Origin of the sequence: Crossiella cryophila (assembly GCF_014204915.1) — a bacterium.
GTDB classification, from domain to species: domain Bacteria; phylum Actinomycetota; class Actinomycetes; order Mycobacteriales; family Pseudonocardiaceae; genus Crossiella; species Crossiella cryophila.
Genome location: NZ_JACHMH010000001.1, coordinates 9,996,208 through 10,052,762, shown reverse-complemented (window position 1 = coordinate 10,052,762; position 56,555 = coordinate 9,996,208). Strand labels below are relative to the sequence as shown.

The window sequence follows — 56,555 nt, the reverse complement described above, 5'->3', positions numbered from 1 at the left end:
TGGTTCGACGAACGGGCCGAGGTAGGCCAGCACGTCCTCGGCGGAGAGTTCCGCGTCCGGGCGGATGAAACCCTCGCTGCGCAACCGGTCCAGCATGTCGTCGGAGCGGCCCTCCAGCGCGAGCCGGGTGACCACGCCCAGGGTCTCGGGCAGGCCGTCCGGCAGTTGCGCGCAGGCGCCGAAGTCGAGCACGCACAGCCTGCCGTCGGGCAGCACCAGGAAGTTGCCGGGGTGCGGATCGGCGTGCAGCAGTCCGGTGCGGGCCGGTGCGGAGAAGTGGAACTCGGCCAGCCGCCCGCCGACCTCGTTCCGTTCTTCGCGCTCGCCGTCCCGGATGATCGCCGACAGCGGGGTGCCGGTGACCCACTCGGTGACCATCACCCGCGGCGCGCTGGCCACCACCCTGGGCACGAGCACCCGCTCGTCCCCGGCGAAGGCGGTGGCGAAGGTGCGCTGGTTGGTGGCCTCGTTGCGGTAGTCCAGTTCCTCGACCATCCGCTCCCGCAACTCGGTGAGCAGCGGCTTGACCTCCATGCCCGGCACCACGGCCTGGAACAACCGGCTGAAGCGCTCGAGCTGGCGCAGGTCGGCGAGCAACGCCTCGTCCGCGCCCGGGTACTGCACCTTGACCGCGACCTCGCGCCCGTCGTGCCACACCGCGCGGTGCACCTGTCCGATGCTGGCCGCGGCCGCAGGCTCGTCGGAGAACTCGGTGAACCGCTTGGCCCAGCCACTGCCGAGCTGTTCGGCCAGCACCCGGTGCACCGTCTTGGCAGGCAGTGCGGGCGCGGCGGACTGGAGCTTGGTCAGCGCCTCGCGGTACGGCGCGGCCATCTCCTCGGGAATGGCCGCCTCGAACACGCTCAGCGCCTGGCCGAACTTCATCGCCCCGCCCTTGAGCTGCCCGAGCACCGCGAACAACTGCTCAGCGGTCTTGGCGGACATCTCCGCGCTGATCTCCTCGGCGCTGCGCCCGACCAGGCGCTTGCCCCAGCCGGCGGCGACACGTCCCGCCACGCCGAGCGGCAGGCTGGCGAGCTTGGCCGTGCGAGCGACGGCACGGCGCGGGATCTCAGTCACCGAGCGATTCTCCCCCGAGTTCGACGGCATTCGGGACAGACCCGGTCAACATCGGGACCGCCCACCCAGTTGTCTGACTACATGTAATCAGCATGGGGTGAGCCTGCGCCACAGGGGCAATCGGGATGCGGGGTCAGCACCTCCTTTCCCATGGAGGCGTTGATCGGGTCGATTTCCAGCACCGCCGACCAGCTCGGCGGCGGCACCCGCCCGCTGTCCGGCCAGGACAGGGCGAGCAGCACCTGGGTGGCCGCCAGTGCCGCGGTGGCCTGCGCGCAGCTCAGCTCCGGCGGCGGGCTGTGCCACAGCAACTGCGCGGACACCCGCGGCCAGTGCGGATCGGCCGTGCCCCGGTGCAGTTCAACGCATTGCAGGCAGGCTCCGCGCCCGGCCCGGACGAACGGCCCGACGTAGCCGACGCCCTCGCTGACCCGCACCGCCAGGTGCGGCACCCGGTCGGTCATCAGCCTGCCCAGCAGCTCCGCGTCCGGGGCGTGCCAGTCGGTGAGGACCACCAGGTCCGGTCGGCGGCGACCGGCGAGCGCCTCGGTGCGCACCGAGGGCGCGCAGCGCAGCAGGTGCGCCCGCGCGGCCTCCGCTCGTGGCCGTCCGATGTCGGTCTCGGTGAATCCGCAGCCCAGATCGTCCACGTCGACCGCGCCGGAGGTCTCGACCTGCACGTGCCCGACGCCCGCGGTGGCGAGCAGCCCGGCGATGGCGGTGGCCAGCCTGCCGCGGCCACGCACCTGCACCGCGGCGTGCTCGCGCAGCGCGATCAGCGTTTCCGGGGGTGAGCCGGTGCGTAAGGCCCAGGTGGCCCGGTCGCTGCGCAGCCGCCCGCCCGCGCCGGGGCCGACCGGCTGGTCCAGCAGCCCGGCCTCGGTCAGCAGGTCCAGCACCTGATCGACCTGCTCGGGCGGGGCCAGCTCGTGCAGATCGGCCACGGTGTGCCCGCCATCCAGGCGCAGCACGGTTTTCACCTGGTCAGGGGACAGGCGGTCGAGCAGTACGCCGTGCCGGCGATCCAGGCCGAGCTGGACGGCGTTGTTCTCCCGGCGCAGCACCGGCAGGCAGGGCAGGATGCGCGGCCTGACCTGGGTGAGTGGGTCGTCGGTGCTGGTGGCGGGGGGTGTGGGGGTGGTGGGCTGGAGGGTTGCGGTCATGTGGCCACGGTCGCAGGGCGGGGGCGAAAGTGGAAAAAAGCTATCCACAGGGGGGTGGGTTATCCACAGATCGGCGGTGGGGGTGTTGGGGTGGCGTTGTGGCTGGTAGAGGGCGCGAAAAGAGGGGCGGCTCGTGGTGAGCCGCCCCTCTAATCGTGTGGTGTCGCGTGTTATGGCGACAGTCTGTTCGGTCAGACAGTTGCCTTGCCGAGAATCCTGGTCATCTTGGTGCCGCACACCGGACAGGTGCCCTTGGCCATCCGACGGTTGTTGCTCTCTTCGACCTGGCCCTCGAAGTCCCGCTTCTCCCGGCACTTCACGCAGTAGCCGTTGTAGCTCTCGGCCACGGCGACCTCCCTTGGCTGTTGTGGCCCCGATCTCCCACGACCGGGGTTGACTGAGCTTGGCCCGCCCGCCTCGCTCGCGACTCGCGGCCACGCTACCTGTGGTTTCTGCGAACCGCCGGAGCGACACAGCCACGGTGTGCCCGCTTCACCCGACCTCGCCTGTGGATGGTTGCGACCAAAATGTCGGTGCTGGCCGTACGGTGAACCTCGTGGCGAAGGCGCAGGTCGAGGTACGCCGCAGCTGGCGGCGTCGGCGCACGGTCACCGCGTACCGGGAGGGGGACAAGATCATTGTCCTGCTTCCGGCGAGGATGAGCCGGGCAGAAGAAGAACATTGGGTCGAGGAGATGCTGCGCAAGCTCCAGCGCAGTGAGACGCGGCGGCGTTCGCCCGCGCGATCCTCCGACGAGATCTTGCTGGCCAGGTGTGCCGAGCTGAACGCGAAGCACTTCGCGGGCCGGGCGAGCCCCAGCAGCGTGCGCTGGGTGCCGCCGATGCGGACCCGGTGGGCCTCCTGCACGCCGGGGGACGCCACGATCCGGGTCAGCGAACGACTGCGCGAGGTGCCGTCGTGGGTGCTCGACTACGTGCTGGTGCACGAGCTGGCGCACCTGCTGGTGCCGGGGCACGGGGCGGATTTCTGGAAGCTGGTGCGGGCCTATCCGAAGACCGATCGGGCGATGGGGTTTCTGGAGGGGCTGTCGGCGGCGGCGGGGTTGGGGATCGAGGTCGAGGGGGACTGAGGGCGCGGGATCGCCGCGGCCGGGCGGCTGAGCCTGGGCGCTGAAGTGGCGCTGCCGGGCCGGGGTCGCTGAGGTTGGCGGCGGGGCGCGGCGGGGGTGCCGAGTTGGGCATGTCGCGACGGTGCTGCTGCGCCGTGGCGCGCTGAGGCAGGGGCCCGGTGGCTGGGCTATGCCTCCTCTGGGCGGATCAGGCGTTCGATGCGGCGGCCGGCCAGATAGGCCGGGTCGGTGCTGCGGGATTGCTTGACCACCGCCGGCCGGATGCCCCGGTCGATCAGGCGGGCGAAGGCCTTGAGGAAGTCCAGGCCGGGGATGTGGTTGTCCGGGAGGACCAGGGCCACCGGGCGCTCCAGTGGCGTCGGGGGCTGGTGGTCGTACTCGCGGATCAGGCGGGTCATGGTGGCCGCGATGGGTTTGCGGGCGCCGGTGTTGGTGAGCAGGCCCAGGTCGTATTCGAGGGGGTTGAAACCGGACAGGGCCGGGTTCAGGTCGTGGGAGCACCACCAGGTGATGCCGAACAGGTCGCTGCTGGTGGCCATGGATCTGATCGAGCGTTCGGTCCACTCCGGGATCAGCTCCGCGGGCATCCACTTGGTCGAGACGCCGGTTTCCTCTACCCAGACCTGGCGGCGGGGATCCTGGTGGAATGCCTTGATCACCTCGATGAAGTACTCCGAGTAGTGCACTGACGGGGTGGACAGCGGGCCGAAGTCCTGGATCACCCTGGTCCAGCCCGCCCAGGTGTGCACGGCGCTGGCGGTGCCGCTGGTGGCCAGGCCGTCCCGGCTGAAGTAGGCGTCGTTGAGCCAGGGGTAGTGGTCGATTCCGGACACGTGCAGTTTGCCGGGGGCCAGGCGTTCGCAGGTCGCGAACAGGGTGTTGTGCCAGGCGTCGCCCTGGGCCGGGGTGGGTTTCAGGCCCAGCGGGATGCCTGCCCAGTGGACCTCGTTGGACAGGTCGAAGCCCAGGAAGCGGCGGTGTCTGCCGATGCGGGCGGCCAGGGCTTCCAGCAGGCGGTGCTGGGCGGCCAGGGCCGGTGGGTCGGTGAAGAAGTCGCGGACCTTGCCGGTGTTGTTGTCGATCAGCCAGGGCGGGATGAACAGCAGGCCGCTGACCGCGCCGTTGAACACGGTGACCTCGACGTCCAGGCGGTGGCGGTCGGCCAGGTCGAGCAGGTCGGCGATCCGGTCGAGTTGCTCGGCGCGGACGTAGTGCGGGTTGGGCTGCAGTTCCGGCCAGCGCACATGATCCGGATGTGGTCCATGCCCAGCGCGGCGATCCGGTCCAGGTCGCGGGCGATCGAGGCGCGGTCCCAGTCCGCCCAGCTGAACCACCAGTTCTTGCTGGGGACGTAGTTGACGCCGAAGCGGATCCGGCGGCGGGCGGAGGGGGAGCCCTCGGCCTCCGGGCTCGCCGCGGGAACGGGGGTGGCGAGGTCGGCGGCGGGATCGGCGGCGGCCGGGCTCGCGATGGCCGCGGAGGCGGTGGCTCCGGCCAGGGGCGCGGCGGCCGCGGTGCGGAGGAAGGAGCGGCGGGGCAGTTCGGCTGGCACCACCTCATGGCACCGCGCCCTGCCCCGCCTCGGCCAGGGTCGTTAGTCGCGGTCCGAACGGATCGTCCGGACCGCGCTGCTCACCGGCTCACTTGCCCTCTGGCTCGTCGTCCTTCTTGCGGCGTTCGGCCTCCTCGGCGCGCTGGATCGCCGCGATCGGGTCGTCCAGGTCCGCGTTGTCCTGGCCCCAGCGCTCGGCGAAGCCCAGCGGATCGTCCAGGTCCTCGGTGGTGGGCATCAGGTCCGGGTGCTCCCAGACCGAGTCCCGGCCGGTGACCCCGTGCTGGTCGGTCATCACCCGCCACAGCGCGGCCGCGGCCCGCAGCCTGCGCGGACGCAGTTCCAGGCCGACCAGGGTGGCGAAGGTCTGCTCGGCGGGGCCGCCGCTGGCACGCCTGCGCCGCAGCGTCTCGCGCAGCGCGTCCGCGCCGGGCAGGCGGTCGCCCACCGCGTCACCGACCACCACGTCCACCCAGCCCTCGACCAGGGCCAGCATGGTCTCCAGCCGGGCCAGCGCCGCCTTCTGCTCCGGGGAGTGCTCCGGGTTCAGCACGCCCGAACCCATCGCCTCCTCCAGCGCCGCGGGGTTGCTCGGGTCGAGCTGACCGGCCAGGTTCTCCAGCGCGGCCACGTCCACCTTGATGCCGTTGGCGAACTCCTCGACCGTGGCCATCAGCCGCTGCCGCAGCCACGGCACGTGCGCGAACAGCCGCTGGTGCGCGGCCTCGCGGGCGGCCAGGAACACCAGCACCTCGCTGGCCGGGCGGCCAAGGCCCTCGGTGAACTTCTCCACGTTGGCAGGCAGCAGCGCGGCCACGCCCTCCGGACCCAGCGGCAGGCCGACGTCGGTGGAGGTCAGCACCTCGGAACCGAGCTGGGCCAGCGCGTTGCCGAGCTGGGAGCCGAAGGCGAGTCCGCCCATCTGCCCGACCATGGACAGCAGCGGGCCGGCGGCCTGCCGCGCCTCGTCGGGCAGCGCGTCCACCCACGCCCCGGAGACCCGCTGGGCCACCGGATCGCACAGCCGCCGCCAGCTGGGCAGGGTCTGCTCGACCCAGGTCATCGCCGACCAGCTCTGCGTGCTGCGCGCGCCGACCGGCAGTGCGGTGGCCGGGTCCAGCCACAGCTCGGCCAGGCGCACCGCGTCGGCGACCGCCGAGTCCTGCTGACCACTGGGGTTGAGGTTGCCGCCGTTGTCGATGAGCTGTTGCACGGCGATCTGTTTCGCCACGTCGTAGTTGACCGGCCCGGTCTGTCCCTGGGACTGGCTGAGCATCTGGCCGAGCTGGCTGAGCATCTGGCCGAGCGCGCCCATGTCGATGCTGCCGCCCGGCGGCATGCCGGGCAGCCCGGGGATCCCCCCTGGCGGCATGCCGGGAAGGCTGAAACCGAAGGGGTTCTGCTGGCCGCCCGCTCCCTCGGAGCGCTTGCGGCCCTCGCCCTCGTCCGGGTCCGGTGCGCTGAAGCCGAACGGCTGGTCCGTCATGCCTCCACGGTACGCGGACCGTGGAGGGTGCACCCGGCGACGTCGACGGCCCCGTACGCTGTGTCGTCGTGACCCGCCGTACCTGGACGCTGCTTTTCAGTTCCGTGCTCGTGCTGGTGCTCGGCCTGCTCGGCGCACTCCTGCCGGTGCCCTACGTCGCGCTCGGGCCCGGCCCGGTCTACGACACCCTCGGCAAGGTCAACGACACCCCGGTGGTCGACATCGGCGGTGAGAACACCTTCCCGACCGGCGGCAAGCTGTCCATGACCACGGTCTCGCTCAACGACGGCATGACCCTGCTCACCGCCTTCGGCCTGTGGCTTTCCGGCGATTACGCGCTGGCCCCGCGCGAGGAGCTGTTCCCGCCGGAGAAGACCAAGCAGCAGATCGACCAGGAGAACAGCAAGGCCTTCCAGGACTCCCAGTCCAGTGCCGAGATCGCCGCGCTGCGCTTCCTGAAGTACCCGGTCAAGGTGCTCGCGGTGAAGATCGAGGACAACAGCGCGCTCAAGGGCATCGTGGAGCCGGGCGACCGGATCCTCGCGGTGGCCGGCAAATCGGTGGCCAATCCGGCCGAGGTGCGGGCCGCGCTGGAGAAAACCAAGCCGGGTGACCAGGTAGATGTTCGCTACCAGCACAACGCGGACCCGGAGAAGACCGCCAGGGTGACCCTCGGCAAGGCCGATGACCGGCCGCAGGGCGTGCTCGGCGTCAACTCGGCCGAGCGCCCGGACGTGCCGTTCCAGATCAAGATCGCGCTCAAGGACGTCGGCGGCCCCTCGGCCGGACTGATGTTCGCGCTCTCCATCGTGGACAAGCTGACCCCCGGCGAGATCAACGGCGGCCAGTCCATCGCGGGCACCGGCGAGATCGACGCCGATGGCAAGGTGGGCGCCATCGGCGGCATCCCGTTCAAGATGATCGCCGCCCGCAACCAGGGCGCCACCGTGTTCCTGGTGCCGGAGGGCAACTGCGCCGAGGCCAGGCAGCGCACCCCGGAGGGGCTCAAGCTGGTCAAGGTCGGTTCGCTCGGCCAGGCGGTCAACGCGCTGGAGGCACTGCGCAACAACCAGCCGACGCCGGCCTGCTGAGCGGAGCCGGAGCAGCACCGGCCGGGTCCACGGCGAACCCGGCCGGCGTCATCGGCTCAGTCCTGGAAGGTCTGCCGCAGCGCCTCGAGCAGGTTCGGCGCCAGGTCGGGCTGCTCGACCAGCTCGTCACCCGGGCCGTCCGGGGCCTTGCGCACCCGCAGCACGCAGGCGCCGGTGCCGTCCCGCAGCACCGCGGCCACCAGCCGGGCCTCCCGGCGGTCCGGGTGCTCGGCGGCGATCCTGGCCGCCTCGGCCGGGTCGGTCTCCGTCCCGTTGAGCTGCTCCTCGGCCGCGGGCGGCAGCACCACGATCTCCTGGGTGACCACACAGCCCGCCACCGCGTCCGGCCACACGATCCGGGACAGCGCGGTGCCCAGATCACCCTCGGGCAGGCTGTCCTGGGCGATCGGGGTGAGCATCGCGTCCGGGTCGAGGCTGTCCGCCAGCTCGGGCTCCTGTTGGAGCAGCGCGGCCGTCGGGACCAGCGCGAACAGCTGCGGGGGCTGGTCCCAGCCGCCGGTGGCGACGAAGTCGTCCACCTCTCGGGCGGCTGCGGGAAGGGCGGCGGTGAAGTCGGGTGCGGAAGACACGGCGCACATCGTCGCACTTCGATAACACGAGGCGAGTCAGGAACCCAAACGGCCGTCCGTAGAGTTGGACATACGGGACGATGCCTGTCCGTTGCTCAGCCGTGTTCTCGGCCTGGACGACATCCGGCCCAGACCGCTGAAAACTGATCGACCGCGACCCAGGAGCGTGCTCACGTGGCCATGCGGCCCCCGGTCGGGATGCCGAAGCTATCCCGGCGTAGTCGGATCCTGCTTATTGTCGGCGCGCTGATTCTGGGCGCCTTCCTGTTGGCCTCCCAGCTGCTCGGCACCTATGTCGACTGGCTGTGGTTCGGCGAAGTCGGCTTCAGCTCGGTGTTCACCACCGTGCTCTTCACCCGGATCGCGCTGTTCGTCGCGGTCGCCGTGCTCATTGGCGGTTCAGTCGGGTTGAGCCTGTTCATCGCCTACCGCAGCCGGCCGGTGTTCGTGCCGGTGGCCGGCCCGGACGACCCGGTCTCGCGCTACCGCACCGCGGTGCTGGCGCGGGTGCGGATCGTCGGCTGGGGCATTCCCCTCGCCGTCGGCCTGGTGGCCGGTACCGCGGCGCAGAGTGAATGGGAACGCGTCCAGCTGTTCCTCAACTCGGTGCCCTTCGGCGTCAACGACCCGGAGTTCGGCCGGGACATCAGCTTCTACGCCTTCCGCCTGCCCTTCTACGAGTGGCTGGTGTCCTGGGCGTTCGTGGCGGTGGCCGGTGCGTTCTTCGTCGGACTGATCGCGCACTACATCTTCGGCGGCATCCGGCTGGCCGGCCGCGGTGGGCAGCTCTCCGCGCCCGCACGCGTCCAGCTCGCCGTGCTCGCCGGGGTGTTCGTGCTGCTCTACGGCGTCTCCTACTACCTGGACCGGTTCGGGCTGCTGCTGAGCACCCGCAAGGCCGAGTTCAACGGCGCGACCTACACCGATCTGCACGCGGTGATGCCTGCGAAGCTGATCCTCACCATCATCGCGGTGATCTGCGCGGTGGCCTTCTTCGTCGGCGCGTTCGTGCGCAACCTGCAGATCCCGGTGATCGCCGCGGTGCTGATGGTGCTCTCCAGCGTGCTGCTGGGCGCCGCCTGGCCGCTGCTGCTGGAGCAGTTCTCGGTGCGCCCGAACCCGATCGCCCGCGAGTCTCAATCGATTGAGCGCAACATCGCGGCGACCAGGAACGCGTACGGACTGACCTCGGACAAGGTCAAGTACACCGACTACGCGGGCAAGTCCGACTCCTCGCAGGCCGAGGTCAAGGCGGACCAGGGCACCATCCCGAACATCCGGTTGCTGGACCCGGGCGTGCTCGCGCCCACCTTCACCCAGCAGCAGCAGCGGAAGAACTTCTACTCCTTCGGCGACAAGCTGGACATCGACCGGTACACCCTCGACGGGAAGATCCAGGACTACATCGTCGCGGTCCGGGAGCTGAACAGCGCGGGGCTGGCGGAGAACCAGCGGGACTGGCTGAACCGGCACCTCACCTACACCCACGGCGATGGTTTCGTCGCGGCCCCGGCGAACACGGTGAACTCCGCGCTGCAGGACGGCAGCGGCCAGGGCGGCTACCCGAACTACCAGGTCAGCGACCTTTCCACGAAGAGCGCGTTCAACGTGGAACAGCCGCGGATCTACTTCGGTGAGAAGATCACCGACTACGCCATCGTGGGCAAGGCCGGTCAGGCCGCCGCGGAGTACGACACGGACTCCAGCAAGTACACCTACACCGGCAAGGGCGGCGTGCCGATCGGGAACTGGTTCAACCGCCTGGCCTTCGCGGCCAACGAGGGTGAACGCAACATCCTGTTCTCCGGTGCGATCGGCAGCGACTCCAAGATCATCTACAACCGCAACCCGCGGGACCGGGTGATGAAGGCCGCGCCGTGGCTGACCGTGGACGCCGACCCGTACCCCGCGGTGGTGGACGGCCGGATCCAGTGGATCGTGGACGGCTACACCACGCTGCAGAACTACCCGTACGCCCAGCGCAGCTCGCTCGGTGAGACGGTGCAGGACTCGCTGCCCGGCCAGCCTCGGCTGCCCAACACGCAGATCAACTACATCCGCAACTCGGTCAAGGCCACCGTGGACGCCTACGACGGCACGGTGACCCTGTACGCGGTGGACGAGCAGGACCCGGTGCTCAAGGCCTGGCGGGGTGTGTTCCCGAACCTGGTCAAGGGCAACAGCGAGGTCAAGCCCTCGCTGCGGGCGCACTTCCGGTACCCGGAGGACCTGTTCAAGGTCCAGCGCAGCCTGCTGGCCCGCTACCACGTCGAGCAGCCCGGTGTGTTCTTCAACCAGAACGAGTTCTGGGACGTGCCGGACGACCCGACCGACGAGACCGTCGGCACCTCCACCGCCACCGGCAACCGCGAGGGCAAGCAGCCCCCGTACTACGTGGTGGCCCAGCTCAACGGCCAGAACAAGCCGACCTTCCAGTTGACCAGTGCGCTGACCGGTCTGCGAAGAGAGTTCCTGGCCGCCTGGGTGAGTGCCTCGTCCGATCCGGACACCTACGGGCAGATCAACGTGCTCAGACTGCCGACCAACACCCAGACCGAGGGTCCCGGTCAGGTGCAGAACAGGTTCTTCTCCACACCTGAGGTGACGGAGAACCGGACGCTGTTCAGCAACCCGAACGCGAGCGCGGTCAACGGCAACCTGATCACGCTGCCGGTGGCCGGTGGTCTGCTGTACGTGGAGCCGATCTACATCCAGCGCAAGGACCAGAACGCCTTCCCGCAGCTGGCCAGGGTGCTGGTGAGCTTCGGGAACCGGGTCGGGTTCAAGCCGACCCTGGCCGAGGCGCTGGACCAGGTCTTCGGGGCGGGCGCGGGTTCGAACATCACGAACCCCGGTCAGCCGGGCGGTGGCACCACCACGCCGGGGCAACCGCCGAACCCGAACACCGGTGGCCTGAACGAAGCCGCGCAGCGTGCGGCCGCGGACATGGTCTCGGCCTGGGCGAAGTACAAGAAGGCGCAGACCGACGGGGACTACGCGACCCAGGGTCAGGCGCTGAAGGATCTCGACGACGCGTCCAAGCGGTTCGACACGGCCCGTCAGGCGCCGCCGCCGCAGCAGCCGCAGCCCTCGAGCAGTAACCAGCCGACGCCCACCTCGAAGCCGGGCGGCTGATTTCCGGGTGCGGGGTGGATCACATTCCTGGGTCTCCAGGTGATTCACCCCGCGCTCCCGGAACGTGAAAGTCATGGTCAGGCCCGGTTCGCCGGGCCTTTCCGCTTTTCCGGGGTCGGCGAGGCCGGGGTCTCGATCTCCGGGGCGCGCCGGGGCTGCGCTAGGCTGGTGGAAGTTCTCGCAGGTCAGAGGCGGTTTTACCCCCCGATTTGGAAATGTATGGACCCCCGTGTAAAGTAGTTCCTGTCAGCAAGAACGACAGAAAAAAAGCAAGAAGCTCCAAAGCACCAAAAGCTAGACGGCGCGGGGTGGAGCAGCTCGGTAGCTCGCTGGGCTCATAACCCAGAGGTCACAGGTTCGAATCCTGTCCCCGCTACTAGATCCGGCCCCCAGGGTTTCACACCCTGGGGGCCGGATTCTTTTTGTCTTTGTCCAGGTTCGAACTGGGGGCTCGGACCGAGTCCCCAGCCGTACCGGCTCAGTAGTTGCCGAGCAGGCGGTGGAAGTTGCGGGCCTGGGCCTCCGCGTCGAAGAACGCCGCAGGCGCCGCGTCGCCAAGGCTCAGCAGTTCGACCACCATCCCGGTGCCCAGGCTGGCCAGCAGCTGGGTCAGGTCCGGCGACGGGTCGGGGCCGCCGATGGCGCGCAGCATCCGGTCCTGCCAGTCCACGAACAGGTTCCTGGCCTCGGCCACCCCAGGGCGCAGTTCCGGGCGGCGGACCGCCTCCAGGGTCAGTTCCATCATCGCGATGGTCAGGGTGGGGTCGGCGCGGATGGCGTGCATGTTGCCGGTGATCAGCTGGGCCAGTTCCAGCGCGGACTTCGGCTCGGCCGCGGCGAAGGCGGTCATCAGGGCGAGCTGCCGCTGCGCCACCCTGGCCTGGGCGGCCTCCAGCAGGGCCAGGCGGGTGCGGAAGTAGTACGAGGTGGATCCGGCCGCGATACCGGCCTTGGCGTCCACCGCGCGGTGCGTGAGGCCCCGGGAGCCGTGTTCGGCGAGCACCTCGATGGCCGCGTCGGCGATGGCCTCGCGGCGGGTGGGCTGCTCGTTGCTCATGGTTGCTCGCACCTCGGCGTCATGCGGTGTACTCTACGGCTGTAGAGCCTCTACAACAGTAGAGTCTGGGCCAGGATCTGGGGGAGTGTGTCATGTCGACGCCCACCACTGAATTTCTCACCCTGATGGGGCCGGAGCCGTTCGCGCTGCTCACACAGGCGCGGGAACTCGCGCCGGTGGTCCCGATCAAGTTCCCGGACGGGCTGACCCGGCACCTGGTCACCCGGTACGCCGATGTCCGCCGGGTGCTCGGCGATCCGCGGTTCAGCAGCGATCTGAGCGACACGGTCAGCCAGATCCAGGGACCGACCGCGATCGTGCTGCGGAAGTTCCAGGAGCTGCTGGGCTCCTCGATGCTCAACGTGGACCCGCCCGACCACACCCGGCTGCGCAAGCTCGTGGTGCGGGCCTTCAGCGCCAAGCGGGTGGACGCGCTGCGGCCGCGGATCACCGAACTGGCCGAGGGACTGCTGGACGAGGTCGCCGGGCAGTCCGAGATCGACCTGGTCGCCGCCTTCGCCTTCCCGCTGCCGGTGCTGGTGATCTGCGAACTGCTCGGGGTGCCGCCGCAGGACCGGGCGCACTTCAGCGCGCTGTCCCACAAGATGCTGGCCTACCTGGACTCCGAGGAGGTCATCCTGGAGGCCGCGGCGGCGGTGGACGGGCTGGTCGCCTACATGGCCGGGCTGATCGAGGCCAAGCGGGCGGCCCCGGCCGACGACCTGATCAGCGATCTGATCGCGATCAGCGAGGACGGGGACCGGCTCTCCGCCGACGAGCTGGTGGCCATGGGGGTGCTGCTGCTCAACGCCGGGCACGAGACCACGGTCAACCTGATCGGCAACGGCGCCGTGCTGCTGCTCCAGCGCCCCGATGTGCTGGCGCGGCTGCGGGAGCGGCCCGAGCTGGTGCCGGCCGCGGTGGAGGAGTTCCTGCGGCTGGACGGGCCGGTGCACCCTGGGCTGGTCCGGGTGGCCACCGAGGACACCGAGGTCGGCGGCATGCCGGTGCCGGCAGGGTCGCTGCTGTTGCTCTCCACCAGCGGGGCGAACCGGGATCCCCGGGAGTTCGCCGACCCGGAGCGGATCGACCTGGACCGCCCGGCGAACCCGCACCTGGCGCTGGGCCACGGCATCCACTTCTGTGTTGGCGCCCGGCTGGCCCGGCTGGAGGGCGAGATCGCCTTCAGCGCGCTGCTGCGCCGTTTTCCCAAGCTGGAGCTGGCGGTACCCGCCGAGGAGCTGCTCCGGCGTCCTGGCGCGCTGCTGAGGGGCTACGCGTCGTTGCCGCTGCGGGTCGGCGGCTGATCGAGGGGAAGGAACGGGCCGGTCCGCCAGGTGGGGGACCGGCCCGCCCGCTCCTGGCTCAGAGGCCCTTCACCCAGGCATGCGCGCAACCGGGTGAGCACACCCGGCCATCGCCATTGGCCACGGAGTGCGGCTTGAGCTTCTTCCCGCACACCATGCAGTTGTCTCGTGGTCCGGTCTCGGTGAGCTTCTGCGGGATCAACGCCTTCGCCCGCGCGGTCACGTTGCTCTTGACCTTGGTCGTGACCTCGTCCTTCTTCTCGGCCAACTTCGTTCGGAACCAACTGCGATGCACGGCAGGACCTCCCCGTCACAGGATCTGCTCGTCGGCGGACGACGGAGCCCGTACGGCGTTGGACGAGCCCCGCGCCGAGTGATCTTCCGGTCTGTTCCGCCGTCCGGGGTAGACCTGTGCGCGGGAAACACCGGTCCGCGCCGGGCGAACCACCCGCGTGGGGCTACGGAACGCGCTGCTGGCTGCGCTGCGTGAAGGACCGCCGGTACTCCCCGGGCGGTAGACCATAGGCGTTCTTGAACACCTTGCTGAAGTGCGCGGCGTCCCGGAACCCCCACGCCGCGGCCAGCACCGCCACCGGGCGGCCCGCCTGGGTCACATCGCGCAGATCGCTGCGGCAGCGCTCCAGCCGCCGGGCCCGCACGTAGGCGGCCAGCGATTCGGGCCGGTCCTGGAACAACTTGTGCAGGTATCTGGTGGAGACGTGGTGCGCGGCCGCGATCGACTCCGGGTCCAGGTCCGGATCGTGCAGCTGGGTCTCCACGAAGGAGAGCACCCGTAACAGCAGCGCCCGCCGGGCCGAGTCCGGCTCGATGGACCGCGGCGCCAGGTGCTCGCCGAGCAGCACGCCGAGCAGGTCGAGCAGGTTGTCGGTGAGCCGCACGCCAGCCGCGCCGTCTGTTTCGTCCATTGTGGACACCACGTGCCGCATCAGCTGGGCGACCACCTCGCCGAGCCCGGCCGTGGTCGGCAGCCGTAACGCGCGCAGCCGGTCGTACTCGTCCAGCCCGGCCAGCAGTCTGCGCGGGTACTGCAGCACCAGCAGCCGCACCTGCTCCGGCATCACCATCTCGTAGGGCCGGGAGCCGTCGTAGAGCACCAGGTCGCCTGGCCCCAGCTCGGTCCGCCGCCCGTCCTGGCTCAGCACGCAGTTGCCGTGTGCCACCAGGGTGGTCTTGCACAGCTCGGTGCCGGTCTCGCCGCCGCGCCGCGCCCGTCGGATGATGTGCGGGCTGGCGGTGATCTCGTTCACCTGCACCGCGCCGAAGCGCTGGCCACGCAGGCGGGCCCGGAAATCGCCCGGCCGCGCGTCGGTGATCTCGATCGGCATCGCCGCCCGTTCGCCTGCGTCCCGCCAGAAGTCAAGGCGGTCGCGCTCGGTGACGCTGCCGGTGTGCACGAGCACTGGCATGGGCGGGCCTCCTCCTCTTCTCCGACCAGTGAACCGGGTCAGTGCGTGCGTTGCCAACCAGTGTGCGTGCGCGGACGGACAATCGTTGCTCCATTCGGTGATCAAGACTGCCGGTGCGAACCGAGGAGACGGGGACCGCTCATGCGCATGACCGGCGGACAGGCCCTGGTCGCGCAGCTGCTCGCCGAGGGCGTCCGCGATCTGGCCGGGGTGCCGCACGACCTGGTGGGCCCGGCCACCGAGGCGATCGCGCGCACCGGCGGCGCACTGCGCTTCTACGCCGCCAGGCACGAACAGGCCGCGGCCCGGATGGCCGACGGCTACGCCAGGGCGTCGGGGCGGATCGGGGTCTGCCTGGTCGGACCGGGCGCCGGTGTGCTGGACGCGTTGTCCGGACTGGCCAGCGCGCACAGCCGGTCCACCCCGGTGCTGCTGCTGGCCGGTCAGACGCCCTCGCACCTGCTCGGCGCCGGACTCGGGCTGCCGCACGAACTGCCCGACCAGTCCGGCGTGCTGGCCGCGCTGACCACGCACTGCGCGCTGGCCAGGCGGCCGGAGCAGGTGCCTGCCATGGTGCGCACCGCGGTCCGCGCGCTGCGCTCCGGCCGGCCGCGCCCGGTGGCGCTGGAACTGCCGCCGGACGTGCTGGCCGCCGAGGCCGACATCCGGTTGCTCGACCCCGGCCTGGACACCGGCTGCCCGGTGCGCCCGGACGCCGGTGAGATCGAGGCCGCCGCGAAGTTGCTGCGCGGCGCACGCAGACCCGTGCTGTACGCGGGCTGGGGCGTGCAGGCCGCCGACGCGGACGCCGAACTGCTCGCGCTGGCCGAATCCCTGGGCGCGCCGGTGGTCACCAGCCTCGGCGGTCCCGGCGCGATCCCCGGCGATCACCCGCTGGCCTTCCCCCACCTGGCGGGCAGGCAGTTGCTGCGAGCGGCCGATGTGGTGCTGGCCGTCGGCGCCCGGTTCCTGGAGACCACCGGCGAGCCCAACCGGATCGGCGCGCACACCAGGCTGGTGCTGCTCAACGCCGACGAGCACGATTTCGGCCCGCCGCGCGAGCCCGATGTGACCGTGCACGCCGACGCCCGGCTGGGCCTGGCCGCGCTGGCCGAGGCGGTCGGCCAGGTGCGCGGCCGGGGCTGGCCGGTGTCCACAGTGGACCGGATCTGGGCGTGGACCGCGCGCGAGCTGACCGCCTGCGGTCCGCAGCTCGGCTGGGTTTCCGCGCTGCGCAAGGCGATCCCCGCCGACGGCGTGCTGGTCGACGAGGTCGGCCCGATCGGCTGTGTGGTCCCTTCGGCCTACCCGGTATTGGAACCGCGAACCTTCCTGGCCGCCGGGCAGGACGGCGGGCTGGGCGGGGCCTTCGCCACCGCGCTGGGCGCCAGGCTGGCGCAACCGGACCGGCCGGTGGTGGCGTTGCTCGGCGACGGGGTCTCGGCCTGGAACCCGCAGGAGCTGGCCACCGCCAAGCGTTATCGGATCGGTGTGGTCGCGGTGGTGTTCAACGAGAACCCGGCAGGCGTGGACTTCCTTGGCCTGGCCAAGGCTTTCGGCGTGCGCGGCTTCCGCGCGAGCGATCCGGACGCGCTCTGCGCCGCGGTGGCCCAGGCGGTCAACCTGGGTGAGCCCGCGCTGGTGGAGGTGCCGACCGGGCCCATGCCCAGCCCAGGACATCTGGTGCGCGAGCGGAGATCCCCGCGGCCGGCGGTCTCAGTCCGCAGAGGGCCATTCGGGTGATCACCAGGCCCGTTCGGCCCAGAGCGCGACCATACACAATGGACAGAACGGCTGACCAATGTGGACAGCGGAGGAAAGCCGTGGCACCGTTGAACATGTGTCAGAACTGAACGCGACTGCCGCGGCTCTCCTCGGCCTGCTGCACGACGGTCCCAAGACCGGCGGCCAGCTCGTTGCTGCCGCAACGGAACGCTTCGGTGCGTTCTTCAGCGTCACGCGCAGCCAGGTCTACCGGGAACTCCCCGCGCTGGCCGACGGCGGCCTGCTGAAGCTCGGCAAGCAGGGGCCGCGCTCCAGCCAGCAGTACCTCATCACGGCCGCGGGCAAGAAGGCCTTCAAGGCCTGGCTTGCCACCGAGCCGGGACCCGACCACCTGCGCAGCCCGCTGATCCTGCGGCTGATGCACGCCGGCTCGTTGCCGGCCAAGCAGCGCCAGACGCTGGTCGACTCCGCCAAGCAGGCCTACAACGGCCAGCTGGACGAGGCCCGCAACTCGGCCAAGGCCGCCCAGGACCCCTACGCCAAGGCCGCCGCGGACTTCGCCGTGGCGCACACCCGGGCAGTCATCAAGCTGCTCGACGCCATCCCCGTCACCTGAGCGGCGGCTTCCCAGTACGCTCTAGGGCTGTGAACCCCGACGTCGCAGCCGACCTCAAGGACCTCTCCGCCACGCTGGCCAGTGTTGAGGCGGTGATGGGCCTCGACAAGTTGCGTGCCGAGGTTGCCGATCTCGATGAGCAGGTCGCTCAGCCGGACCTGTGGAACGACCAGGAGCGGGCCCAGCAGGTCACCAGCCGGCTCTCCCACAAGAAGGGGGAGCTGCGCCGGGTGACCGACCTGCGCTCGCGCCTGGACGACCTCGGCGTGCTCTACGAGCTGGCCGAGGAGGAGGAGGACGAGTCCTCGGTCGCCGACGCGAACAAGGAACTCGCCCTCCTGCGGGATTCGATCGCCTCGCTGGAGGTCCGCACGCTGCTCTCCGGTGAGTACGACTCCCGGGAGGCGCTGGTCTCCGTGCGCGCCGAGGCCGGTGGCGTGGACGCCGCCGACTTCGCCGAGATGCTCATGCGGATGTACCTGCGCTGGGCCGAGCGGCACGGTTACCCCACCGACGTGTTCGATGTCTCACACGCTGAAGAGGCCGGCATCAAGTCGGCCACTTTCCGGGTCAAGTCGCCCTTCGCCTACGGCACCCTCTCGGTCGAGCAGGGCACCCACCGGCTGGTGCGCATCTCGCCATTCGACAACCAGGGCCGCCGCCAGACCTCCTTCGCCGCGGTCGAGGTGGTGCCGGTGGTCGAGCAGTCCGACCACGTCGAGATCGACGAGAAGGACCTGCGCATCGACGTCTACCGCTCCTCCGGCCCCGGCGGCCAGGGCGTGAACACCACCGACTCGGCGGTGCGCATCACGCACATCCCGACCGGCATCGTGGTCTCCTGCCAGAACGAGCGCAGCCAGCTGCAGAACAAGGCCACCGCCATGGGCGTGCTCCAGGCCAAGCTGCTCGAGCGGCGCCGCCAGGAGGAGAAGGCCAAGATGGACGCGCTCAAGGCCGACGGCGGCGGTTCCTGGGGCAACCAGATGCGCTCCTACGTGCTGCACCCGTACCAGATGGTCAAGGACCTGCGCACCGAGCACGAGGTGGGCAACCCCTCAGCGGTGCTCGACGGGGACATCGACGGCTTCCTGGAAGCGGGCATCCGCTGGCGCCGGACCAGCGAATAGAGGCACAAACGGGACCGAACGGACTTACCGTTCACCCCATGTAACCGACCGAATACCCACTTGCGGGCTTGCGTCGCACAGCACTCACACGTCGCATGAGTAGACTCCGGCGTCGTGATTCGGCTCGAACACGTGTCCAAGTCCTACAAGACCTCGACCCGTCCCGCGCTCGACGATGTGTCGGTGCATGTGGACAAGGGCGAGTTCGTCTTCCTCATCGGTCCGTCGGGCTCCGGCAAGTCGACGTTCCTGCGTTTGCTGCTGCGGGAGGAGACGCCGAGCAAGGGCACCGTGCACGTGGCCGACTACAACGTCGGCAAGCTGTCACGGCGCCGCGTGCCCCGGCTTCGCCAGCGCATCGGCTGCGTCTTCCAGGACTTCCGGTTGCTGGTCAACAAGACCGTCGCGGAGAACGTGGCGTTCGCGCTGGAGGTGATCGGCAAGCCCCGGCACACCATCCGCAAGGTGGTGCCCGAGGTGCTGGAACTGGTCGGCCTTGACGGCAAGGCGGACCGGCTGCCCAACGAGTTGTCCGGTGGTGAGCAGCAGCGGGTGGCGATCGCGCGAGCGTTCGTGAACCGGCCGCTGCTGCTGCTGGCCGACGAACCAACGGGCAACCTGGACCCCGACACCAGCCAGGACATCATGTTGCTCCTGGAGCGGATCAACCGCACCGGCACCACCGTGCTGATGGCGACGCACGACCACTCGATCGTCGACGCCATGCGCCGCCGGGTGGTGGAGCTGCACCTCGGCAAGGTCATCCGTGACGACGCCCGAGGGGTGTACGGCGTCGGCCGCTAGGCCCGATCCCCGTCTCCTTCCCGACTACCCAAGGAACGCCGAAGCCCGATGCGCGCCAGTTTTGTGTTCAGCGAAGTCATCACCGGTCTGCGCCGGAACATCACGATGACGATCGCGATGATCCTGACGACGGCGATCTCCCTCGGCCTGCTCGGTGGTGGCCTGTTGATCGTGCGGCTCATCGACAAGGTGCAGAACCAGTACTACGACAAGCTCCAGGTCGGTGTGACCCTGTCCGGCGATCTCAGCGCCAACGACAAGGAATGCGCCCAGGACATCTGTTCCGCGCTGCGGAAGAGCCTGTCCGAGAGCCCGCTCGTGGACACCGTCACCTACGAGAGCCGGGACAAGGCCTTCGCGCGGTTCAAGGAGATCTACGCGACCAACCGCGACCTGGTGGAGATCGTCCGCCCGGAGTCGCTGCCCGCCTCGTTCCGGGTCAAGCTCAAGGACCCGACCCGGTTCGACGCGCTGGCCAAGGAGTACAAGGACAAGCCAGGCGTAGCCAAGATCAACGACCAGCGGGCGCTGATCGACCAGCTGTTCGCCTTCTTCGACGGCCTGCGCAACGGCGTGTTCTTCATCGCGCTGTTGCAGGCGCTGGCCGCGCTGTTGCTGATCTCCAACACCATCCAGGTGTCGGCGTTCACCAGACGCACCGAGGTCGGCATCATGCGGCTGGTCGGCGCGACCCGGTGGTACACCCAGCTGCCCTTCCTCATCGAGGCCGTGGTGGCCGGTGTGATCGGCTCGATCCTGGCCGTGACCGGGCTGGCCATCCTCAAGACCACCGTGGTGGACCCGATGATGGCCGAGCCGGTGAAGAACGCGGTGCTCCCGCCGATCGGCATGGGTGACGTGCTCTACGTCTCGCCCTGGCTGTTCCTGGTCGGCGTGGTGATCTCGGCGGTCACCGGCTACGTGACGCTGCGGCTGTACGTGCGGCAGTAAAATGGGTTCTCTCCGCACGTAAGGTCGTCTTCATGCCCAAAGAAGTTGGTCGCAAGGTGATCGCGTCGAACCGCAAGGCTCGGCACGACTACGCGATCGTCGACACCTACGAGGCCGGCGTGGTGCTGGTCGGCACGGAGGTCAAAAGCCTCCGTCTCGGCCGCGCCTCGCTGGTCGACGCCTTCGCCACCGTGGACGACGGCGAGGTGTGGCTCCGGAACCTGCACATCCCGGAGTACTTCCAGGGCACCTGGACCAACCACACCCCTCGGCGCAACCGCAAGCTGCTGCTCAACCGCAGGGAGATCGAGCGCCTGATCGGCAAGCTCAAGGAGAGCGGGCTGAGCCTGGTGCCGCTGTCGATGTACTTCAACGACGGCAAGGTCAAGATCGAACTGGCCCTGGCCCGCGGCAAGAAGGCCTACGACAAGCGGCACGACCTGGCCAAGCGGGACGCCCAGCGCGAGGTGGCCAAGGTCGCGGGCCGGATCCGCAAGGGCAAGTGGTGACCGGGCCGGGCAGCGACGGGCAGATCCGCGATTGGGTACGCGGGCTCGGGCTGCCTGGCCTGGTCGACCTGCATGTGCACTTCATGCCGGAGCGGGTGCTGGCCAAGGTGTGGGCCTACTTCGACGCGGCCGCCCAGCACTACGGCACGCCGTGGCCGGTGACCTACCGGGTGGACGAGCAGGCGCGGGTGGAGTTGCTGCGCGGGTTCGGCGTGATCGGGTTCGCGCCGCTGGTCTACCCGCACAAGCCGGGCATGGCCGACTGGCTCAACGAGTGGTCGGCCGGGTTCGCCGGACAGGTGCCCGAGGCGGTGCGCACCGGCACCTTCTACCCCGAGCCTGGCGCGGCTGACTACCTGGCCCGCGCGCTGTCCGAGGGCGTGCGCTGTCTCAAGGCGCACGTTCAGGTGGGTGATTACGACCCGGCGGATCCGTTGCTGGACAAGGTGTGGGGCCTGATCGCCGAATCCGGCGTGCCGGTGGTGATCCACTGTGGACACGGGCCGCTGCCCGGCCGGTTCACCGGGCTGGAGGTCTTCGAGCCGGTGCTGCGCAGGCACCCCCGGCTGACCGCGGTGCTCGCGCACGCCGGCCTGCCGGACTACGCGGGCGCGCTGGACCTGGTGGCCCGCTACCCGAGGGTGCACCTGGACACCACCATGGTCGGGGTGCCCTTCACCGAGCGCGGCGCGCCGCTGCCGGTGGACTGGACCGCGCGACTGGCCGAGTTCGGCGACCGGATCGCGCTCGGGACCGACTTCCCGAATATTCCGTACGAGTACAGCGAGCAGTTGCGGGCCATCGCGGGCTGGGCCGAGGACCTGGGGCCGGACTTCCTGCGGGCGGTCCTGCACGACACCCCGGCCAAGCTGCTCGGCCGCTGACCGGCCCGCGCTGGGTCAGCTCGCCATCACCGCCACGCCGATCCGGCCGCCGTCCACGTCCAGCACGGTGCCGTGCGCGAAGGCCGAGTCCGCGCTGGCAAGGTAGACCGCGGCCTGGGCGATCGCCTCGGGTTTGCCGATCGCGCCGTAGGGCGTGCCCTTCATCATCGCCGCGGCCGGGTGGCCCTCGGTGTCGGCGTGCACCACGCCGGGCGAGATCGCGTTCACCCGCACCCCGGCCGGGCCGAACTCCGCGGACCAGGCCCTGGTGAGGGTCTCCAGCGCGCCCTTGGAGGCCGCGTAGGCCGCGCCGATCGGGATGCCGAGGCGAGCGACCCAGGAACCCAGGTTGATGATCACACCGCCGCCCTGGGCGGCCATGGCGGGTGCGATGGCGGCGGTGAGGAAGAACGGCGCCTTCACGTTGACCCCGAAGACCTGGTCGAAGGCGGCCTCGTCGGTGTCGGTGGTGGTGCGGCCGCCGATTGCGCCGGAGTTGTTGACCAGGATGTCGATCCGGCCGCCGAGCATCTCGGTGGCCCGGGTGGCGAACTCGCTGGCCGCTGCCGGTGAGCCGCTGAGGTCGGCGGCCAGGAAATCGGCCCGGCCGCCCTCGGCCTGGATCTCGGCGACCACGGCCGCGCCGCGTCCGGGGTCGCGGCCGGTGACGAGCACGTGCGCGCCCTCGGCGGCGTAGGCCAGCGCGATGGCGCGGCCGAGGTTGCTGGTGGAACCGGTGATCAACGCGGTCTGGTGTGCCAGGCGGGTGCCCATGACGTGATCCTTCCGAGCAGAGTGGACCGTACGGTCCAGAAGCTAGCACAGAAGTGGACCGCGCGGTCCAGAGCGCATAGGGTAGGGCCCATGACCTCGGCGAACCTCACCGCGCGCGGGGCGGCCACGCGGTCCCGGATCGTCGAGGCGGCCGCGGACCTGCTGCTCGCGCACGGTGTCGGCGGCACCAGCCTGGACGACATCCGGGAGCGCACCGGCACCAGCAAGAGCCAGCTCTTCCACTACTTCCCCGGCGGCAAGTCCGAGCTGGTCGGCGCCATCGCGGGCTTCCAGAGCGGCCGGTTCGTCGACGCCCAGCGGCCCTGGCTGGACCGGCTGGACACCTGGGCGGACTGGGACGGCTGGCGGGACGCGGTGCTCGCGCACTACGCCGAGCAGCCGCACTTCGGCTGCCCGATCGGCGCGGTGGCCGCCGAGGTCGCCGGCAATGACGAGAAGCTCGCGGCCGAGCTGCACGGGCATATGGAGCGGTGGCGGGGCTACCTGCTGGCCGGGCTGGTCCGGATGCGGGACAACGGGCTGCTGCGGCCGGAGGCCGACCCGGAGACGCTGTCGCTGGTGCTGCTCGCGGCCCTGCAGGGCGGGAAGCTGCTCAGCCAGAGCATGCGCTCGCACGCCCCGCTGGCAGCCGCGCTGGACGGGGCGCTGGCCGCGCTGCGCAGCTGGTCAGTGGTGGCCTAGGTAGGTGAGCACGGCCCGCACCCTGCGGTGTTCGTCCGGGGTGGGCTCCAGCGCGAGCTTGCCGAAGATGTTGCCGATGTGCTTCTCCACGGCGCCGTCGGAGACCTGCAGGGACTTGGCGATGGCCAGGTTGGAGTTGCCCTCGGCCATCAGCGTCAGCACCTCCCGCTCGCGCGGGGTGAGCTGTTCCAGCGGATCCCGGCGGCGGCCGAGCAGCTGGGCGATGACCTCGGGGTCGATGCTGGTGCCGCCACCGGCCACCCGGCGGACCGCGTCCACGAACTCGGCCACATCGGCCACCCGCTCCTTGAGCAGGTAACCGACGCCTGCCGCGCCGCCGCCGATCAGCTCCACCGCGTAGCGCTCCTCCACGTACTGGGAGAGCACCAGCACCGGGAACCCGGGGTGGCGCTCGCGCACCGCCAGCGCGGCCCGCAGGCCCTCGTCGGTGAAGGTCGGCGGCATCCGCACGTCCACCACGGCCAGGTCCGGCTGGTGCTCGGTGACCAGGTCCAGCAGGTTCGCTCCGTCGGCGGTGGTGGCCACCGTCCGGATGCCCTCATCGGCCAGCAGTCGCTCGATGCCCGCCCGCAGCAGCACCGAGTCCTCCGCGATCACCACGTGCACGGCAACTCCGCCCTGATCTTCGTCGGCCCGCCCTCGGGACTGTCCACGGTCAGCACACCGTCGATGGTGGCAGCCCGGTCGGCCAGCCCGGCCAGCCCACCACCCGGCGCCGCGGTGGCCCCGCCGCGCCCGTCGTCGTAGATCTCCACCAGCACCCGGTCGCCGTGCCGCTGCACGGTCACCGCGACCGTGGCCGCCCTGGCGTGCTTGGCCACGTTGGTCAGCGCCTCGGCCACGATGTAGTACGCGGTGCTCTCCACCACGGTGGGCGGCCGCTGCGGCAGCTCCACCGAGACGTGCACCGGCACCGGGCAGCGGCCGGCCAGCGCGGACAGCGCCGCGTCCAGGCCGCGGTCGCCGAGCACCGCCGGGTAGATGCCGCGGGCCAGGTCACGCAGTTCCGCGATGGCCTGCTTGGCCTCGCTGTGCGCGCCGTCGATGAGCACCCTGGCCGCCTCCGGATCGGAGTCCAGCTTGGCCTTGGCCCGGCCGAGTTCCATCGCCACCGAGACCAGCCGCTGCTGCGCCCCGTCGTGCAGGTCCCGCTCGATCCGCCTGCGCTCGGCCTCGGCCGCGTCCACCCCACGGGCCCGGCTGGCCCGCAGCTCGGTCGCCTCGGTGGCCAGTGCCCGCACCGAACTCGGCCGCAGCAGACCGGCCGCGAGCTGGGCGTACACCCAGCCGAGTCCACGCAGCCCGGCCACGCAGGGCACCGCGAGGGCCAGCCCGATCGGCACCGCGATCAGCGCCTCGCCCAGGGTGTCGATGGACCAGTCCAGGCCCAGGTTGACCTGGATGCCGCCGGGCACCGTCCAGTACCAGAACGGCGCGCCGAGGAAGGACAGCGGCAGCGTCACCAGCAGCAACCCGAACACGAAGCCGAACAACCGCACCGGGAACAACACCACCAGGAAGGCCAGATCCCGCCAGGTCGCCGGATCGGTGACCATCCCCTTGAGCTTGCCCAGCGGCCCACCGGCCGACAGCGGGCGGTAGGGGTGCGAGACGTCCTGGCCCATCACGATGCCCAGCCACAGGCGTTCCAGGCCGGCCGCGCCGCGGGCGATGAACAGCGTGACGAAGAAGAGGATCACGCCCACCCAGATGATCGCGGTGCCCGCGCTGACCGAGAGCAGGGTCACGAACAGCACGAACCAGAACGTGCTCAGCGGGAACCCGGACAGCAGGTAGAGCGCGGAGCGGGCAGCGCTCGCCAGGCTGGCGCCGACTCGGCGCGGGGCGGTGGTCTCCGTCATGCCCGCAAGCCTGCTGCATCGCCCAGCCTGCGACCATGGAGCGACCCCGTCACCTGGGGGTAGGGCTGTCCCCACCCTGCCAGGGGGAACCGGAATGACCAACGCCGCCCGAAGCGTTATCCTCTGTGCAGGCACATCCACAACCCACGGGGGTGAACGGTTTCGACTCTGGACGTTTAGGCAGGGGAAGCGTGCCGGTGCAGGCAGATGACCACCGCAAGCGTCGCTGCAAAAAAATCAAGCGCCGACAACAATCAGCGCGCTTTCGCTCTCGCCGCCTGACGGTAAGAGTGAAGCTGTCGGCCCGGGTGCGTCTCCGACCCGGTGTCCGGCATCAGCTAGGAGACTTACCTGCGTTCTCGGTCACGGGGAGCAACGGGGAAACTCACAGTGACTGGGCCCGTCATGTTGAACTTGTCTGTGTGATCAACAGGGCCGAGTAGAGACAGAGCAGACTGCGCACGGAGAAGTCCTGTCGAAGCGGCAGAGGACCCGGGTTCGATTCCCGGCACCTCCACCGATTGGCCGAGCCCTGCCCGCGGAAGACCTGCGGGCGGGGCTCGGTGTCGTTGTTACTCTGGGGGGCCGAGCCCCCCAGACCCCCAGCCGGAGGGCTGCGCCCCCGGACCCCCATCGCCGGTGCGAGTTGTGTGGGGTGGTGCGGGTTTTTGGGGTTTCCCCTTGCCCCCGAACCATTTGAACCAAGCTCTTGTCGTAGTGCTCGTGGTGACCCCTCGCCGAACTCCTGCTGGGCCGTGCCTCCGTGCACTCTCTTCGTTGTCCCGTTGTCCCGCTGTCCCTGGGTGCGCTGGTCCTCTTTCCTTTGCCCGCTTCGGGTTTCCTTCTCCGGCTGGTCCTCAAGCTCCAAGTCCCTAGCCCGGAAGTCCCGCCCCGCCCCCGCCCCCAGCTCCAGTTCCCCGCCCCCCCGGCCCCCGCCCCCGCCTCCAGCCCCCAGCCCAGCCCCCAGCCCCCAGCCCCCAGCCCCCAGCCCTCAGCCCCCAGCCCCGGCCTCGGCCCCTCCTGCCGTCCCCAACCCCTTCGGGCCTCTGGCCCCTACCCGTCTCCCGCCTGCTTCACTTCTGGCCCCTGGCCCACTCTTCTGGGCTTTCGTCTCCTGGGTCCCTGCCCTCCCCGGCCTCCCTGCCTCGTGGACTCCCATGGCTTGGGCTCTCTGGCCGGCTCGCCTTTGCTTTCGCCGTGCCCGCCTTCTTCGCTTTCTGTGCCCCTTCCTCTCGCCCTCTTCGCCCGGCCGCCTTCTCCGCCTTGCCTCCTCCTCGGTCTCCTCTCGCCCTACCTCACCCCCTTCCTTCCCCTCCTCTTTCTCTCTCCCCCCGGCCCCGCCTGCCCCCCCACTCCCGCCTCCGCCCTCTCCCGCCCCCTTCCCTCCCGCCCCCGCCCCTCCCTCCCCTCCCGTTCTCAGTAGCGGGCTGCGTAGGTGGTGGGGGGTTCGCCGAAGAGGGACTTGAAGTCTCGGGTGAAGTGGGGTTGGTCTGCGTAGCCGAGGGTGGTGGCGAGGGTGGACCAGTTGATGTGTTCGCCGGTGGTGAGGCGTTGGGTTACCTCGTGTAGGCGGTAGCGGCGGATTACCCATTTGGGGCCTACGCCTACGTAGTCGGCGAAGAGGCGTTGTAGTTGGCGGACTGTGGTGTTGTGGGCTTGGGCGACCGCTTCTACTCGGGACAGGGTGGGGGTGGTGGCGATTGTGTTGACGATGGTGGTTGCTTCTTGGGCGCGGGGGTCTGGGGGTGGGAGGTGTTGGCGTAGGTAGGTTTCGGCGGTTTCCACTGTGGTTGGGGATGGTGGGGGTGGGCCGAGAAGTGTTGTGGCGTCGAGGGTTTTGTCGGTGATTGTGGAGACCGGGTGGTTTAGGAAGGGGCGGAAGGCGCCGGGGTGGAAGCGGATTCCGAAGACGGATCCCTTGCCTGCCAGGAGTTTGTGGTGGAAGTGGGTGTGGACGCCGTTGATGGTGGCCTTGTTGTCCTGGAAGGTCAGGTGTACGTGCGGGTGCGGGACGATCTTCTGTTGGTAGGGCTCGGGGTAGTCCCAGGTGACTGACCAGTACCCGTCCACGTAGGGGGCCAGATCGGGGGATGGGGACGTGTAGGTGTGGCGCTGGAAGTTCTTCCAGGCGCTGGCCAGTTCGCGGGGGTCCCTTGGCACGGGGGGATTTTATGTCGCGTTTGTTCAATACGCGGGGGTCTGCGGTGCCTAGGTTGGGGGCATGTCTGCTGAGCACATGTTGTTGGTGGGGGCGCCGTTGGGCGCGGTGGTGCGGAATCTGACGGATGCGTCGTTGGGGGCCGCCACGCCTTGTTCCGAGTACGACGTGCGGGGGTTGGTGAATCACCTGTTGTTCTGGGGGCCCTCGTTGGCGGGGGCTGCGCGGAAGGAGTCTGTGCCGCCGCCCGCGGCGGGGGAAGGGGAGGTTGAGTTGGTGGGGGATGGGTGGGTTGGTGCGCTGGGTGGGCAGGTTGGGCGGACGGTGGAGGCTTGGGGGGTTGACTCTGCTTGGGAAGGGTTGACCTGGATGGGTGGGGCTGAGCCGATGCCTGCTTCGGTGGTGGGGGGCATGGTTGTCGCCGAGCTTGTGGTGCATGGGTGGGATCTGGCTCGGGCCACTGGGCAGGTGGTGGACTGGGACGCGGGGTTGGTGGAGTTCTTGCATGAGCAGGTCGCGATGACTGCTCAGCAGGGGCGGGAGATGGGGGTTTATGGGGCGGAGGTCGGGGTTTCTTCCGATGCGTCCACTTTGGACAGAATTCTGGGGCTTACCGGGCGGGATCCTCAGTGGACGGTTGTTGGGCGGTGATCAGGTCGCGACGGTGAGGGTTTGGTTGTAGGTGGTTCGGTTGGTGACGGTGTTCAGCAGGGCGTTGGCCAGGTTGGCCCTGGGGATGCTGTTGCCGCCGGGGATGCTGCGGTTGGTGGCGGTGCGGTAGATGCCGGTGTGCTGGGTGTTGGTCAGGCGCGGCGGGCGGACGATGGTCCAGTCGGTGTCGCTGGCCATGATCAGCTCCTCCATCCGGCGCATATCGCCCCAGGGGTGCCGGAAGACGCGGCCCAGTACGGGCTTGAGCAGGTAGCGGGTGAAGGGGCGGTCGCCTTCGGTGGTGGCGCCGGAGGTGCTGACCACGATCAGGCGGCGGACGCGGGCCTTGGGCATCGCGCGCAGGATGGATTCGGCGCTGTCCGTGCAGATCGTGCTGGGCTTCAGGTGGCCGGCGCCCAGGGCGGAGATGATCGCGTCGCGGCCGGTCAGGTGTTCGGTGAGGGTGGTGGGGTCGAGCACGTCGGCTTGCGCGATGGTCAGGGCGGGGTGGTGCAGCTGGAGTTTGGCCGGGTTCCTGACCACTGCGGTGACCTGGTGTTTTGCCTTCAGGGCCTGCTGGACGACGTGTTCGCCGGTGCGGCCGGTGGCGCCGAGGACGGTGATGTTCATGAGACCCTCCTGTGGTTAGTGAGTGCTTACTAACCACTATGGTGGGTGAGTGTTCACTAACCTGTCAACCGTCGGCGGTGAGTGGAGGACGTGTGAGTACTCGGGACCGGATCCTGGACGCGGCGGCGCGGGTGTTGCGTACCAAGGGGTTGGCGCGGGCCACCACCAAGGAGATCGCCAAGGCGGCCGAGTTGTCCGAGGCGGCGCTGTACAAGCACTTCGCGGGCAAGACCGAGCTGTTCCTGGCGGTGCTGGGTGAGCGGGTGCCCGGCGAGCTGCTGGTCAGGGTGGCCGCACTGCCGGGGCGGGTGGGCGTCGGCGAGGTGCGGGACACGCTGGTGGAGCTGACCAGGGCGATGCTGGTGTTCTACGCGGAGACCTTCCCGATGGCGGCCTCGTTGTTCGCCGAGCCGGAGTTGTTCGCCGCGCACCGCGCCGCGCTGCGGGAGCGGGGCACCGGGCCGCAGATCGCCGGGCAGGCGGTGGCCGGGTACCTCGCCGCCGAGCAGCGCGGCGGGCGGTTGGCGGACGGGGTGGATCCGGTGGGCGCGGCGGAGTTGCTGACCGGGGCCTGCGTGCAGCACGCCTTCCTCGGGCACTTCGTCGAGCACACCGAATCGCTCGATCAGGTGGCTGCGCGGTTGGTGGGAACTTTGCTGGCCGGGCTGGGGAAGTGAGCGGTCAGCGGGCCGGGGTGTCGGCGAGGTCGTGGGCGGCGATGTAGCCGAAGGTCATGGCGGGGCCGAGGGTGGAGCCCGCGCCGGCGTAACTGCGGCCCATCACCGCGCTGGTGCAGTTGCCGGAGGCCCACAGGCCGGGGATGACCGAGCCGTCCGGGCGCAGCACCCGGGAGCGGGCGTCGGTGCGCATGCCGCCCTTGGTGCCCAGGTCGCCGGGGACGATCTTCATCGCGTAGAAGGGGCCCTGGCTGATGGGGGCCAGGCAGGCGTTGGGGGTGTTGGTGGGGTCGGCGTAGTAGTGGTCGTAGGCGCTGTCGCCGCGTTTGAAGTCCAGGTCGCGGCCCGCGCGGGCGAAGCCGTTGAAGCGGTCGACCGTTTCGCGCAGCAGCACCGGCTGGATGCCGATCCGGGCGGCCAGTGACTCGATGCTGTCCGCCTTGGCCATCGCGCCGCTGTCGAACCAGGCCTGCGGCAGCGGCAGCAGGGGCGCGATGTCCTTGAACAGGTAGCGGTTGCGGTACTGCTGGTCGGTGATCAGCCAGGCCGGGATGTGCGAGGCGCCGGGCTGGTCCTTCTCGTACATCACGTGCACGACGTCGCTGTAGGGCGCGGCCTCGTTGACGAACCGCTTTCCCGCGCCGTTGACCAGGATGCAGCCGGGCAGGGTGCGCTCGGACAGGCAGAAGTACGGGCCCTCCGGCAGCGGGATCGCCGGGCCCCACCAGGCGTCGTCGAGCAGGTCGGTGGCCGCGCCGATGCGTTGGCCCGCCTCGATTCCGGCGCCGGTGTTGGCCTTCGCGCCGACCGACCAGGAGGTGCCGATCGGCTCCTCCTGGTACTCCTTGCGCATCCGTTCGTTGTGCTCGAAGCCGCCGGAGCCGACGATCACCCCGCGCCTGGCCCTGACCTGGATCTGGGCGCCGTTCTGTTGCGCGATGACGCCGGTGACCCGGCCGTTCTCCACCAGCAGGTCCACCAGCGGGGTGTTCAGCCAGACCGGGACCCCGGCGGTCATCAGGCCGGCCCGCAGCCCACCGGCCAGCGCGCCGCCCATGGTCAGCGGTTTCTGGCCGGCCAGCCCGGCCGCGATGCCGCGGGCGACCATGGTGCTGGCGGTGGCCACGCCGCGTGGGTGGCGGGCGATGAGGGTGAGCCACTTGTAGTCCACGCCGTAGACGACGGTGGCAGGCGGCGTTGCCATGTAAGGCGGATTGAGGTTGGCCAGCTCCGCGCCCAGGATCCGGCCGTCGATCATCTGCGGTTCGATCGAGCGGCCGGCCGGGATCCCGCCGGGGAACTCCGGGTAGTAGTCGGAGTAGCCCTCCATCCAGGTGAACTTCAGCGGGCTGTTGCGCTGCAGGAAGGAGAGCATCGCCGGGCCGTTGGACAGGTAGGCCCGCTGGCGCTCGATCGGGATGTCGCCGACCACGTGCGCGAGGTAGGTGGCGGCCTTCTCCGGTGTGTCCGGCACGCCAGCGGCCAGCAGCACCTCGTTGTTCGGGATCCAGATCGCCGCCCCCGAGCGGGCCATCGACCCGCCGAAGACCGCCGCCTTCTCCAGCACGACGGTCCGCAACCCCCGCTTGGCCGCGGTGAGGGCCGCGGTCATCCCCGCGGCTCCGGCACCGACCACCACCACGTCGAATTCCGCCATCGCCGCCCTCCGTTGGGTCGGGGGATAATGTGAAACAGGTTATAGTTTTGGCGGGTGTCTGTGTTCTGCCAAAAGAAGGAAGTTGTCCGACTGAAGGTAGAACGTGTTCAACTGAGTGGCAGGACAGTCACGGTGCCGCGGGTGGTGTCCGGGATGAGCAGCCGCTTGCCGCGCTCGTCCAGCAGGAAGTCGGCGGTGCCGCCCGAGCCCAGGCCGGAGAGCAGGAGTTTCGGGTTCTCGCCGTCGCGGTCGACCCGCCACACCGCGCCCTGGTCGAAGCTGGAGACGTAGATGGTGCCGTCGCCCGCCTGCTCGATGCCGTCGGCGGCGCGGAAGCCGGTGGCCAGGATGTGCTGGCGGCCGGTGCGCAGGTCGATCTCGGTCAGGTTGCCGTAGAAGAACTCGGCGGCGAGCAGGGTGCCGGGGCGGTTGCCGACGGTGATGCCGTTGTGGATCAGGGTGCGGCGGGACGGCGCGGCGGCCTCGGTGACCTTGCCGGACAGCGAGATCCGGTAGACCCTGGCGCGGGCCGGGATGTCCAGCGCCTGCGGGCTGTCCACCGGCCAGAGGGCGCCGTTGGGGTCGCGCATCTTCTCCCTGGCGCCCATCTCGGTGACGTAGACGGCCTGGCCGCCCGGCTCGGCGACGGCGTCGTTGAGGGCGGCCACCGGGTGCGGGAAGGCGGTGGACTCGGCCAGCACGCGCTTGGCGCCGGTGTGGTCGATCTGCCACACCCGGGTGAAGTCGGTGGCGATCAGGAACTTTCCGGTGAAGGCCAGGCCGCGGGGGTTGTCCAGGCCGGTGGCGAAGGTGCTGACCTGGCCGGTGGCCGGGTCGAGGGTGCGGATCTCACCGTCGTTGCGGCCGGGGGTGGCCTCGCCCTGGACGGAGACGTGGACGCGGCCGTGCCAGGCTTGGACAGCGCTTTCCGGGCGGGGGCCGATGGGCCAGGTGACCGGGGCGGAGGGGGAGTCGGGGGAGGCGAGGGTGGCTGGGGCCGCTGGGGTGGCCGGGCTCGCCGGGTTGGCCAGGGTGGCTGGGGCGTGCGGGGCGGCGAGGGTGGCTGGGGCGGGTGGGCTCGTGGGGGCTTCCGGGGCGGCGGAAACGGCGGTCGCGGTGGCCGTGAGCAGCAGCGTGGTGGCCAGGGCCAGTGCGGCAGGTCGTCTCATGGCCAGCATCCTTTCCGGCTGGTTCAGACCACGCCAGAGCCGGAAGTCCACTTCCGAGGCCGTCAGGAAACGGTCAGGCTACGGTCTGTCGGGAGTCAGGGTGATGGGTTGTCGTGACAGCCTTGACCGGTGTCGACGACGGGAAGCGGTGGCGGGGAGATGCGCCTGGACGCGATGGCCGCGACCGCGGGCACCAAGGTGCTCGTGGTCGACGACGAGCCCTACATAACCGAGCTGCTCGCCACCACGCTGCGGCTGGCCGGGTACGACGTGCTCACCGCGGGCAGCGGGGCCGAGGCGGTGCGGGCCGCGGCGAGCGGCAACCCCGAACTGCTGATCCTGGACATCATGCTGCCCGACACCGACGGTTTCGAGCTGTGCCGACGGCTGCGGCTGGACCGGCCTCGGCTGCCCGTGGTGTTCCTGACCGCGCGCGATTCCACCGAGGACAAGGTGCGTGGGCTGACCCTCGGCGGCGACGACTACGTGACCAAACCCTTCAGCGTGGCCGAGGTGCTGGCCAGGGTGCAGGCCGTGCTGCGGCGCACCCAGGGCGGGCCGGAGGAGTCCTCGGCGCTGCGCTGCGGGGACCTGGTGCTGGATGAGGAGGCGCACGAGGTGCACCGGGCCGGGCGGCAGCTGGAGCTGTCCCCGACCGAGTACAAACTGCTGCGCTACCTGCTGGTCAACGCGGGCCGGGTGGTGTCAAAGGCGCAGATCCTGGACCACGTGTGGCAGTACGACTTCGGCGGGGACGCGGCCGTGGTGGAGAAGTTCATCTCCCGGCTGCGGCACAAGGTCGACGCCGAGGGGTCGCCGCTGATCCACACCGTCCGCGGCTTCGGCTACACGCTGCGCCCGGCCAAGGGCTGACGGCGTGGCCTGGCGGTTCGCCTCGATGCGTGGGCGGTTGCTGGCCGGCACCATCCTGCTGGCCACCATCGGCATCGTGGTGGTGGACGCGGCCGCCTACATCGGGCTCCAGCACTACCTGCAGGTGCGGGTGGACCAGGCGTTGCGGGTGGTGGAGCTGCGGGTCAAGCAGATCGACAAGGACCACCGGGAGCTGACCAGGGAGGCCGTCGAGGCGATGGGCGCGCTCGGGCCGAGCGGCAGCTACTTCGCCCTGGTCGACGGCGCCGGGCAGGTGATCAGGGAGGTCCAGCCGGACGGCCCCAGCGGCCCGCCGGAACCGGCGCCCGACCTCTCCGACGCCCAGCGCAGGACCCCCGGCGGCGAGCCGTACACCGTGCTGGCCAAGGGGAATCCCGATCTGGAGTACCGCACGCTGGTCGTCGCGCTGACCCAGCCGCTGAGCACCCCCAGCGGCCGTCTCGCGCACAACGTGGTGGTGGCCACCTCGTTGCGCCCCAACGCCGACACCCTCGCCGGGCTGGCCGGCGTCGGCCTGATCGCCACCCTCGGCACCGTCGGCATGCTCGCGCTGCTGTCCCTGTGCGTGCTCTGGGTCGGGTTGAAACCGTTGCGGGACATGGCCGCCAACGCCACCGCCATCGCCGCGGGCGATCACAGCAGGCGGATCGGGGTGACCGGTGGCAACACCGAGGTGGACCAGCTCGCGCACGCGGTCAACCTGGCCTTCGACGCCCGGCAGCGCTCCGAGGAACGGCTGCGCAGCTTCATCGCCGACGCCTCGCACGAGCTGCGCACCCCGCTGACCACCATCCGCGGCTGGGCCGACCTCTACCTGCAGGGCGTGGACGATCCGCAGGTGGTCGAGCTGGCGATGACCCGGATCGAGGACGAGGCCACCCGGATGCACTCGCTGGTCGAGGAGCTGCTGCTGCTCGCCCGGCTGGACCAGGGCCGTCCGCTGGTGGCCGAACCGGTCGACCTGGGCGTGCTGGCCGGGGACGCGGTGGCCGACGCGATGGTGGTCGACGGCGAACGTGAGATCACCCTGGCCATCACCACGGTGAACGCGGTGGTGCGCGGGGATGCCAACCGGCTGCGCCAGGTGCTGCGCAACCTGATCGGCAACGCCCTGCAACACACCCCGGCCGGCAGTCCGGTGCACGTGGCGGTGCGCGGGGTCGGCGCGGGCGGGGTGGGCGTGGTCGTCGCCGACGAGGGGCCTGGGCTCTCGCCCGACCAGCTCGGCCGGGTCTTCGAGCGGTTCTACCGTGGGGATTCCTCCCGTGGCCGGGGCGGGGCCGGGCTGGGGCTGAGCATCGTGCGCGCGATCAGCGAGGCGCACGGCGGTTCGGTCTGGGTGGACTCGCAGCCGGGGCAGGGCGCGGCCTTCACCGTGGTCATCCCGCGCGGAGAACCCGACGTCAGCAAACTGTCAGGTGACATTCGGTGAACCGGCAGGTGGTCCTGGTCACCTGGAGTCGTTCCCACGAGGAGGGCTCCCGCGATGACCGAGACCATGGCCGCACCGCCGTTCCCCATGCAGCGGCAGTGTCCCTTCCACCCGCCACAGGAGATCAGTGACCTGCGCGACAGCGCGGCGCCGATCTCCCGGATGACCTTTCCCAGCGGTGACGAGGGCTGGCTGCTGACCCGGCACACCGACATCCGGTCCGTGCTCACCGACTCCCGGTTCACCGTCCGCAACCGCCGGTTCCTCTTCGCCAAGAACCAGCAGGACCCGCCGCCGATGCGCCGGGGCATGCTGCTGAGCATGGACGCGCCGGAGCACCCGGCCTACCGCAAGCTGCTGACCAGGGAGTTCACTGTCCGGCGGATGCAGCACCTGCGGCCGCGGATCCAGCAGATCGTGGACGAGCACCTGGACGCGATGGCGGCCAAGGGCGGGGTGGTCGACCTGGTGGAGGAGCTGGCGCTGCCGGTGCCCTCGCTGGTGATCTGCGAGCTGCTCGGCGTGCCGTACGCCGACCGGGACCACTTCCAGTCCGTCACCGTGGACCTGCTCCGCCTGGACACCCCGCCGGAGCGCAGGCTGGCGGCGGTGGAGGAGTTCAACCAGTACCTGGCGGTGCTGGTGCGCACCAAGCGGCTGGACCCCGGCGAGGACCTGCTGTCGGACCTGATCGCGCGCGCGGACGCCGGTGAGGAGCTGATCGACGACGAGGTGCTGGTCAGCTTCGCCTTCCTGCTGCTCGTGGCCGGGCACGAGACCACCGCGAACATGATCGGCCTGAGCACCGCGGTGCTGCTGGAGAACCCGGACCAGCTCGACCTGCTCAAGAACAAGCCGGAGCTGGCAGACAAGGCGGTCGAGGAGCTGCTGCGCTACCTGACCATCATCCACCTTGGCCTGCAGCGCAGTGCCCTGGAGGACGTGGAGATCGGCGGCCACCTGATCAAGGCGGGCGAGATCGTGGCGCTGCACGTCTCCGGGGCCAACTTCGACCCGGCGCTGCTGGAGGACGCCGAGCGGCTGGACATCACCCGCCAGCCGGTGGCGCACCTGACCTTCGGCTTCGGCCCGCACCAGTGCCTGGGCCAGCAGCTGGCCCGGATGGAACTCAGGGTGGTGTTCAGCACGTTGTTCGAGCGGTTCCCCACGCTGGAACTGGCCGCGCCGCTGGCGGAGATCCCGTTCCGCTCGGACATGGCCATCTACGGCGTGCACAAGCTGCCCGTGCGCTGGTGAGAGAGGAGTTCGGCCGATGAAGGTGCTGATCGACCAGGACCGCTGCTGCGGCGCGGGCTCCTGCGTGCTGGCCGCGCCGGAGGTGTTCGACCAGCGGGAGGAGGACGGCATCGTCGCGTTGCTGGACCCGACTCCCGATGAATCCCAGCGGGCCCTGGTGGATGATGCGGTCAGCCGCTGTCCCGCGGCCGCGATCTCAGTAGTGGAGTAGACACGGTGTTGCGTCAGGTCGTCGTGGTGGGTGCCTCGGCCGCTGGGTTGACCACGGTGGAGGCCCTGCGCAGGGGCGGGTTCGAGGGCAAGGTCATGCTGGTCGGCGCTGAGCCGCACCTGCCGTATGACCGCCCACCGCTGTCCAAGCAGGTGCTGGCCGGGGACTGGGCGCCCGAACGGGCCCGGTTGCGGGCCGAGGACCACCTCGACGGCCTGGACGTGGAGCTGGTGCTGGGCAACGCCGCCACCAGCCTGGACCCGGTGCGTGCCCGGGTGGAGCTGGCCGACGGCAGCGGGGTGGACTACGACGCGCTGGTGATCGCCACCGGCGTGTCCGCCCGCACCCTGCCCAGCGCCGAGGGCCTGGCCGGGGTGCACGTGCTGCGCACCCTGGACGACGCGCTCGCGCTGCGCGCCGAACTGCTGACCGGCCCGAGGGTGGTCGTGGTCGGCGCCGGGCTGATCGGCTGCGAGGTGGCCGCCACCGCGCGCAAGCTCGGCGCCGAGGTGACCATCGTGGAACCCCTGGAAGCACCGATGGTGCGGGTGATGGGCGCGCGGATCGGCGGGCTGATCAGCCAGGTGCACGCCGACCACGGGGTGCCGGTGCGCACCGGGGTCGGCGTGGCCAGCCTGGCCGGTTCGATGGGCCGGGTCACCGCGGTGCTGCTGGCCGATGGCACCAAGCTGCCCGCGGACGTGGTGGTGCTGGGCATCGGCGCCAACCCGGCGGTGGGCTGGTTGCAGGGCAGTGGGCTCAACATCAGCGCGGCCGGGGTCGAGTGCGATGCCACCTGCCAGGCCGTGCCTGGGGTGTACGCCGCGGGTGACGTGGCGAGCTGGACCCACGAGGGCCTTGGCGCCCAGCTGCGGCTGGAACACCGGACCAACGCGACCGAACAGGGCATCGCGGTGGCCAAGAACCTGTTGGCCGGACCGGACAACGCCCAGCCGTACCTGCCGCTGCCCTACTTCTGGACCGACCAGTACGACCTCAAGATCCAGGGCTTCGGCCTGCCGGCCGCGCAGGACGAGGTCGAGGTGGTGGAGGGCGATCTGGAGTCGCGCAAGTTCGTGGCGCTGTACCGCCGCGCCGGTCGGGTGACCGGCGCGGTCGGCTGGAACAGCGCTCGGGCCATGCGGCCCTACCGGCAGCAGGTCATCGACGGGATGACGCCTGCCGGAGCCTGACCTGGGTCAGCTGATCGGGAAGTTGCGGGTGCGGTCGCTCTGGCTCATCTGGAGCCGGTCGCCCCAGGAGGACAGCTGGCTGCCGTCGGAGAACACCAGGTCCACCCGGAAGTTGAAGCGCCAGGTGTCGTTGCCGTTCGGGTCGATGCGCAGGTGCAGGTTGCCGCCCTGCAGCAGCTCCCAGCGGCTCGGGTTGTGGATGTACATGCCGAACGGCCCGTTGTCGCTGTGGTCGTCGAAGTCGCCGAAGGCGTTGGCCACCCTGGCCGCGGTGGTGCCGTTGCGGTCGACGGCGGTCACCGTGATGTGGGTGTCGTGGTCCTTGTCCTCGTCGTTGGTGTGGAAGAAGACGGTGGCCCTGGTCAGGTGGGCGCCGGGGGCCGGGAGCTGACCGGCGAAGGAGGCGGCGTCCAAGGTGATCGACTTGGCCGGGATCGGGGTCGGCGAGGCCATCGCGGCCGGGGTGACGACCAGGGTGGCGACGGCGGCGGTGAGCGCGGCCAGCTTGGACAGGTTTCGCAAGGTGGTTCCCCCTGAACTCGGGTTGGATTCGGTAGGGCCAGCCAAGCGCCGGGGGCGGTTCGGATGCTTCGGTACAACTACGTACGCGGGTGCGTTCGCACTAAAGTGAGTGCTGGCCGTACGCCCGAACGGGCACACCCGGATAGAGAACATTGACGCAGCGCCCGTTGCTCCAGGTGCACCAGTACGGTCCTGCACCGGGGTCACCGGGTCTTGAGCGCTGGGGGATGCTGTGCCACAGGTCCGAGTGCAGCCGGGCCGGTCCGCTTTTGTCGGCCGGGAACGGGAACTCGCCGAACTCGTGTCCATTGTGGACGGACCACCGTCGGCGCGGTTCCGGTTCGTGCAGATCGTCGGCGAGCCGGGCATCGGCAAGAGCAGGCTGCTCGCCGAACTCGCCGACGCGGCCAGGGACAAGGGCCAGGAGGTGCTGCTCGGCCGGGCCTCGGAGTTCGAGACCTGCCGGCCCTTCGGTGTGTTCGCCGACGCCCTCGACGACCACTTCGCCGCGCTCGGCCCGGCCTGGTACGAGCGGCTGGGCGCGGTCACGGTGGCCCGCTGCGCCGCGGTGTTCCCGGCCTTCGGCGCGGTGAGTCAGGACAACCTCGGCGCGGAACGCCATGTGCTGCACCGCGCGGTGCGGGCCGCGCTGGAGGCGGTGGTCGGCAGGGCCGGGCTGGTGGTGGTGCTGGACGACCTGCACTGGGCCGATGTCGCCTCGCTGGAACTGCTGGACCACCTGGTGCGCAGGCCGGGCCGGGGCAGGCTGACCTTCGTGGTCGCGCACCGGCCGCGGCAGCTCTCGGTGGCCGGGCACACCATGCTGGCCAGGGCGATGAGCGACGGCCACGGGCACCGGCTGGAACTGGGTCCGCTCAGCCAGGAGGCCACCGCGCTGCTGCTCGGCGCCGAGGCGGGCAAGGCCAGGGTGGCCGGACTGCACCGGGCCAGCCAGGGCAACCCGTTCTACCTGCAGGCGCTGGCCACCGTGACCGATCCGGTGCTGTGGCAGCAAACCCCGGCCGAGCTGAGCGAGGAACTGCCCGCGCACGTGCGGGCCGCGCTGCTGTCCGAAGTGGACAGACTGAGTCCGCTGGCCCGGCTGGTGGTGCGTGGTGCGGCGGTGGCCGGTGAGCCGGTGGACGCCGAACTGGTCGCGGTCACCAGCGTGCTGCCGGTGACCCAGGTCCGTGCCGCGCTGGACGAGGCGCTGGCCGCGGACGTCTTCCGCGGCGGCACCGGCGCCCGCGCGGTGGAGTTCCGGCATCCGCTGCTGCGGCACCTGGTCTACGACGCGTCCCCGCTGAGCTGGCGGGACGGCGCGCACCGCAGGCTGGCCGAGGTGCTGCACCGGCGCGGCGCGGCCCCGGAGGCGCGGGCCAGGCACCTGGAGCTGACCGCCCGGCCCGGCGACACCGCGGCGGTGGAGGTGCTGGTCGAGGCGGCCCGCCGGGTCCGCTTCCGGGCGCCTGCCACCGCGGCCCGCTGGCTGGCCGCCGCGCTCGGCCTGGTGCCCGCGGTGTCCACAGAGGACCGGGTGGAACTCCAGGTCGAACTGGCCGACGCGCTCACCGCGGCCGGGCGCACCGAGGAGGGCGTGGAGGTGCTGCGCAGGCTCATCCGCGGCCGCAGACCGGGTAACTCGCCCGCGCAGACCCGCGCGGTGGTGCTGTGGTCCACGATCGAGCGCTGGCTGAGCCAGTTCCGCGCGGTCGCACCGGTGCTGCGGGCCGAACTGGCCACGGTGGACGAGTCCGACCCGGTCACCGCGGCCACCCTGCACCACGAGCTGGCCTACGTCGAGCACGCGCTGGGCAACCAGGAGGTGGCCGAGGCGCACGCCACCGCGGTGGCCCGCACACCCCCGGTGCCGGAGGTGCGCGGCCTGCAGGCCAGCGCCTGCGGACTGTTGTCCTACAACCGGTTCCAGCAGCGCGACATCCCGGCCGCGGCGGAGTGGATCGACCGCTCCATCGCCGATTTCGACGCGCTCACCGACGAGGAGCTGGCCCAGCACCTGCTCGCGATCGAGCACAGCCACTGGGCCGGGCTGTTCCAGGGCCGCTATCCGGACACGGTGCGGCAGGCCAGGCGGATCCTGGCGCTGGCCGGTGGTTCCGGGCATCACCTGGTGGTGCTGCGCAGCCAGCTGCGCGCGGCCACCGCGCTGTACATGCTGGGCGAGCTGGTCGAGGCCGAGCAGTTCGCCGAGGAGGCCATCGAGGTCGCCACCCTGGTCGGCCAGCCCTTCGAGCTGGCCCTGAGCCTGTTGCTGACCAGCGAGATCGCCGGGGACCGGGGTGATCTGGACCGGTCGGTGCGACTGGCCGAGGAGGTGGTGGAGCTGGCCCGCAAGCACGAGCTGCGCTCGATGGGGCCTGCGGTGTTCCAGCTCGCCGAGGCCCGCCGGATCTCCGGCAGGCCGGTGGACCTGGCCGCCGACTTCGCCGAGCTGAGCTACGAGCACCCGTCCCGGCGGGTGTGGGAACTGCCGAGCTTCCAGCTGGAGCAGCTGGTCGCGCACGCCACCGCGCTCGGCGATTTCCACTACGCCGAGCAGGCGCTCAAGCACTGCCAGGGCCTGGCGCACGAGCTGTTGCGCGGCTCCACCGGCCACGCCCTGCTGTCGGAGGCCCTGTTTCTGTTGGCCCGCAAGGAATCCGATCGCGCGGCCGAACTCGCCCGCGCCGCGATGACCAGCTTCGCCGCCGATGGCCTGCCGTTCAACGTGGGCAAGGCGCACTTCACCCTGGGCGCGGCACTGGCCGAGGCGGGTCAGCGGGCCCAGGCGCTGGCCGAGCTGGACCGGGCGATCGTGCTGTTCACCGAATGCGGCGCGGGCCGCTGGGTCGAGCAGACCGTGAAGCTGCAACGCAAACAGGGCCGCCGGGTGCCCAAGGCCGCGCCACGGGTGTCGCCGGGTGAGCTGACCGTGCGGGAGACCGAGATCGCCGAGCTGATCAGCCAGGGCTTCCCGAACAAGGCGATCGCGGAACGCCTGGTGCTCAGCGAGCGCACGGTGACCACGCACGTGTCCAACATCCTGGCCAAGACCGGGCTGACCTCGCGCACCGCGCTGGCGGCGCACGTGCTGCGCGCCGCCAACGGGGAGTGAGCGGGTCAGCTCAGCCGGATGCCCACCGCCCAGGCGGTCAGCGCGGCAGGCGAGGCCCCGCCGTGGTCCTTGCTCGCGCCCCGGTAGCCACGCGAGCTGCCAGCCACCGGCTCCAGCTTCCACAGCAGGTTGCCAACGCCCTGCCAGTGCACCTCGGCGCCACCGCCGGTCAGCGCGAAGCCCTCGGCCACGTTCGCGGTCGCCTCCGGCTGGTTGGTGAAGGCGGAACCGCCGGGCAGCACACTGCCGGCGACCCGGCCGACCGGCAGGTTCCGGTTGAGGTAGACGCCATAGGCGACCAGCCTGGCCGGATCGCCCTGGTTGTGGTCCTTGCCGCGGGCCTTCCAGGTCTCGCCGCCGGTCGGGAAGGAGGCGGTGGCCAGGTTGCCGGCGCCGGTCCACTGGATGGTGAAGCCGCCGCCGAGCAGCGCCCAGGAGTCCGCGCCGGGGTTGGGCGCCTCGGCCTCCGGGTGCGCGGACACCGCGCTGGTGGCCTCGGTGACCTTCAGCTGCGCGCGCAGTTGGTCCGCGCTCATCCCGGCGATCTTCAGCCCGATCACGTAGCCGCGCAGGCCGTGCGGCTGGCCGGCGTGGTGGTCCTTCGAACTGGCCGCCCAGCCGGTGAACCCCGGCAGCGGGTAGGAGGCGGTGAGCAGCGCGCCGTTGCCCTGGTTCGTCGCGACCGCACCGCCGCCGACGGCGACCATGTCCGCGTCCGGGATGGTGACCCGGTGGTCCCTGGTGTGCGCGGCCACCGCGCCCACCCGTTCGTACACGGTCACGGTGACCTTGCCGGAGGCGTCCCGGTAGGTGTTGACCGGCGTGCCCGCGTCCGAGGGCTCGGCGGTGGCGCTGACCTGGGCGCCCGCCGCCAGCAGACAGACCGCGGTCAGCGCGGTGAGCAGGATCTTGTTCGGCTTGCGCACGGGTTGCCCTTCGGTGGTCACGGGTGACCGCGCCAGCAAACCGGGTTCGGCGGACTCAGCGGGTCGTAGGAAGTGCGTATGACCGTTTGTCTGCCCTAAAGGACTCCCGGCCCCGGTGTGTCCACTCGATACGGTGGGGGTGAGGGGGAGTCATGTCTTGGGTAGGACGTTCCGGCGAGCTGGACGAACTGGTTGCCTTCCTTGGCGCACAACGAACCCGGGCGGTCCGGTTCGCGCAGGTGAGCGGCGATCCGTGGCTGGGCAAGACCGCGCTGCTCAACCGGGCCCGCCAGGCGGTGCCGGAGCTGGCGTTCGCCACCGATCTGCGGGACGGGCTGGCCGGGGCGCCGGTGGTGCTGCTGGACGATCTGCACCTGGCCGGTCCGGACACCTTCGCCTTGCTGGACAAGCTGATCCATACTCCCGGCCGGTTGCGGCTGACCGTGCTGCTCGGCTACCGGCCACGGCAGCTCGCGCCGGAGGTGCAGGCGTTGCTGGACGAGGTCGACGGGCTCCGGGTGGCGCTGGGACCGTTGTCACCGGCCGAGTGCGGTGAGTTGGTGGGCTCGGCCAGTCCGGCCCGGCTGGCCGAGCTGCACGCGGCCAGTGGCGGGAATCCCTGCTACCTCAGGGCGTTGGCCGAGGGACCCGCCGCCGGTGTGCGGGCCGCGCTGCTGTCCGAAGTGGACAGGCTGGGGGAGACCGGCGTGCTGGTGCTGCGGGCGGCCGCGGTCATCGGCGAGGCCATCACCGCGGACCTGGTCGCGCCGGCCGGTGACTGCCTGCCCGCTCGGGTGCGGCAGGCGCTGGACGCCGCCGTGGCCGCGGATCTGTTGCGGGAGAACGGGGCGGTGCTGGAGTTCCGGCATCCGGTGGTGCGGCGGCTGGTGTACGGCTCGGCCCCGCACAGCTGGCGGATCGAGGCGCACCGCAGGGTGGCCGCGGTGCTGCTGGCCCAGCGGGCGCCCGCGCCGGAACGGGCCCGGCAGCTGGAGTTCGCGGCCCGGCCTGGTGACCGGGGCGCGGCCGAGGTGCTGGTGCGGGCCGCGCGCGAGGTGCGGGGCCGGGAACCGGCCACCGCGGCCCGGTGGCTGACCGCGGCGCAGCGGGTCTGCCCGGCGCTGGACGTGCGGCTGGAACTGGCCGACGTGCTCATCGCGGCCGGGCGCACCGAGCAGGGCATGGGGCTGTTCCAGGAGGTGGTGGGCTCGGCTGGGCCGATCGCGGCCAGGGCGGTGATCCGGTACTCGGCGGTGGAGCGGATGTTCGGGCGCAACCTGACCGCGCGGGCGGTGCTGCGCCGGGTGCTGGACACCTGGCCGGACGGCGATCCGGCGGAACTGGCCGCGGTGCGCGCGGAACTGGCCTACGCCCTGCACAACACCGGGGACCCCGAGGGCGCGGTCGAGCTGGCCGGGCAGGTGCTCGGCACGCCGTTGCCCAGACCGGCCACGCTGATCCACGCGGCCTGCCACTCGCTGCTGGCCTACCACCACTGGACCGCGGGCGCGATCGAGGCCGCCAAGGACGCGGTCGAGCAGAGCATCGTGCTGGTGGACGAGGCCACCACGGCCGAACTGGCCGACTGGCTGCTGATCGCCGAGCAGTGCGTGGGCATCGTGCTGCACCTGGGCCGGTTCGCCGACGCGCGCAGGCTGGGCGAGCGGATGCACCAGGTGGCCAGGGACACCGGGCAGCGGCTGGTGCTGATGCGCGGGCACCTGCGCTCGGCCTTCGGCCAGGTGCTCGCCGGGGAGTGGGCGCTGGCCGAGGTCAACCTGGCCGAGGCGGCCGAGCTGGCCGGGCGGATCGGCAGGCCGCCGGTGCTGGCCTACGCGCTGATGCTGCGTGGTTACCTGGCCGGGGAACGCGGTGACCTGGTCGCCGCGCTGGGCTTCGCCGAGCAGGCCGAGGAGCTGGCCCCGGCCGGTGATCACCCGTGGTGGGCCCAGGTGCGCTGGCAGCTGGCCGAGGCGCGCCGGGCGATGGACCTGCCGGTGCCCGCGGACTTCCTGGCCGAGGTGCGGGACAACCTGCTGGCCCCGCACCTGGAGCAGCTCACCGAGAGCGCGCTGCGCCGCGGCGATCCGGTCGAGGCCGCGGACTGGGCCCGCCGCTGCCGGGCCGCCGCGAACGAACCGGGCGCACTGGCCTACGCCCTGCTGGCCGAGGCGCGGCTGCTGCTGGCCGGTGGCGAACGGAGTGCGGCGGCACGACTGGCCGGGGAGGCGGTGCAGGGGTTCGCCCGCACCCCGTTGCGGCCGGGGCTGGCCAGGGCGCACCTGGTCGCGGGCATGGCGCTGGCCGGTCTCGGCGAGCGGGCCGCCGCGCTGGGCGAGCTGGAGCGGGCCAGCGAGTTGTTCGCCGCCTGCGGGGCGAACCGGTTGCTGGAGCAGACCATCCGGGTGCAGCGCGGACTCGGCCGCCGGGTGTCCAGGGCGGCGGGCCGGGTGGCGCCGGGCGAGCTGACCGCGCGGGAGCACCAGGTCGCCGGGCTGGTCAGCCAGGGCTGCACGAACCGGACCATCGCGGACCGGCTGGCGCTGAGCGAGCGCACGGTGACCACGCACGTGTCCAACATCCTGGCCAAGACCGGCCTGCCCTCACGCACCGCGCTGGCCGCGCACCTGCTCAGGGGTTGAACGGGTCCTCCGGCCATTTGTGCTTCGGGTAGCGCCCGCGCAGTTCGGCCCGGACCTGCGGATATCCGTTGCGCCAGAAGGATTCCAGGTCACTGGTGACCGCGGCCGGGCGACCGGCCGGGGAGAGCAGGTGCAGCAGCACCGGCACCCGGCCGTCGGCGATCCGCGGGGTGCTGGTCCAGCCGAATGCCTGCTGCACCTTGACCGGCAGCACCGGGGTCGCCTCGCCGTAGTCCAGCCGGGCGCGGTTGCCCGAGGGCAGCGCGATCCGTTCCGGGGCCAGCTCGTCCAGCCGCCCGGCCACCGGCCAGGGCAGCAACCGGCGCAGCGCGTGCCCGGCGTCCACCTTGGCCAGGTCGGCCCGCCGCCGCGCGCTGGTCAGCTCCGGGCCGAGCCAGCTGTCCAGTCCGGCCAGCAGGACTTCCTCGTCCATCGCGGGCCACGGTTCGCCGAGGACCTGGTGCAGGAAGGCCAGCCGCTGCCGCAGCCCGCGGGAATCGGGCGTCCAGCGCAGCAGGCCCAGCCCCTCCTTGCGCAACCCCTCGGTCAGCGCCGCCTGCACCGCGGCCCGGTCCGGCTCGCGCAATGGCTTGTCCGACAGGGTGATCGCGCCCAGCCGCCGCACCCGCCTGGCCACCACATCGCCGTCCGCCCAGCCGATCTCGTCCACAGTGGACAGCAGACTCGCCCCGGCCGAGGTGGCGAGGGCCTCATCGGCCACCGCGGCCAGCCGGATCCGTCCGTGCGTGCGGCCAGGTTCCCGGTCGGCCACCGCCACCGCCAGCCACTCCGCCTCGCCCAGCCCGTCGCCGTCCCCGCGCAGCTCCACCGCGGTGCCCCCGGCCATCAGGTACACCCCGGTCTGCCCGGACCGCTTGCGCGCCAACCGTTCCGGATAGGCCAGCGCCGCGATCAACGCGGGATCGTCCTTGCCGCCAGGGGTTTCCGGCAGCGAGCGGGCCAGCCGGTCCGCCTCCCGCCGCCACCGGCTGCTCGCCGGTCCACGTTCGTTCCGCAGCCGTCGCAGGGAGGCGGTCAGGTCCGCCGAGGCGGCCAGGGTGTCGTCGTCGAGCACCGCGACCACCTCCGCCGCCCGTCGCGACCCGACCCGCCGCGAACCGTCCACCAGGGCCCTGGCGAAACGCGGATGTGTGCCCAGCTCGGCCAGTTCCCGGCCGCGGGCGGTGAGTTCGCCATCGGCGTCCAGCGCGCCCAGCGCGTGCAGCACGGTCCGGCCCGCGGCCAGCGCACCGGCCGGGGGCTGGTCCCACCAGGACAGCGCGGAGCCGTCCGGCGTGCCCCACACGGCCAGTTCGAGGGCCAGCCGGGTCAGGTCGGCCAGCCGGATCTCCGGTTCGGGATAACGCGGCAGCGCGGACTGCTCGTGCTCGGGCCAGCAGCGGTAGACCCGGCCCGGCGCCTCCCGCCCGGCCCGGCCGGCGCGCTGTTCGGCCACTGCCGCGGACACCCTGGTGGTCACCAGCCCTGACATCCCGCGCCGATGGTCCACAGTGGACACCCGGGCCAGCCCGGCGTCCACCACCGCGCGCACCCCCGGCACAGTCAGGCTGGACTCGGCCACCGCGGTGGCCAGCACCACCCGCCGCCGCGGCCCCGGCCGCAACGCCGCGTCCTGCGCGGCCGAGGACAGCCTGCCGTGCAGCGGCAGCACGTCCGCGTCCAGCCCGGACAGCGCCGCGGCCACCCGGTTGATCTCGCCGACCCCCGGCAGGAAGGCCAGCACGTCCCCGTCGCCCTCGGCCAGCGCCACCCGCACCGCCTGCGCCACCGCCTGCTCGATCCGCTGCCCGCGCACCGGCGGCAGATACCGCGTCTGCGTGGGGAAGGTCCGCGCGTCCACCCGGATCACCGGCGCGTCCCCGAGCAGCCCGGCCACCTGCTCGGCGGCCACCGTGGCCGAGGTGGCCAGCAACCGCAGGTCCTCGCGCAGTCCGGCCCGCGCGTCCAGCAGCAGCGCGAGCAGCAGATCAGCGTCCAGGTGCCGCTCATGGCATTCGTCCAGCACCACGATGTCCACAGTGGACAGTTCGGGGTCGTTCTGCAGCCGCCGCACCAGCAGCCCGGAGGTCACCACCTCGATCCGGGTGCGCGCCGAGCGCTTGCGGTCCCCGCGCACCGCGTAGCCCACCGTCTCCCCGACCGGCTCGCCGAGCAGCTGGGCCATCCGGGCCGCGGCCGCCCGCGCGGCCAGCCGCCGCGGTTCGGCCACCACGACCCTGGCCCCGTCCGCGGCCAGCGCGAGCGGCACCAGGGTGGTCTTGCCGGTGCCCGGCGGCGCGACCAGCACCGCGGCCCCATGCGCGGTCAGCGTCGCGACGATCTCCGGCAGCGCCGGGCGAACCGGCAGGTCGGGCAGCTCCACAAGGGCACAGTCTGCCCTGGCACACTCGGCCGCATGAGCGCACTGGGCCGGATCGGCGCCGGACTGGCGATCGGGGTGGCCGCACTGGCGGTGGGCCGGATCGCCAACTACGCGCGGGTCATCCGCAAGGTCGCCCCGCTGCCAGTCGAGCCGCTGGACCGCCCGGCCGAGGTGGCCGTGATCATCCCGGCCAGGGACGAGCAGCACACCATCGGCCGAGGGGTGGCCGCACTGCGTGCCCAGCACCACCCGGACCTGCGGATCGTGGTGGTCGACGACGCCTCCACCGACCGCACCGCGGCGATCGTCGCCGCCCAGGCCGCGCAGGACCAGCGGGTCACCCTGGTCCGCGGTGAGGGCCCGCCGCCGGGCTGGTCCGGCAAGGTGGCCGCGATGGCCGCCGGGGTGCGTGCCGCGGGTGAGCCGGAGTGGCTGCTGTTCATGGACGCCGACGGCGTGGCCGGACCGGACCTGCTCGGCCGCCTGCTGGCCGCCGCCGAGTCGAGTGGCGCCGACCTGGTGTCCAGCCCCGGCGGGATGCGCCGTGGCGCGGGCGCCGGCCTGCTCGCGCCCGCGGCCACGGTGGCCATGTTCGAGGTCATCCCGCCCAACAGCGACACCAGGCGGGTGCTCGCCATCGGCCAGTGCCTGCTGCTGCGCCGCACCGCCTACGACCGCATCGGCGGCTGGTCCGCGCTGGCCGGGTCCACCGCGGACGACGTCGACCTGGGCACCAGGGTCCGGGACACTGGCGGGCGGGTGCTGATCGTGGACGCCACCGCCGAGCTGGTCGCCCAGGGCCACGACGGGTTCGGCCAGCTCTGGCGCTCGCTGCGGAAGAGCTTCGTGGTCGGCAGCGGCGGCAGTGTGCCGGTGCTGGCCGCCGGGGCCGTGGTGAGCCTGGTCTTCGGCCTCACCCCGCCGATCGCGGCGGTCACCGGCCTGCTGCGCCGCGACCGGCGGATCGCGCTGGCCGGGCTGCTCGGCTGGGCCGCGCAGAGTTACGGGCACCTGATCTTCGCCCGGTTCTTCGGCCAGCCCGTCGCGCCCGCGGTGCTCGCGCCGCTGTCCTGGGCCGCGCTGGGCAGCACGCTGGCCGCAGGCGTCGGTCAGGTGCTGCGCGGCACCGCGACCTGGCGCGGCCGCTCCGTCACCGGCTGAGAGCAACCGAATCCGTTGCGTGACAAGGAATAACCCTTTGCCGAGATCGCTTATCCTCTGAGCGCTTAGTTAGTGACGCTAACGAAGATCATGGAGGCAGCGTGCGTTCGGCCGAGGAGACCACCGACCAGAGCGCACAGCGGTTACCCGCCGAGGTCTGGGTGCTGGTCGTGGCCAGTTTCGTGATCGCGATCGGCTTCGGCATCCTGGCCCCCGCCCTGCCCAGTTACGCCGCCAGCTTCGACGTCGGCGTCACCGCGGCCTCCATCGTGATCAGCGCCTTCGCCTTCATGCGGCTGGCCTTCGCCCCGGTCAGCGGCAGGCTGGTGACCAGGTTCGGCGAACGCCCGATCTACCTGATCGGCATCCTGATCGTCGCGCTGTCCACCGGCGCCTGCGCCTTCGCCGACTCCTACTGGCAGCTGCTGCTCTTCCGCGCCCTCGGCGGCACCGGGTCGACCATGTTCACCGTGTCCGCGGTGGCCCTGCTGGTCCGGCTCAGCCCGCCGCACCTGCGCGGCCGCGCCTCCGGGCTGTGGGGCACCGGATTCCTGCTGGGCAACGTGATCGGGCCGATCTTCGGCGGCGTGCTGGTGTCCATCTCGCTCAAGCTGCCTTTCCTCGGCTACGCCGCCGCGCTGGTGCTGGCCGCCTTCGTGGCCTGGCTGTTCCTGCGCCGCTCCACCCTGGCCGCGCCGGTGAAGGACGACGGCCCGGTGCTCACCGTGCGCGAGGCGCTCAAGCACCGCGCCTATGTGGCCTCGCTGGCCTCCAGCTTCGCCAACGGCTGGGCGGTTTTCGGCGTCCGGGTCTCGCTGATCCCGCTGTTCGTCTCCGCGGTGCTGCTGCAACAGCCCAGCATGGCCGGCTGGGCGATGACCGTCTTCGCGGTGGGCAACGCGGCCATGCTGTTGCTGGCAGGCTGGCTGGCCGACCGGCAGGGCCGCAAACCACTGGTGCTGATCGGCCTGGTCATCTCCGCCATCGGCACCATCTGGGTGGGCTTCACCACCTCGGTGCCGATGTTCCTGGCCTCCTGCCTGGTCGCCGGGCTGGGCGCGGGCCTGCTCAACCCGCCGCAGAACGCCGCGGTCGCCGACGTGATCGGCAACCGGGGCCGCGGCGGTCCGGTGCTGGCCGGGTTCCAGATGACCGCCGACGTCGGCGCGATCATCGGCCCGCTGGTCGCCGGGGCGATCGCCGAGACCATCTCCTACCAGGCCGCCTTCGCGGTCACCGGCCTGCTGAGCCTGCTCGCCGCGCTGGTGTGGCTGGCCGCGCCGGAGACCCTGCCGAGCAAGGTCGAGCAGGCCGAGAAGTCCGCGGCGGAATCGAACCGGGGTGTCGCGGTGGCCGCGGAGTGCGGCTGCCTGGACGAGGGGCCCGAAGTGCCGCTGGGCACGCGGGTGGCCGGGAAACCACGTCAGCCCGAGGCCTGAGACTTGGGAACGTGGGGGACCGGCGCCCTCGCAACCGGCCCCCCACGTGTGCGCCGAGTGTGCAGGTCGTCACCCGTACTAGGGAATGGGTGCCCCCGGCGGTAGTCGGGTCCGGCGCTACCCGCTGTTGATAAACAGTTGCTGTGAAATCCGGATCCGCCGCGAAACAGGCAGTTCAGGCTGGTCCGGCGGTATCCGCGCATACTCGCCGGGTCACCGCCGGAAAGTTCCGACGGTAATTCAATGAAACCTCGATCACCGGCCCGCGCTCACCCGAAGAGTGGGCAGGCGATTCGACTCACCGGGTTCTCATCCGGGTCCCATTAGGCTGCGGCCGAGACCGCCGGACGGTGGTCGGTTCGTCGCTGGAAGGGATCAAGACGTGGGCGGTGCCGAGCGCAACGCGCGAAAGCGTAAGCAGGATGCCGCCGCGGCGGCCAAGGCGATGGCGTCGGCGCGCAAGAGCGACCGCACCAAGATGTGGGTGGGCGTCGGGGTGGTCGTGGTGATCGCGGCCGCGATCTTCGGCGGCATCTACTTCACCGCGCAGACCGACAACTCCGTCACCGCCAACGCGATCCCCAAGGTCCAGGTCAACCCGACCTACCCGGTGACAAGGGACAACGCGGTCGTGGTCGCGGGCAAGGACACCGCGAAGGCCACCGTCGACCTCTACGCCGACTTCCTCTGCCCCGGTTGCGGCGGCTTCGAGAAGCAGTTCGGCGGCCAGATCCAGGACAAGCTGAACTCCGGTGAGCTGAAGGTCCGCTACCACATGCTGCCGATGCTGGTGAAGCTGTCCAGGCCGGAGGGCTACTCGCTGGACTCGGCCAACGCGGCCCTGGCCGTGGCCAAGGCCGCGCCGGAGAAGTTCCCGGACTTCTTCGCCAGCCTCTACGGCAAGCAGCCCAAGGAGAACGGCGCGGGCTACACCAAGGACCAGCTGATCCAGCTCGCCCGCGACCTGGGCGTGACCGGTGAGGACTTCGCCAACGACATCCGCAACGGCGCCAACAACCAGGCGCTGCAGGACTCCTTCGCCAACGTGGACAACGACCCCGGCTTCAAGGACGCGGGCGGCTTCACCGGCACCCCGGCCGTGGTGGCCGGCGGCAAGAAGGTCGACCTGCAGAACACCCCGACCTGGTTCGAGGACCTGTTCAAGCAGCCGTAGTCCTCAGCCGATTCCCGGAACAGGCGCGTCCCCGGTGCTCCACCGCACCAGGCGGCGCGCCTTTCCCGTTTCGGTGCGCGGCACCACACCCGGTTCGACCACGGTCACCGCGCAGCCGATGCCCAGCCGCTCGCGCAACGCCCCGGTCAGCTCGCGCTGCAGGGCCTCGCCGTCCACCGCGTCCGCGAACGGCTCCACCGCCACCCACAGCTCCGGCCGCGAGGCCACCCGCCGGTCCTCCACCACCAGGTAGTGCGGGCTGACCCGCTCATCGGCCAGCAGCACCGACTCGATCTCGGTCGGGTACACGTTGACCCCGCGCACCACCAGCATGTCGTCCGCGCGCCCCAGCAGCTTGCTCATCCGCCGCAACGTGCGCGCCGAGCCCGCCACCGGCCCGGCCAGGCTGGCCACATCCCCGCTGCGGTAGCGGATCAGCGGCATCCCGGTCTTGGTCAGCGTGGTGAACACCAGCTCGCCGGGAGTGCCGTCCGGCACCGGTACACCGTCGGCGTCCACCGCCTCCACGTAGAAGTGGTCCTCGGCCACGTTGAGCATCCCCTCGGAGTCCAGCGACTCGCAGGCCACCCCGGGCCCGATGATCTCGGAGAGCCCATAGATGTCCAGCGCCCGCAACCCGAGCAGCTCCTCGATCTGCCGCCGCATCTCCGGCGTCCACGGCTCCGCCCCGAACACCCCCACCCGCAGCCCCAGCTGCTCCGGCCCGATCCCCGCCGCCCGCAACGCCTCACCCAGGTGGATCGCGTAGGAAGGCGTGCAGCACAACACCTCCGCCCGCAGATCCACCAGCAACCGCACCTGCCGCTCGGTCATCCCGCCGGACAACGGCAACACGGTCGCGCCCAGCCGCATCCCGCCGTGGTGCACGCCCAGCCCGCCGGTGAACAGCCCGTACCCGTAGGCGTTGTGGATCCGGCTGCGCGCACTCACCCCGGCCCCGCCCAGCGCCCTGGCCATCACCTGCGCCCACACGTCCACGTCGTGCGCGGTGTAGGGGATCAACGTCGGCCGCCCACCGGTCCCGGACGAGCCGTGCACGCACACCACGTCCCGCTCCTCCACCACCCGCAACCCGAACGGGTAGTGATCCCACAGATCCCGCTTGCTCAACGTGGGCAACAGGTGCAGCTCGTCCAGCCGCACATCCCGTCCACTGTGGATCCCACAAGCCCGCAACCGCCCCGCGAGCACACCCCCCGCCCCCAGGATCCGATCCACCACCCCCCGCAACCGCCGTTCCTGGAGCACGGCCCGGCGCTCCGGCGAGGTGCCCTCGGCGTCGGGATCGGTCAGTACCGGGTTCACAGTGCGCATGCACGGGGTCTACCAGCCCAAACACCGTTGGCCAACCCCCGATTTTTGTTCATGAGGGGAGATGCGGTACGGTATCCAAGCACTGAACGGGAGAGAAAAACTCCAGGTCAGCGCACCGGAGACGGGGCTGTAGCGCAGTTGGTAGCGCACCACACTGGCAGTGTGGGGGTCAGGGGTTCGAATCCCCTCAGCTCCACTCGGTTGAGATAGCCCCAGAAGCCCTGGTCGCGAGGTCCACAACTCGCTGACCGGGGCTTCTGGCATTTCCGGGCTGACCCTGTTCGTGCCAGATCCGTGCCAGGTGCCCGCGAGCCTGCTTATCTGTCCTTTGTGGACAGTGAGCCGGTGGCGGCGTCCAGCAATGCCTCCGCCGCCGCTCGGGCGTGCGCACCGCATCCGGGATCGTTGAACACCATTGCCCTGCTGGCGACTCCGTCGGCGAGGATCGCGAGTTGCTCGCCGAGGATCTCCGGGTGTGCCACGCCCAGCTGGCGCACCAGTTCGATGACGCGGTGGGTGAAGCGCTGCTTCTCCTGGCGGGTGTGGGCGTGCACCGGGCTGTCCGGATCCGGGAACTCGGCGGCGGCGTCGATGAACGGGCAGCCCCGGATGGGGCCGGTGCCGGTGTGTGGCACGGCGAACAGTTCCAGCAGCCGCGCTCTGGGTGACAGCTCCGCCCGGTCCAGTGCGTGGTCGATCGTGCGTCCGCTCTCGGCGAGGTGGCGCAGGTAGGCCACCACCAGCTGGTCCTTGGCGGGGAAGTGCAGGTAGAGGGTGCGTTTGGAGACCGGGGCGTGGGCGGCCACCTGCTCCATGCCGGTGGCGGTGATCCCCTGCGTCTCGAACAGCGCCATGGCCGCGGCCAGGATGCGCTCTCGCGCCCCGCGTCCGCGCCGGCGGGCGGCCTCGTCCTGCTCGGTCACACCACGAAGTATACGCCACCGTTTACTTCAGCTGTGTGACACCACCCGGACGTGAGGCCATGACCACCGGTTACCCACCCGAGTACGCCGAGCACCTGATCCGCACGCGCCGCGCCACCCGCGCGTTTCGTCCCGACCCCGTCCCCGAACACACCCTCCGCGCCGTCTTCTCCCTGGCCGGCGCGGCCCCGTCCAACTCCAACACCCAGCCCTGGCACGTGGAGGTGGTCAGCGGCGCCGCCAGGGACCGCCTCGGCGCAGCGCTGGTGGCCGCGCACACCCGCGACGACCTCTCCCTGGACTTCCCCTACCGCGAGGACCTCTACCAGGGCGCCCACCGGCGACGGCGCCAGTGCGCGGGCGAGCGGCTGTACACGGCCGTGGGCATCGGTCGCGACGACCACGCCGCCCGTGCCGCCTACAACGCCCAGAGCCTGCGCTTCTACGGCGCGCCGCACGTCGCGCTGCTGTTCACCCCGGCCAACGCGGAGGTGCGCATCGCCGCCGACGTGGGCATCTACGCGCAGACCCTCATGCTGGCGATGACCGCCTACGGCATAGCCAGCTGCCCACAGGGATTGCTGAGCTTCTACGCCGACACCATCCGCGCCGAACTGGGCGTCCAGGACCGGAAGGTGTTGCTCGGGATCTCCTTTGGCTACGCCGACGAGTCCGCGCCGGCCAACGCCGTCCGGGTCGCCCGTGCCGAACTCGGCGAGACCACCCGATTCCACTCCTGAGATCCCCGGCGATCCCGCTCAGGCCACCGGCAGATCGGGCGGCGACTTGAACTCCAGCCATCGGCTGGTCACCACCGCCTCGACGCTGTGCCGGACACCCCTCGGGTGCAGCAACGTCTCCCCGGCGCGCAACTCGCACTCCTGCCCCGCGACGGTCCCGCGCACGTGCCCGGACAGCAGGTAGATGAAGCTGTCGTGATCATGCTGGTGCTCCGGGGAGCCGACCCCCGCCGGATACTCGATCTCCATCAGCAGTCCGTTCCCGGTCCGCAACGGCACCCGGTACCGCCCGGCCCCGCCCAGCAACGGAAGTCCTTCAACCCGCGTCAGTGGCAGCCACATGTGTCCAGTCTGCGCGGCCAGGCTAGGTTGCCGGGATGGGTCTCCTCGAAGATGTGGCCGAGCGCGATGGCTGGCGCTGCTGGGTGTGCGACGAACCGGTCGACCCCGACAAGTCGGTGAACGACTCCCTGGGGCCCAGCGTCGACAGCCGCACCGCCGACCGCAAGGCCAAGATCGCCGAACGGCTCGCGCACCGCGGCTGCAACTCCCGCAAGGGCGCGGTCAAGGTGGTCATCGCCTGGCCGGATCGCCTGCACGTGGTCGAACCCGCGCCACTGAGCACCGTCGCCACCAGGTTGGAACGCAAGGGCGGTCGTGAGATGGTGGCCCGCTGCCCGACCAAGCGGGACGCCCAGGAGGCGGCGGACTGGCTGGTGGACCGGTTCTCCCGGCTGGTGCCTGGGCTGCCGGTGACCGCCGCCATCGAGCCGGGCGGCGGCCAGTTCCTCCTCATCCTGGCCACCGGGCGCCGCTGACCGGGATCACCGAACGCGCACTCACGTCCTGACCTCGGCCGGAACAACCGGTCGCGCTGCGGCTCGCCTTCATTACGTCGGGTTATGCCGAGATGTCAGTATGGGCGGCTTCTCCACTCGGACACGCTGAGGATCGCGGAGACCGGCCGGGCCACTTCGCGCTGCCCCGGTCTCGCGTCGAACTCGCCTGGAACATGGTGCCGGACAAGGAGAAGCAGATGACCGCCGACGTCGTCGTGGCGAAGCTGAGCCCGTTCGGGGTGGTGGTGAGTCCGGCCCGGCCCGCCGCCGCGGTGACCGAGTTGCCCCTCGATCGGTTGCGCGAGCTGGCCAGGACCCATCACCTGGTGCTGCTGCGGGGTTTCGCCACCTTCGCCGGGCCGGCGGAACTCACCGGGTGGTGCGGTGCATGGGGCGAGATCGCGATGTGGCCATTCGGCGCGGTCCTCGAGCTGGTCGAGCACGACCGGCCGGACGACCACATCTTCGACCACAGCTACGTTCCGCTGCACTGGGACGGCATGTACCGGCAGCAGGTGCCGGAGTTCCAGATCTTCCACTGCGTCAGCGCCCCCGGCGCGGATCAGGGCGGCCGGACCACCTTCTCCAACACCCCCGTCGTGCTGGCCGACGCGGACCCGGACACCCGGCGGCTGTGGGAGCGGGTCACCGGCACCTACCGCCGCAAAATGGAGTTCTACGACAGCGAAGCCGTTTCCCCGGTGGTGACCACGCATCCTGTGAGTGGTTTCCCGGTGCTGCGCTACGGCGAGCCCGCGATCGCCGGGGACCCGGACTTCATCAACCATCCCGACCTCGAGTTCACCGGCGTCGACGCGGTCGAGCTGGCGCGTTTCCACCAGAGTCTCCGCGAGGCGCTGTACTCGCCGGCGCATTTCTACGCGCACGCCTGGCAGGATGGCGATGTGGTCGTGTCCGACAATTACACGCTGCTGCACGGGCGTGAGGCATTCACCAGTCGCGCACCCCGGCACCTGCGCCGGGTGCACGTGCTCGGGGACCCGCCGCTGGACAACCCCGCGCTGGTCCGTTCCTGACCGATCGGAGATGTCAGTCGTGTCGAAGGTTGATGTACTCGTCGTCGGCGCGGGCCCGGTCGGTCTGCTGTGCGCCCTGCTCGGGCGGCTTTACGGCCTGCGCGTCCTGATCGTCGACAAATCGTCGGAACCACTTCGAACGGGCCGGGCTGACGCCCTGAACGCGCGGTCGTTGCAGTTGCTGGAGATTGTCGGGCTCTTCGCGGAGCTTTACCCGCTGGGGAAGACCTGCAACACCAGCTCGGTATGGGCGGACGGCGAGTTCGTTTCTCGTCAGTCCACCTGGTGGGACAATCTGGAGGGATGTTTTCACAAGCATTTCCTGATGCTCGGCCAGGCATTCGTCGAGCGGTCGCTGGATCGACGGGTCGGCGAGCTGGACTGCGCGGTGCGGCGGAACACCTCGGTTGAGCACGTCGAACTCGGCGAAGACGGCTGCCGGTCGATCCTGTCCTCCGGCGAGGTGGTCGAGTCGAGGTTCGTCATCGGCGCGGACGGCTCGCGGTCCGCCGTCCGGGACTTCTTCGCCATCCCGTTCGAGATCACCCGGCCGGAACTGACCTGGGCGGTCCTGGACGGAGTTTTCGAGACCGACTTCCCCAAGGTGCCGGAGATCATCGTCTTCCAGGTCGACACCTCGGATGTGGCCTGGATTCCGCGCGAGGGGGAGATCGATCGCTTCTACGTGCGCATGGATGTGGCCGAGTTCGACCTGGACCAGGTGGTCGCCAAGATCAATCGGGCCGTGCGCCCGCATGAGCTGACCCTGAAGCGGGTCGAGTGGTTCTCCCGGTTCTCCGTCAAGGAGTCGGTCGCGGAGCGGTTCTCGGTCGGCGACCGGGTTTTCCTGGCAGGCGACGCCTGTCATATCCATTCCGTCAATGGCGGACAGGGGTTGAACACCGGCCTGTCGGATGCGTTCAACCTCATGTGGAAGCTGGGCATGGCGGCCAACGCGGTGTCCTCGACGGAGATCCTGCGCACCTATGAACAGGAGCGCAAGCCGGTCGCGCTGAGTGTCGTGGAAACCTCCGGGGCACTGGTGCGATCGACCAAGTACTCCGAAGGCGGAACCCATGCGGTGGATTACGTCAAGACCGTCGAACGGAAGGCGGGAAACATCACCGGCATGGGGATCCGGTATGGCGAAGACGGACTCGCGGGGTCGCGGCTTTTCGACTTCATGGTCCATGGTGGCGATGGCGGGTTGCCGGTAGGTGAGCAGGCGCGGGTCTACTCGTTGCTCGACTATCGTTTCTTCACGCTGCTCGTCTTCGGCGATGCCGAGCCGGATCTCGCGCTGCCCCCCTTCGTGCGGACGATTCGGATCCGCGACACCCCCGGCGAGTGCCCCTACCCGGACCAGTTGCTGCTGGTGCGGCCGGACTCCTACATCGCCGCCTCGGCCCCGATCGACGATGCTTCGCCGATCGT

General features: G+C 70.8%; 50 protein-coding genes, 2 tRNA genes and 1 other RNA gene (2 of these 53 only partly in view). 31 read left to right on the top strand and 22 right to left on the bottom strand.

Annotated features, from left to right (window positions below):
- The 3 genes from HNR67_RS43340 to HNR67_RS45495 all read right to left on the bottom strand — a co-directional run.
- Positions 1-1,110: the 5' portion of an ABC1 kinase family protein gene (locus HNR67_RS43340; RefSeq protein ID WP_185009865.1), read on the bottom strand. 237 nt of this gene lie to the left of the window's left edge; only the first 1,110 of its 1,347 coding nucleotides appear in the window; the start codon lies at positions 1,108-1,110; its stop codon lies off the left edge, out of view.
- A 47-nt stretch (positions 1,111-1,157) separates the two neighbouring features.
- Positions 1,158-2,243 carry a TOMM precursor leader peptide-binding protein gene (locus HNR67_RS43335; protein WP_185009863.1) on the bottom strand — a complete coding sequence of 362 codons (1,086 nt, stop codon included), beginning with the start codon at positions 2,241-2,243 and terminating at the stop codon, positions 1,158-1,160.
- A 191-nt stretch (positions 2,244-2,434) separates the two neighbouring features.
- On the bottom strand, positions 2,435-2,590 hold the full coding sequence (locus HNR67_RS45495; RefSeq protein ID WP_185009861.1) for a DUF5679 domain-containing protein: 156 nt from the start codon (positions 2,588-2,590) through the stop codon (positions 2,435-2,437).
- Between the two features lie 209 nt (positions 2,591-2,799).
- On the opposite strand from HNR67_RS45495, the gene HNR67_RS43325 reads away from it, so the two are divergent.
- Positions 2,800-3,333: a M48 metallopeptidase family protein gene (locus HNR67_RS43325; protein ID WP_185009859.1), complete on the top strand. Its 534-nt coding sequence runs from the start codon at positions 2,800-2,802 to the stop codon at positions 3,331-3,333.
- 167 nt (positions 3,334-3,500) lie between these two features.
- On the opposite strand, the gene HNR67_RS43320 is transcribed toward HNR67_RS43325, so the two are convergent.
- On the bottom strand, positions 3,501-4,577 hold the full coding sequence (locus HNR67_RS43320) for a glycoside hydrolase 5 family protein (RefSeq protein WP_246492725.1): 1,077 nt from the start codon (positions 4,575-4,577) through the stop codon (positions 3,501-3,503).
- 396 nt (positions 4,578-4,973) lie between these two features.
- Positions 4,974-6,371 carry a zinc-dependent metalloprotease gene (locus HNR67_RS43315; RefSeq protein WP_185009857.1) on the bottom strand — a complete coding sequence of 466 codons (1,398 nt, stop codon included), beginning with the start codon at positions 6,369-6,371 and terminating at the stop codon, positions 4,974-4,976.
- A 68-nt stretch (positions 6,372-6,439) separates the two neighbouring features.
- Here HNR67_RS43315 and HNR67_RS43310 point away from each other — a divergent pair, with 68 nt between their 5' ends.
- Entirely contained in the window at positions 6,440-7,462 is a 1,023-nt protein-coding gene (locus tag HNR67_RS43310) for a YlbL family protein (RefSeq protein WP_312989468.1), read from the top strand.
- Between the two features lie 56 nt (positions 7,463-7,518).
- Here the strand turns inward: HNR67_RS43310 and HNR67_RS43305 are convergent, their stop codons facing one another.
- On the bottom strand, positions 7,519-8,061 hold the full coding sequence (locus HNR67_RS43305) for a PPA1309 family protein (RefSeq protein ID WP_185009855.1): 543 nt from the start codon (positions 8,059-8,061) through the stop codon (positions 7,519-7,521).
- Between the two features lie 171 nt (positions 8,062-8,232).
- Here HNR67_RS43305 and HNR67_RS43300 point away from each other — a divergent pair, with 171 nt between their 5' ends.
- A complete protein-coding gene (locus HNR67_RS43300) occupies positions 8,233-11,187 on the top strand; it encodes a UPF0182 family protein (protein WP_185011792.1) in 2,955 nt (984 codons plus the stop codon).
- A gap of 302 nt (positions 11,188-11,489) precedes the next feature.
- A tRNA-Met gene (locus HNR67_RS43295) sits at positions 11,490-11,563 on the top strand.
- A 102-nt stretch (positions 11,564-11,665) separates the two neighbouring features.
- Here HNR67_RS43295 and HNR67_RS43290 read toward each other — a convergent pair.
- Complete coding sequence (locus tag HNR67_RS43290; RefSeq protein WP_185009853.1) at positions 11,666-12,244, bottom strand: TetR/AcrR family transcriptional regulator; 579 nt, start codon at positions 12,242-12,244, stop codon at positions 11,666-11,668.
- Between the two features lie 92 nt (positions 12,245-12,336).
- Here HNR67_RS43290 and HNR67_RS43285 point away from each other — a divergent pair, with 92 nt between their 5' ends.
- Positions 12,337-13,551, top strand: a complete 1,215-nt coding sequence (locus HNR67_RS43285; RefSeq protein ID WP_185009851.1) for a cytochrome P450 family protein — start codon at positions 12,337-12,339, stop codon at positions 13,549-13,551.
- Positions 13,552-13,609: 58 nt separating this feature from the next.
- Here HNR67_RS43285 and HNR67_RS43280 read toward each other — a convergent pair whose 3' ends face one another.
- Positions 13,610-13,846 carry a hypothetical protein gene (locus HNR67_RS43280; protein ID WP_185009849.1) on the bottom strand — a complete coding sequence of 79 codons (237 nt, stop codon included), beginning with the start codon at positions 13,844-13,846 and terminating at the stop codon, positions 13,610-13,612.
- A 163-nt stretch (positions 13,847-14,009) separates the two neighbouring features.
- Complete coding sequence (locus HNR67_RS43275) at positions 14,010-14,978, bottom strand: AraC-like ligand-binding domain-containing protein (protein ID WP_185009847.1); 969 nt, start codon at positions 14,976-14,978, stop codon at positions 14,010-14,012.
- Positions 14,979-15,119: 141 nt separating this feature from the next.
- Here HNR67_RS43275 and HNR67_RS43270 point away from each other — a divergent pair, with 141 nt between their 5' ends.
- From HNR67_RS43270 to HNR67_RS43240, 7 genes are all read left to right on the top strand, one after another.
- Positions 15,120-16,721: a thiamine pyrophosphate-binding protein gene (locus HNR67_RS43270; protein ID WP_185009845.1), complete on the top strand. Its 1,602-nt coding sequence runs from the start codon at positions 15,120-15,122 to the stop codon at positions 16,719-16,721.
- Between the two features lie 97 nt (positions 16,722-16,818).
- The gene (locus HNR67_RS43265) at positions 16,819-17,319 is read left to right on the top strand and encodes a PadR family transcriptional regulator (RefSeq protein WP_185009843.1); all 501 of its coding nucleotides are present in this window, start codon (positions 16,819-16,821) and stop codon (positions 17,317-17,319) included.
- 29 nt (positions 17,320-17,348) lie between these two features.
- Positions 17,349-18,449 (top strand): peptide chain release factor 2, encoded by a 1,101-nt coding sequence (gene prfB, locus HNR67_RS43260; RefSeq protein ID WP_185009841.1) that lies wholly within the window; start codon positions 17,349-17,351, stop codon positions 18,447-18,449.
- 114 nt (positions 18,450-18,563) lie between these two features.
- The gene (ftsE, locus tag HNR67_RS43255) at positions 18,564-19,253 is read left to right on the top strand and encodes a cell division ATP-binding protein FtsE (protein ID WP_185009839.1); all 690 of its coding nucleotides are present in this window, start codon (positions 18,564-18,566) and stop codon (positions 19,251-19,253) included.
- Positions 19,254-19,301: 48 nt separating this feature from the next.
- Positions 19,302-20,204, top strand: coding sequence for a permease-like cell division protein FtsX (ftsX, locus tag HNR67_RS43250; protein WP_185009837.1), 903 nt, complete (start codon positions 19,302-19,304; stop codon positions 20,202-20,204).
- A 32-nt stretch (positions 20,205-20,236) separates the two neighbouring features.
- Entirely contained in the window at positions 20,237-20,713 is a 477-nt protein-coding gene (smpB, locus tag HNR67_RS43245) for an SsrA-binding protein SmpB (protein ID WP_185009835.1), read from the top strand.
- Complete coding sequence (locus HNR67_RS43240) at positions 20,707-21,597, top strand: amidohydrolase family protein (RefSeq protein ID WP_185009833.1); 891 nt, start codon at positions 20,707-20,709, stop codon at positions 21,595-21,597. The genes smpB and HNR67_RS43240 overlap by 7 nt, the downstream gene beginning before the upstream one ends.
- 15 nt (positions 21,598-21,612) lie before the next feature.
- On the opposite strand, the gene HNR67_RS43235 is transcribed toward HNR67_RS43240, so the two are convergent.
- Positions 21,613-22,371, bottom strand: a complete 759-nt coding sequence (locus HNR67_RS43235; RefSeq protein WP_185009831.1) for an SDR family NAD(P)-dependent oxidoreductase — start codon at positions 22,369-22,371, stop codon at positions 21,613-21,615.
- 90 nt (positions 22,372-22,461) lie between these two features.
- Here HNR67_RS43235 and HNR67_RS43230 point away from each other — a divergent pair, with 90 nt between their 5' ends.
- Complete coding sequence (locus tag HNR67_RS43230) at positions 22,462-23,073, top strand: TetR/AcrR family transcriptional regulator (protein WP_185009829.1); 612 nt, start codon at positions 22,462-22,464, stop codon at positions 23,071-23,073.
- Here the strand turns inward: HNR67_RS43230 and HNR67_RS43225 are convergent.
- Together HNR67_RS43225 and HNR67_RS43220 are read right to left on the bottom strand one after the other, a co-directional pair.
- Entirely contained in the window at positions 23,059-23,700 is a 642-nt protein-coding gene (locus HNR67_RS43225; RefSeq protein WP_185009827.1) for a response regulator transcription factor, read from the bottom strand. The genes HNR67_RS43230 and HNR67_RS43225 overlap by 15 nt on opposite strands.
- Positions 23,688-24,956, bottom strand: coding sequence for a sensor histidine kinase (locus HNR67_RS43220; protein ID WP_185009825.1), 1,269 nt, complete (start codon positions 24,954-24,956; stop codon positions 23,688-23,690). The genes HNR67_RS43225 and HNR67_RS43220 overlap by 13 nt, the downstream gene beginning before the upstream one ends.
- Positions 24,957-25,104: 148 nt before the next feature.
- Between HNR67_RS43220 and ssrA the strand changes: the two genes are divergently transcribed.
- Positions 25,105-25,476: a transfer-messenger RNA gene (gene ssrA, locus HNR67_RS43215) on the top strand.
- Positions 25,477-26,372: 896 nt separating this feature from the next.
- Here the strand turns inward: ssrA and HNR67_RS43210 are convergent.
- Entirely contained in the window at positions 26,373-27,116 is a 744-nt protein-coding gene (locus tag HNR67_RS43210; RefSeq protein WP_312989459.1) for a helix-turn-helix domain-containing protein, read from the bottom strand.
- 61 nt (positions 27,117-27,177) lie between these two features.
- On the opposite strand from HNR67_RS43210, the gene HNR67_RS43205 reads away from it, so the two are divergent.
- On the top strand, positions 27,178-27,765 hold the full coding sequence (locus HNR67_RS43205; RefSeq protein WP_312989457.1) for a TIGR03086 family metal-binding protein: 588 nt from the start codon (positions 27,178-27,180) through the stop codon (positions 27,763-27,765).
- On the opposite strand, the gene HNR67_RS43200 is transcribed toward HNR67_RS43205, so the two are convergent.
- Entirely contained in the window at positions 27,766-28,395 is a 630-nt protein-coding gene (locus tag HNR67_RS43200; RefSeq protein ID WP_185009823.1) for an NAD(P)-dependent oxidoreductase, read from the bottom strand.
- A 92-nt stretch (positions 28,396-28,487) separates the two neighbouring features.
- Between HNR67_RS43200 and HNR67_RS43195 the strand changes: the two genes are divergently transcribed.
- Complete coding sequence (locus HNR67_RS43195; RefSeq protein WP_312989454.1) at positions 28,488-29,072, top strand: TetR/AcrR family transcriptional regulator; 585 nt, start codon at positions 28,488-28,490, stop codon at positions 29,070-29,072.
- 4 nt (positions 29,073-29,076) lie between these two features.
- On the opposite strand, the gene kstD is transcribed toward HNR67_RS43195, so the two are convergent.
- Positions 29,077-30,729 carry a 3-oxosteroid 1-dehydrogenase gene (gene kstD, locus HNR67_RS43190; RefSeq protein WP_185009819.1) on the bottom strand — a complete coding sequence of 551 codons (1,653 nt, stop codon included), beginning with the start codon at positions 30,727-30,729 and terminating at the stop codon, positions 29,077-29,079.
- A 107-nt stretch (positions 30,730-30,836) separates the two neighbouring features.
- Positions 30,837-31,898: an SMP-30/gluconolactonase/LRE family protein gene (locus HNR67_RS43185; protein ID WP_185009817.1), complete on the bottom strand. Its 1,062-nt coding sequence runs from the start codon at positions 31,896-31,898 to the stop codon at positions 30,837-30,839.
- 159 nt (positions 31,899-32,057) lie between these two features.
- Between HNR67_RS43185 and HNR67_RS43180 the strand changes: the two genes are divergently transcribed.
- From HNR67_RS43180 to HNR67_RS43160, 5 genes are read left to right on the top strand one after another with little or no spacing between them, the layout of a single operon-like run.
- Positions 32,058-32,771, top strand: a complete 714-nt coding sequence (locus HNR67_RS43180; protein WP_407645194.1) for a response regulator transcription factor — start codon at positions 32,058-32,060, stop codon at positions 32,769-32,771.
- A gap of 4 nt (positions 32,772-32,775) precedes the next feature.
- Positions 32,776-34,224 carry a sensor histidine kinase gene (locus tag HNR67_RS46585; RefSeq protein WP_185009815.1) on the top strand — a complete coding sequence of 483 codons (1,449 nt, stop codon included), beginning with the start codon at positions 32,776-32,778 and terminating at the stop codon, positions 34,222-34,224.
- Between the two features lie 54 nt (positions 34,225-34,278).
- Positions 34,279-35,481, top strand: coding sequence for a cytochrome P450 (locus HNR67_RS43170; protein WP_185009813.1), 1,203 nt, complete (start codon positions 34,279-34,281; stop codon positions 35,479-35,481).
- A 16-nt stretch (positions 35,482-35,497) separates the two neighbouring features.
- Entirely contained in the window at positions 35,498-35,692 is a 195-nt protein-coding gene (locus HNR67_RS43165; RefSeq protein ID WP_185009811.1) for a ferredoxin, read from the top strand.
- Positions 35,693-35,697: 5 nt separating this feature from the next.
- A complete protein-coding gene (locus HNR67_RS43160) occupies positions 35,698-36,885 on the top strand; it encodes an NAD(P)/FAD-dependent oxidoreductase (RefSeq protein WP_312989450.1) in 1,188 nt (395 codons plus the stop codon).
- 6 nt (positions 36,886-36,891) lie between these two features.
- Here the strand turns inward: HNR67_RS43160 and HNR67_RS43155 are convergent, their stop codons facing one another.
- Positions 36,892-37,407 carry a hypothetical protein gene (locus tag HNR67_RS43155; protein WP_185009809.1) on the bottom strand — a complete coding sequence of 172 codons (516 nt, stop codon included), beginning with the start codon at positions 37,405-37,407 and terminating at the stop codon, positions 36,892-36,894.
- Positions 37,408-37,639: 232 nt separating this feature from the next.
- Between HNR67_RS43155 and HNR67_RS43150 the strand changes: the two genes are divergently transcribed.
- Positions 37,640-40,522 carry a helix-turn-helix transcriptional regulator gene (locus HNR67_RS43150; RefSeq protein WP_185009807.1) on the top strand — a complete coding sequence of 961 codons (2,883 nt, stop codon included), beginning with the start codon at positions 37,640-37,642 and terminating at the stop codon, positions 40,520-40,522.
- A 5-nt stretch (positions 40,523-40,527) separates the two neighbouring features.
- On the opposite strand, the gene HNR67_RS43145 is transcribed toward HNR67_RS43150, so the two are convergent.
- Entirely contained in the window at positions 40,528-41,448 is a 921-nt protein-coding gene (locus HNR67_RS43145; protein WP_185009805.1) for a hypothetical protein, read from the bottom strand.
- A gap of 152 nt (positions 41,449-41,600) precedes the next feature.
- Between HNR67_RS43145 and HNR67_RS43140 the strand changes: the two genes are divergently transcribed.
- On the top strand, positions 41,601-44,090 hold the full coding sequence (locus tag HNR67_RS43140; RefSeq protein ID WP_185009803.1) for a LuxR C-terminal-related transcriptional regulator: 2,490 nt from the start codon (positions 41,601-41,603) through the stop codon (positions 44,088-44,090).
- Here HNR67_RS43140 and hrpB read toward each other — a convergent pair.
- Positions 44,080-46,473 carry an ATP-dependent helicase HrpB gene (hrpB, locus tag HNR67_RS43135; protein ID WP_185009801.1) on the bottom strand — a complete coding sequence of 798 codons (2,394 nt, stop codon included), beginning with the start codon at positions 46,471-46,473 and terminating at the stop codon, positions 44,080-44,082. The genes HNR67_RS43140 and hrpB overlap by 11 nt on opposite strands.
- 33 nt (positions 46,474-46,506) lie before the next feature.
- Between hrpB and HNR67_RS43130 the strand changes: the two genes are divergently transcribed.
- The 3 genes from HNR67_RS43130 (at position 46,507) to HNR67_RS43120 (ending at position 50,247) form a co-directional block, all read left to right on the top strand.
- Positions 46,507-47,634, top strand: a complete 1,128-nt coding sequence (locus tag HNR67_RS43130; protein ID WP_185009799.1) for a glycosyltransferase — start codon at positions 46,507-46,509, stop codon at positions 47,632-47,634.
- A 101-nt stretch (positions 47,635-47,735) separates the two neighbouring features.
- Positions 47,736-49,073 carry an MFS transporter gene (locus tag HNR67_RS43125; protein ID WP_185009797.1) on the top strand — a complete coding sequence of 446 codons (1,338 nt, stop codon included), beginning with the start codon at positions 47,736-47,738 and terminating at the stop codon, positions 49,071-49,073.
- A 382-nt stretch (positions 49,074-49,455) separates the two neighbouring features.
- On the top strand, positions 49,456-50,247 hold the full coding sequence (locus tag HNR67_RS43120) for a DsbA family protein (RefSeq protein WP_185009795.1): 792 nt from the start codon (positions 49,456-49,458) through the stop codon (positions 50,245-50,247).
- Positions 50,248-50,250: 3 nt separating this feature from the next.
- Here the strand turns inward: HNR67_RS43120 and HNR67_RS43115 are convergent, their stop codons facing one another.
- On the bottom strand, positions 50,251-51,582 hold the full coding sequence (locus HNR67_RS43115) for a phenylacetate--CoA ligase family protein (protein WP_185009793.1): 1,332 nt from the start codon (positions 51,580-51,582) through the stop codon (positions 50,251-50,253).
- Between the two features lie 123 nt (positions 51,583-51,705).
- Between HNR67_RS43115 and HNR67_RS43110 the strand changes: the two genes are divergently transcribed.
- Positions 51,706-51,778, top strand: a tRNA-Ala gene (locus HNR67_RS43110).
- A 121-nt stretch (positions 51,779-51,899) separates the two neighbouring features.
- Here HNR67_RS43110 and HNR67_RS43105 read toward each other — a convergent pair.
- On the bottom strand, positions 51,900-52,505 hold the full coding sequence (locus HNR67_RS43105; RefSeq protein ID WP_312989443.1) for a TetR/AcrR family transcriptional regulator: 606 nt from the start codon (positions 52,503-52,505) through the stop codon (positions 51,900-51,902).
- Positions 52,506-52,564: 59 nt separating this feature from the next.
- Between HNR67_RS43105 and HNR67_RS43100 the strand changes: the two genes are divergently transcribed.
- Positions 52,565-53,245 (top strand): nitroreductase, encoded by a 681-nt coding sequence (locus tag HNR67_RS43100; protein WP_185009791.1) that lies wholly within the window; start codon positions 52,565-52,567, stop codon positions 53,243-53,245.
- Positions 53,246-53,263: 18 nt separating this feature from the next.
- Here HNR67_RS43100 and HNR67_RS43095 read toward each other — a convergent pair whose 3' ends face one another.
- Positions 53,264-53,587, bottom strand: coding sequence for a cupin domain-containing protein (locus HNR67_RS43095; protein ID WP_185009789.1), 324 nt, complete (start codon positions 53,585-53,587; stop codon positions 53,264-53,266).
- Between the two features lie 35 nt (positions 53,588-53,622).
- Between HNR67_RS43095 and HNR67_RS43090 the strand changes: the two genes are divergently transcribed.
- From HNR67_RS43090 to HNR67_RS43080, 3 genes are all read left to right on the top strand, one after another.
- Complete coding sequence (locus tag HNR67_RS43090) at positions 53,623-54,063, top strand: hypothetical protein (RefSeq protein WP_185009787.1); 441 nt, start codon at positions 53,623-53,625, stop codon at positions 54,061-54,063.
- Between the two features lie 218 nt (positions 54,064-54,281).
- Entirely contained in the window at positions 54,282-55,121 is an 840-nt protein-coding gene (locus HNR67_RS43085) for a TauD/TfdA dioxygenase family protein (RefSeq protein ID WP_185009785.1), read from the top strand.
- 19 nt (positions 55,122-55,140) lie between these two features.
- Positions 55,141-56,555, top strand: the 5' portion of a protein-coding gene (locus HNR67_RS43080) for an FAD-binding protein (protein ID WP_221490249.1). It continues 52 nt past the right edge of the window; the window shows 1,415 of its 1,467 coding nt (coding positions 1-1,415); it begins with the start codon at positions 55,141-55,143; its stop codon lies off the right edge, out of view.

What these genes read in the sequence shown, in the direction of transcription:
- HNR67_RS43335 (WP_185009863.1), bottom strand. Translation starts at nt 2,243, where the DNA reads ATGACCGCAACCCTCCAGCCCACCACCCCCACACCCCCCGCCACCAGC.
- HNR67_RS43315 (WP_185009857.1), bottom strand. Translation starts at nt 6,371, where the DNA reads ATGACGGACCAGCCGTTCGGCTTCAGCGCACCGGACCCGGACGAGGGC.
- HNR67_RS43305 (WP_185009855.1), bottom strand. Translation starts at nt 8,061, where the DNA reads ATGTGCGCCGTGTCTTCCGCACCCGACTTCACCGCCGCCCTTCCCGCA.
- HNR67_RS43300 (WP_185011792.1), top strand. Translation starts at nt 8,233, where the DNA reads ATGCGGCCCCCGGTCGGGATGCCGAAGCTATCCCGGCGTAGTCGGATC.
- HNR67_RS43290 (WP_185009853.1), bottom strand. Translation starts at nt 12,244, where the DNA reads ATGAGCAACGAGCAGCCCACCCGCCGCGAGGCCATCGCCGACGCGGCC.
- HNR67_RS43285 (WP_185009851.1), top strand. Translation starts at nt 12,337, where the DNA reads ATGTCGACGCCCACCACTGAATTTCTCACCCTGATGGGGCCGGAGCCG.
- HNR67_RS43275 (WP_185009847.1), bottom strand. Translation starts at nt 14,978, where the DNA reads ATGCCAGTGCTCGTGCACACCGGCAGCGTCACCGAGCGCGACCGCCTT.
- HNR67_RS43270 (WP_185009845.1), top strand. Translation starts at nt 15,120, where the DNA reads ATGCGCATGACCGGCGGACAGGCCCTGGTCGCGCAGCTGCTCGCCGAG.
- ftsX (WP_185009837.1), top strand. Translation starts at nt 19,302, where the DNA reads ATGCGCGCCAGTTTTGTGTTCAGCGAAGTCATCACCGGTCTGCGCCGG.
- smpB (WP_185009835.1), top strand. Translation starts at nt 20,237, where the DNA reads ATGCCCAAAGAAGTTGGTCGCAAGGTGATCGCGTCGAACCGCAAGGCT.
- HNR67_RS43235 (WP_185009831.1), bottom strand. Translation starts at nt 22,371, where the DNA reads ATGGGCACCCGCCTGGCACACCAGACCGCGTTGATCACCGGTTCCACC.
- HNR67_RS43230 (WP_185009829.1), top strand. Translation starts at nt 22,462, where the DNA reads ATGACCTCGGCGAACCTCACCGCGCGCGGGGCGGCCACGCGGTCCCGG.
- HNR67_RS43220 (WP_185009825.1), bottom strand. Translation starts at nt 24,956, where the DNA reads ATGACGGAGACCACCGCCCCGCGCCGAGTCGGCGCCAGCCTGGCGAGC.
- HNR67_RS43205 (WP_312989457.1), top strand. Translation starts at nt 27,178, where the DNA reads ATGTCTGCTGAGCACATGTTGTTGGTGGGGGCGCCGTTGGGCGCGGTG.
- HNR67_RS43200 (WP_185009823.1), bottom strand. Translation starts at nt 28,395, where the DNA reads ATGAACATCACCGTCCTCGGCGCCACCGGCCGCACCGGCGAACACGTC.
- kstD (WP_185009819.1), bottom strand. Translation starts at nt 30,729, where the DNA reads ATGGCGGAATTCGACGTGGTGGTGGTCGGTGCCGGAGCCGCGGGGATG.
- HNR67_RS43185 (WP_185009817.1), bottom strand. Translation starts at nt 31,898, where the DNA reads ATGAGACGACCTGCCGCACTGGCCCTGGCCACCACGCTGCTGCTCACG.
- HNR67_RS43180 (WP_407645194.1), top strand. Translation starts at nt 32,058, where the DNA reads ATGCGCCTGGACGCGATGGCCGCGACCGCGGGCACCAAGGTGCTCGTG.
- HNR67_RS43170 (WP_185009813.1), top strand. Translation starts at nt 34,279, where the DNA reads ATGACCGAGACCATGGCCGCACCGCCGTTCCCCATGCAGCGGCAGTGT.
- HNR67_RS43165 (WP_185009811.1), top strand. Translation starts at nt 35,498, where the DNA reads ATGAAGGTGCTGATCGACCAGGACCGCTGCTGCGGCGCGGGCTCCTGC.
- HNR67_RS43140 (WP_185009803.1), top strand. Translation starts at nt 41,601, where the DNA reads ATGTCTTGGGTAGGACGTTCCGGCGAGCTGGACGAACTGGTTGCCTTC.
- HNR67_RS43130 (WP_185009799.1), top strand. Translation starts at nt 46,507, where the DNA reads ATGAGCGCACTGGGCCGGATCGGCGCCGGACTGGCGATCGGGGTGGCC.
- HNR67_RS43115 (WP_185009793.1), bottom strand. Translation starts at nt 51,582, where the DNA reads ATGCGCACTGTGAACCCGGTACTGACCGATCCCGACGCCGAGGGCACC.
- HNR67_RS43100 (WP_185009791.1), top strand. Translation starts at nt 52,565, where the DNA reads ATGACCACCGGTTACCCACCCGAGTACGCCGAGCACCTGATCCGCACG.
- HNR67_RS43095 (WP_185009789.1), bottom strand. Translation starts at nt 53,587, where the DNA reads ATGTGGCTGCCACTGACGCGGGTTGAAGGACTTCCGTTGCTGGGCGGG.
- HNR67_RS43090 (WP_185009787.1), top strand. Translation starts at nt 53,623, where the DNA reads ATGGGTCTCCTCGAAGATGTGGCCGAGCGCGATGGCTGGCGCTGCTGG.
- HNR67_RS43085 (WP_185009785.1), top strand. Translation starts at nt 54,282, where the DNA reads ATGACCGCCGACGTCGTCGTGGCGAAGCTGAGCCCGTTCGGGGTGGTG.